Here is a 55,630-nt window from a genome sequence, read left to right as displayed (position 1 = left end):
GCGCAATTTTTCGAGGTGCCCTTTGGTGTATGAGTGTCATGAGTTCAGGAAACGGTTTTTCCAACCGGGGCATATCCCGATTGGCCGCCATCCCTCGCCACACGGGGACAAGGTTTCACGTTCCGATCCTGATGGGGTTCTTGATCGCCGATGCCGTCCTGATCCTGCTTCATTCAGGTCTCGGCTTGCTGTTCCTGCAGGGATCAATTGCCACCTTCCCCGATATCCTGCGCATCGACCGCGACTGGGCCTTGGGCGAAATACTGAATTATATCAAATGGCTTGTTCTTGCGGGTCTATCAGCGCTGCTGCTGAACAGGCACAAACAGGTCATTTTCCTGGGGTTTGTCCTCTTTTCCGTTGTTGCCTTGCTGGACGACAGCCTCCAACTGCACGAACGCTTTGCTTCGACCTTGGTCGCGGCGATTGCTCCTGGCCTGGACCTGCCGCCGGGGGCTGGAGAGCTGATCTTCATCGCAGCCGAAGGGATCGCAGTTGCCGGAACGCTGGTCTATGGCTGGATCAAGGCCCCCTTCATCATCAGACGCCTGACCGTTCCGCTGTTCCTTTTCCTTGGCGGCGCTGCATTCTGCGCCGCCGCGATCGATTTCCTGCATGTCTATACTCCGGCCTATTCGATACTCGGCGGAATTGTCGGCATTCTCGAGGACGGTGGCGAGATGGTGTTCCTGTCGCTGGCAGTCGGCCATGCGGCCGGCCTGTCCTTGCAAGCCCAAGCGGCACCCGCCTGAGCCGCTACTTGCGCAGATGCAGGTCCAGGGCATCCATCGTCGATGGTGCCATCAGCGAGCCGTGATTTTCCTGGGGATAGGAGCGATACAGGGTCTCGATCCCCCGGATCTGCGACAAGATGCGAATCAGCGATGTCGGATCGTGGGGATGACCCTGGCGTGCCCGTCCCGCCTGCGCGATCATCACGGGGATCGCCGGATCGACGATCCCGCCCGCCGCCGCGACACCGCCTGCGAAAGCCTGCGCCTCGCGCTGCGATTCGCCTGCGTTCCACCAGACGGAAGGATCGGCGGCGACATAGCGGGCGAACAGATGCGGACGGGTGAACAGCGCGTGCAGGACGAACAGCCCGCCCAGCGAATGGCCATAGATGGTCATGTCCTTCCGGTTCAGCGGATAGCGGCGGGCCAGTTCGGGCAGCAGTTGATCGGCGATCATGGACAGGAACGCCTCTCTTCCTCCGGTCAGGCGGTCGGCAGGGGCCGCGCGATAGAACAGGATCGGCTGGACCGGCTTCATCGAACGCGAGGTCAGGTCGCGCCAGCGGCGGATGGCACCTTCGTATCCGATGGCGAACAGGATCACCGGCGCCTTTGCAGCCCTGGCCTCTCGATGCTGCCAGAATTGCGGAAAGGTCTTGCGGCCGTCTAGCGACAGGATCGCCGAATATCCCTGGGGCGGGGGCGGCGCATCGGGAAGGCCCACATGGATCCGCCATTGCGCGTCCAGTGGGCCGAAGGGGAAATGGCTGGCGCGGGGATGGATGATCTCGTCCACCGGGTCTTGCGGCGCCTGGGCCAGGGTCGGCAAGGCCGCGGTGGCAGCCAGCAGGGACAGCAGGTGGCGGCGGGCCAGGATCATGTCACACCGGAATCGCGGTCGTGCGGAACACCGTCCGCAGCGCGAAGGACGAATGCATCTGCGCCACGCCCGGCAGGCGGGCCAGATGCTGGCGGTGGATGCGGGCGAAATCGTCGGTATCCTCGACCACGATCTTCAGCAGGTAATCGGCGGTCCCCGCCATCAGGTGGCATTCCAGCACGTCCGGGATAGCGCGCACGCCCTTTTCGAACGCCTCCAGCACCTCGTCCGCCTGGCCGGACAGGGTGATCTCCACGAAGACCGTGGTCTGGCGGCGCAGCTTTCGCGCATCCAGCAGCGCGACATAGCCGTGGATCACGCCCGTCTCCTCAAGCCGCTGGACGCGGCGGTGGCAGGCGGATGGCGACAGATGCACCCGCAGCGCCAGTTCGGCATTGCTGATTCGACCCTCTTTCTGAAGAAGGGCCAGGATCCGGCGGTCTATTGCATCAAGATCGGACATGACGGGATATTCTTCGACCGTCGCGCCGATTTCCACCGGTTTCTGCGGCTGACCGGGATCATCCGGCCAAACCTTCGCAGCACCTTGCGACAGGCCGGTGCCACACTGGCCCAAAACAAGGGGAGGATGACATGAAGATCGGCTGTCCAAGGGAAATCAAGCCGCAGGAATTCCGCGTGGGCCTGACCCCCGCCGCCGCGACCGAGGCCGTGTCCCGCGGCCACGGCGTCATCGTGGAAAGCGGCGCGGGTCTTGGCGCGGGCTTCACGGACGACGACTATGCGGCCGCAGGGGCCAGCATCGCGCCGGATGCGAAATCCGTCTTCGATGCGGCGGACATGATCGTGAAGGTCAAGGAACCGCAGGCCGCCGAACGCGCGATGCTGCGCGACGGGCAGATGCTGTTCACCTATCTGCACCTGGCGCCCGACCCCGACCAGACCCGCGACCTGCTGGCTTCGGGCGTGACGGCCATCGCCTATGAAACCGTGACGGATGCGCGCGGCGGGCTGCCCCTGCTGGCGCCGATGTCCGAGGTCGCGGGACGACTGGCCCCGCAGATGGGCGCCTGGGCGCTGCAAAAGGCCAATGGCGGACGCGGCGTGCTGCTGGGCGGGGTGCCGGGCGTCCGGCCCGCGAATGTCGTGATCATCGGCGGCGGCGTGGTCGGCACGGCGGCGGCACGGGTGGCCGTGGGCATGGGCGCCAATGTGACGGTCACGGACCGTTCGGTGGCGCGGCTGTCATATCTCGACGACATCTTCATGGGGCGGCTGACCACGCAATATTCGAACGCGGCCGCCACGGCCGACCTGATCCGCAGGGCCGACATGGTGATCGGCGCGGTGCTGATCCCCGGCGCTGCCGCGCCCAAGCTGGTGTCGCGGGACCAGTTGGGCACGATGCAGCCCGGCGCGGTTCTGGTGGATGTGGCCATCGACCAGGGCGGCTGCTTCGAGACGTCGCGCCCGACGACCCACCAGGACCCCATCTATGAGGTGGACGGGATCGTGCATTACTGCGTGGCGAACATGCCCGGCGCCGTGGCGCGGACCTCGACCCAGGCGCTGGGAAACGCGACGCTGCCCTTCATGCTGGCGCTTGCCGACAAGGGCTGGCGCCAGGCGGTGCTGGAGGATCCCCACCTGCGCGCGGGCCTGTCGACGCATCAGGGGCGCCTGACCTCGCCCCCGGTGGGCGAGGCATTGGGGTTGGAGGCGATCACGCCCGATCAGGTGTTGGCAAGCTGAAGCCGGCGCGGCGCTTGGGTCAGATCCGCGGCGCGGGACGGTCGGCCCAGGCGGTCCGATCCGCCAGCAGGTCGCGGATCTGGGCCAGCAATTCTTCTTGCGTAGGGCCGGCCGCGACTTCCTCCTTGGGCCTTACCGCCATGCGTTGCAGCCGGTTCACCGCCTTGACGAGCAGAAAGACCGCCCAAGCGATGATCAGGAAGTTCAGCACCGCCATGGCAAAGGCGCCATAGGCAAAGACTGCCGCACCCGAATCGCGGGCGGCGGCAAGGCTTGCGCCTTCGGGGACATTGCCTGACAGGACGAAATACTTGTTGGTGAAATCCACCCCGCCCGTCAGCAGACCAAGGATCGGGTTTATAAGGTCGGCCACGAGGGAATTCACGATCGCCGTGAAGGCCGCGCCGATGATGATCCCGACGGCAAGGTCGATGACATTGCCGCGGGCGATGAATTCCCTGAACTCTCTGATCATGACAGCTTTCCTGTAAGCCACGCGCCATCCTGACGCTTGCAGATCATGCTGTCCCGACAATCAAAAAGCAATTCCGCGGATGAACCGGCCCGCCCGGTCGCGGGCGGGCCAATTCGCGGCTCAGTTGGTTTCGGCCAGCTTGGCGTCGATGACGCCCTTGATGCTGTCCCAGGGCTGGTTCTGGACCTTCTCGCCGCCGATGATGAAGGTCGGCGTGGCCTCGATCCCGTCGGCGCTGGCGTTCTGCTGGAAGGTCGCGATCAACTGTTCGGCCTTGGCGGTGTCTTCCCAGCAGGCGGTCATCTGTTCCTCGGTCATGCCGGCCTTGAGGCCGATCTTGCGCAGGTTGGCCGCGATCTCCTCGCCGGTGCCGCCGGCCAGCCATTCCTGTTGTTCGTCGAACAGCATGTTGGACACGGCATAGTACTTGTCGTCCCCGCCGCAGCGGGCCAGGACGCCCGCCCACAGGCCCGGCTGGTCGAAATAGACGTCGCGCTGGATGAATTTCACCTTGCCGGTATCGACATATTCCGCCTTCAGCTTCGGCCAGTTTTCCTGGTGGAAATTGGCGCAATGGCCGCAGGTGAAGCTGGCGTATTCGACGATGGTCAGCGGCGCGTCCTCGGCCCCCAGGGCGATGTCCGGCAGCGTTTCGGCCTGCGCGGCAGGGGCGTCCTGCGCCATGGCGGCGGGGGCGGCAAAGGCAAGCGCCAGGGCGGCGGCGGCAGAACGGATCAGCATGGAAAATCCTTTCGGTGGTTCCGGTGTCGTTTGGTTGCGATGTTCACAGCCAGCAGGGCCATCGCCTCGGCCAGCGTGGGATCCTGGAACTGGCGGGCGATCAGGTCGGCCTGTTCGCGGATCTGCGGATCGGGCGGCGCGGCCTTGGGGGGCGCGGCGGCAAAGACCGCCTGCCCTTCGGCAAATCCGCTTGCCGCCGTCTGAGTCAGCACGATGCGCTGCACGGCGTTATAGCCATAGCAGGCGTTTACCCGTTCGCGCAGTTGCGGCAGCTGCATTTCGACCAGCGGCGCGGTCGGACCGGTCGTCAGCAGGGTCAGCGTCGCGCCGAATCCGGTGCGCGCATGGCTGATGCGCACGGGCCGGGTCATGGCCGCAAGCTGGGGTCCGGCGATTTCCGGCCAGTGGGTCAGAAGACGCGCCATGGCGAAGCCCCGCCCCTCGGCCGCCTTCTGGACCCGGTCGGCCAGCAGGATCGCGGCCTGCTGGAAGCCGCGCCTGCGGCGGGCCATGTGTTTCGGATTGTGGTCGGGCGGTCGTGCCATCTTTGCCTGCCGGGCTATCACCCCCATATCCTTATCAGACGCTTTCCCGGATGAAAGCCGGGCAACGGAAACGAGGGACTGATAATTGCGTGACACCAAGGTGATCGCCCCGCGACTGCTGGACTGGTACGACCGCCATGCGCGCGTCCTGCCCTGGCGCGTGCCCCCGGGCGGCGGCAAGGCCGACCCGTATCGCGTCTGGCTGTCCGAGGTGATGCTGCAACAGACCACGGTGGCAGCGGTGAAGGCCTATTTTGAACGCTTCACGACGCTGTGGCCGACCGTGCAGGATCTGGCGGCCGCGCCCGACGCGCAGGTCATGGCGGAATGGGCCGGGCTTGGCTATTACGCCCGCGCCCGCAACCTGCTGGCCTGCGCCCGCGCGGTGGCGGCAGAGGGCGGCTTTCCAGAGACGCGGAAGGGGTTGCAGGCGCTGCCGGGGATCGGGGCCTATACCTCGGCCGCGATCGCGGCGATCGCCCATGACGCGCCGGAAACCGTGGTTGATGGAAACGTCGAACGCGTCGTGGCGCGGCTGTTCGCGGTGGAAACGCCCCTGCCCGCCGCCAAGCCCGAACTGGTGGCGCTTGCGGAAACGCTGTCCCCGCGCTCGCGCCCCGGCGATTACGCGCAGGCGATGATGGACCTGGGCGCGACCATCTGCACGCCCCGCAGCCCGGCCTGCGGCATCTGCCCGCTGATCCACGACTGCGATGCCCGTGCCCAGGGCATCGCCGCCAGCCTGCCCCGCAAGGCGCCGAAAGCCGCCAAGCCCGACCGGACCGGCATCGCCTGGGTCGCCCGCCAAGGCGACGCGGTGCTGTTCGAGGAACGCCCGGCCAAGGGCCTTCTGGGCGGCACGCTGGCCTTCCCCTCGGCCCATTGGGACGGGCGCGACCTGCCGCCGCCGGGCGGGGCGCAGTGGCGGGAAATCGGCCATGTCCGCCATGTCTTCACCCATTTCAACCTGTCCCTTCAGGTCATGCTGGGCGATCTGGACGGGCCGCCCGCGCGCGGCCATCTGGTGCCCCTGCGGCATATCGACCGAGAGGCGCTGCCGGGCCTGATGCGCAAGGTCTGGGATATGGCGCGGGCCGAGATCGCCGCATAAGATCGCGGGCATGAGCGATTCAACCCCAGGCAGATTGCCGCCCGCCGCGCCTTTCTGGATGTCCGTGGTCATGCTGCCGCTGATCGGGGTGGCGGCGGCCTGGGGCGGGTTCTGGTTCATGCTGCTGCCCGCCTATGCCTGGTATCTGACCACCGCCCTGGACAGCGTACTGGGCACGAGTGGCGCCAATCCCGACCCCCGGACGGACATCGCGCGGCTTTTCTGGCACCGGACCATCACGGTGATCTGGTTCCCGCTGCAATTCGCCGCGATCTTCGGCTGCATCTGGTATGCGACCCGTGCAGGTCATCTGACGGGGCCGGAAAAGCTGGGCCTGTTCTTCGGCATCGGCGTTCTGTCCGGCACCATCGGCATGGTCTATGCGCACGAGCTTCTGCACCAGAAGAGGGCGGTGGAACGTTGGATGGGCGACCTGCTGCTGGCCTCGACCCTGTATTCCCATTTCCGGACCGAGCATCTGCTGGTCCATCACGCCTGGGTCTCGACCCCGCGCGATGCGGTATCGGCGCGCTATAACGAAGGGTTCTATCGCTTCTTCTGGCGCGTTCTCCTGCAGGGTCCGCGCAGCGCATGGCGGGCCGAACGGCGGTTGCTGGCCCGTGCCGGGCGCAGCCCCTGGGACCGGCGCAATCCGTTCTGGCGCTATGGGATGCTGCAAGGGGGGATGGTCTTGCTGGCCCTGGCCCTGGGGGGCCTGCAGGGGCTGGGGCTGTTCGTCTTCCAGGCCTTCGTGGCGATCTGGCAACTGGAACTGACGAATTATGTCGAACACTATGGCCTGACGCGCAAGCACCTGGGCGACGGGCGGTATGAACATATCCTGCCGCGCCACAGCTGGAACGCCAGCCACAGGGTCTCGAACTGGCTGCTGATCAACCTGCAGCGCCATTCGGACCACCACTACAAGCCGGAACGGCGCTTTCCCCTGCTGCAAACCTATGGGCAGGACGAGGCGCCGCAACTGCCCCTGGGCTATCCGGCGATGACCTTCGTGGCGATGGTCCCGCCCTGGTGGCGGCGGCGCATGAACCCGCGCGTCCGCGCCTGGCGCAAGCAGTTCTATCCCGAGGTGACGGACTGGGGCCCCTATAACCGGGGCGATCTGCCGATGCCCAGGAACGCGCTCTAGGGGACGATCACCCGCGTGCCGGGCCGCGCATGGCGCGCGATCCAGACCAGGTGCGGACGCGCAAAGGCAATGCAGCCCTCGGTCCCGTATCCCGGCCGGCGCCATTGATGCAGGAAGATCGCCGAGCCCCGGCCCGGCACGGCGTTGGGCCAGTTCCAGTCGGTCGTCAGGACCAGGTCGTAAAGCGGATCGGCCCGGCGCAGCTTTTCATGGCTGGCTTTTAAAGGTGCGCGGGCATGGTGGTTGTAACCCGGATGGTCCGGCGCGTCGCACCACAGATCGCCCGGCCCGATGGGTCGCGCCCAGGGGGCGGGCCGCGCCAGGCGGTCGGGGCGATACCACAGCCCCGTGATCCGCATCACCCCGGCAGGCGTGGCCTTGTCGCCCTCGCGCTTGTCGCGGGTGACGCCGCGCTTGCCGATGCTGCACGGAAAGACCCGCCCGCGAAAGCGCACCCCTTGCGGCGTCAGGACCAGATCGTCGGGCCTCACAGCAGATGCCCCGATTTTTCGGCCTTGGTGTCCAGATAAGCCTCGTTGAAGCGGTTGCGGCCGACGACCAGCGGCACGCGTTCGGTCACGGTGATGCCGTGGCTTTCCATCATCGCCACCTTGCGCGGGTTGTTGGTCATCAGCCGGGCTTGCGTGAACCCCATCCGCCGCAGCAGGGCGGCACCGATGCGGAAATCGCGCTCGTCATCCTCGAACCCCAGCCGGTGGTTGGCCTGCACCGTGTCGAAACCCTGGTTCTGCAGGGCATAGGCACGCATCTTGTTGGCAAGCCCGATGCCGCGCCCTTCCTGGTTCAGATACAGCAGCACCCCCTGCCCCGCCTGCCCCATCGCCGTCAGGGCGGCGTGCAGTTGCGGGCCGCAATCGCATTTCAGGCTGCCCAGCACGTCGCCGGTGAAGCAGGCCGAATGCAGCCGCGCCAGCACCGGGGCGTCGCGGGGCGGATCGCCGATCTCGATGGCGTAATGCTCGGCCCCGCCGTCGTCGGGGCGGAAGATGTGCAGCCGCGACCGTTCCGCCGCCAGCAGCGGCAGGTTGGCGGCGGCGACAGGGGCCAGGGCGGCTTCGTGCGCCAGCCGCGCCAGCAAGGGGCCGGGGGCGATCTGCGTCAGGCTTGGCAGGGGTTCGGACGGAACCACCAGCACGGCGGGCAGAAGCTGCGCGGACTTCGCCAGCGCAAGCCCCGCAAGATGCGGGGTGGCATCGCCTTCGCGTTCCGTGAACAGCGGCCCCTTCATCGGCGTCATCAAATCGCCCGAGGGATCGGCAAGCGCCCGCAGCCAGGCATGATCGGCACTGTCGGGCACGATCACGCGGGCCAGCCCGTCGTCATAGGCCCGCGCCTTCAGCGTCTCGGCCCGCCGTTCGGTCAGCGCCAGCACGGGGCGGCCAAGCGCGCGGATCGCCTCCAGCCGCGGGGGCGCCAGGGTTTCCACCGCCGCGACCAGGCAGGGGCCGATCATCACCGGCAGCCCCATGCGCAGGTCGCTGCGCGCGCGCGACACGGTTTCGGCCAGGGTGGGGATCAGGCTCATCAGCGATCCTGCGAATTTGAAACAATCTGAAACATAAGCGCCCCGGCCGACAACTCCATGTGAGATTTCCGACATGATGCTGGACGGTCGGGCAAGCCTCGCCCACCTACTCGCGCAATGAGATTGAGGAGGCAACATGCCCGGACTGAAAAAGATCCTGCTTGTCGATGACGAGGAAGACCTGCGCGAGGCCCTGGCCGAACAACTGACCGCCACCGACGAATTCGACGTGACCGAGGCCGGCACCGGCGCGGGCGCCGTGGACGCGGCCAAGGGCGCGATCTTCGACCTGGTGATACTGGACGTGGGCCTGCCCGACACCGACGGGCGCGAATTGTGCAAGAAGCTGCGCAAGCTGAACGTCAAATGTCCCATCGTGATGCTGACCGGTCACGACACCGATGCCGACACGATCCTGGGCCTGGACGCGGGCGCGAATGACTATATCACCAAGCCGTTCAAGTTCCCGGTCCTGCTGGCCCGCCTGCGCGCGCAACTGCGCACGCATGAACAGTCCGAGGACGCGATCTTCCAGCTTGGACCATACACCTTCAAGCCCGCGATGAAGATGCTGATCGACGGCAAGGACCGCAAGATCCGCCTGACCGAGAAGGAAACCAACATCCTCAAGTTCCTGTATCGCGCGCAGGACGGGGTGGTGGCCCGCGACGTGCTGCTGCACGAGGTCTGGGGGTATAACGCGGGCGTGACCACGCACACGCTGGAAACTCACATCTATCGGTTGCGCCAGAAGATCGAACCCGATCCCAGCAATGCGCGCCTGCTGGTGACGGAATCCGGGGGCTATCGGCTGGTGGCCTGACCGGACAAGACCGACCTTGCAGGGCCTGGCATGATGTCGGGCCCTTTGCAAGTCCGGGCAAGCGCCACCTTCCTTGCGACCCGGATCCATGCGCAGGGGTTCCCGTGAATGCAGCCATCAGGGACAGACAGGCGCCGGATCAGGCCCTACCCGACCATCCTGTGTCTGCAATCCTCTGACTGGAAAGATTATTGGGGATGTGTTTTTTTTCGCGGCCTTCGGGGCAAGGCAGCGCGCAATCATCTGCACCAGGTCTGTCAGCCCCTCTCCCGATCCTTGCTGGTCTCATCCTTCATCATCCCAACCCGATCTGCTGGGCCAGCATCTGTCCTTGTTTCCATTACGGTTCCGAAGTTCGTGGATGACTGCGCCCGGCATCTGACGGTTGACAGGTCCCTGCCAAGGGTTTCCGCCGCCTGACGATGCCAGCCGCGCACCGGGGTTGCAGGTTGGGAACAACACCCTGGAACCTCCGGCACGGCTTTGCGTTCATCCCCCGAAGCCCAGTGGCCGGCGGATGCGGTCACACTCTCTCCCTCCCTCTGATGCCCCGGTGCCTTCCCGCGCCGGGGCTTCGTCCTGTCATCCCCGCCCATGCGGCGCGGTCCAGTCCGCATCGGGGCCGATGGGGATGATGCGATGCGGATTCACCATGTCGTGGCTGAAATAGTAATGGCGCATGAAGTGGTCGGGCCGCACCGTCTCGGCCACGCCGGGCATCTGATACAGATCGCGCGCCCATCCCCACAGGTTCGGGTAATCGACGATCCGGCGGCGGTTGCACTTGAAATGCGTGTGATAGACCGCGTCGAAGCGGGCGATGGTGGTGAACAGGCGCCAGTCGGCCTCGGTCAGCCGGTCGCCTGCAAGATAGCGGTGCTGGGCCAGGATCCCCTCGATCCAGTCGAGGCTGTCGAACAGGGGGTGGACGGCCTTGTCATAAGCCTCCTGGCTGGTGGCGAAACCGGCCTTGTAGACGCCGTTGTTGACCGTGTCATAGATGCGGTCGTTCAGATGCTCGATCTGATCGCGCAGGTCCTCGGGCCAGTAGTCGTCGCTGTTGCCGGTGATGGTGTCGAAGGCGGAATTGAACATGCGGATGATGTCGGCGCTTTCGTTCGACACGATCCGGTCGGTGTCGCGATCCCACAGGACCGGCACCGTCACCCGCCCCGAAGCCTGGGGATCGGCACGCAGATAAAGCTTGTAGAGATACGGCTCTCCGAACAGCCGGTCGCCGGTCGCGCCGTCGAAATCGGTGCGGAATTCCCAGCCGTTCCACAGCATGTCGGGGTGGACGGCCGACACGTCGATGTGATCCTCCAGCCCCTTCAGCGCCCGGAAGATCAGCGTCCGATGCGCCCAGGGACAGGCATAGGAGACATAGAGGTGGTATCGCCCGCTTTCCGCCTTGAAGCCGCCCTCGCCGGTCGGACCGGGGCTGCCGTCAGGCGTGACCCAGTTGCGGTGCTTGGACGTGTCGCGGACGAATTCGCCGCCGCTTGATCCCGTGTCGTACCATTCGTCCTTCCAGACGCCGTTGACCAGTTGGCCCATGTTTCATCCTCCGGTGAATCACGGGCCAACGGGCGGCGGGGGCGTCGGGTTTCAGGCGATGGCCTGGTCGCGCGTCTCGGCCTTGACCAGCAGCAGCGCAAGCGCGCCCAGCAGCAGCAGCGCCGCGAAGACGCCGATGGCGAAGCCGAAGCCCTTGGCGAAGACAAAGGCCAGCAGGCTGGGCGCCAGGATCCCGCCCAGCCGCGCCATGGCGCTGGCGGTGCCCATGCCGGTGCCGCGCAGGTGGGTGGGGTAAAGCTCGGGCGTGAAGGCGTAAAGCGCGCCCCAGGTGCCCAGCAGCGCAAAGCTCATCAGGATCAGCGCGGTGGCGACCATCGCGGTGCCGGTCGCCACCGTGAACAGCGCGCAACCGGCGGCGCTGAGCAGCAGGAAACCCAGCAGCGTGGCGCGGCGCCCCACGGCCTCGACCCCCCAGGCGGCAAGTGCATAGCCCGGCACCTGCGCCAGGGCCAGCACCACCAGGAATTCGTATCCGCGCACGAAGCCGAAGCCCTCGGTCGCAAGCTGGTTCGGCACCCAGACGAAGACGCCGTAATAGGACAGCGACACCAGGAACCACACCGCCAGCACGCCGATGGTCCGCGCCCGCAGCAGATCCGAAAAGATCGAGGCCTCGGCCCCGGTCGGCACCGGCGCGGGAACCAGTTCCGCATCGCGCGGCAGCGCCTGCATCCCGTTTGTGACCAGCACCCGGTCGATCACCGCCTTGGCCCCGGCGGCATCCCCCTTGCGGATCAGGTACATGGGCGATTCCGGCACCCACATGCGAAGAAAGATCCCGATCAGCGCGGGGATCGCGGCCACCGCGAAGATCCAGCGCCAAGGCGCCACCGCCCCCTGCGCCACGGCGATCCATGCGGTCAGGGCCACGACGATGGTGCCCACGGCCCAGAATCCTTCCAGCCAGACCAGCCAGCGGCCCCGGTTCCGGGGCGGCAGGAATTCCGCCATCATCGCGTAATCCACGGGCAGCGTGCCCCCCACGGCAACGCCCGTCAGGAAGCGCAGCACCAGAAGCAGCGTGAAATCCTGCGCAAAGACCGACGCCAGCCCGAAGATCGCGTCCATGCCCACCGTCAGCACCAGGATGTTGCGCCGCCCGATGCGGTCGGCGATGCGTCCAAAGGCAAAGGCGCCCAGGAACATGCCCGCAAAGAACACCGTGCCGATCTGGAAGGCGGTGATGCGGTCCAGTCCGAAGGTGGCGGCGACGGATGGTGCCGCAAAGCCCACCGCGATCACCTGCATCGCGTCGGCTGCCCAGACCAGCCCGAAGATACCCAGAAGCCGCCACTGGAATCGCCCGGCCCCGCCGCGCGCCAAAGCCTCGTCCACCGTCAATCGCATCCTGTCCCCCATTGCCGATGGCATTGCTTAGCGGCAGTTACCCCGATCACCAAGCCGTGACGGAACGGGCGCGGCATTTTCCTGCCCTTGCGTCAACTCGACACCGGCCGCCCCCGAGGCTAGGGTCCCCCGCCAAAGGAGCCTGCCCATGTTCACCGTCGCCACCTGGAACATCAACTCGGTCCGCCTGCGCGAAGGCCTCGTCGCCCGCTTCCTGCGCGAGGAAGCGCCGGACGTGCTCTGCCTTCAGGAATGCAAGTCGCCGGTGGACAAGATCCCCCTGGAGCAGTTCCGGGCGCTTGGCTACCACCATATCGTCGCGCGCGGGCAGAAGGGCTATAACGGCGTGGCGATCCTGTCGCGCCTGCCGATCACGGATGCGGGCGACCGCGACTATGCCAGCCTGGGCCATGCCCGCCATGTCGCGGCGCGGCTGGAAAACGGCGTGACGATCCACAACATGTATGTGCCCGCGGGCGGCGACATCCCCGACCGCACCGTGAACGAGAAGTTCGGCCAGAAGCTGGATTTCGTGGCCGAGATGCGCGACGTCTTCCATGCCGACAACCCCCGCAAGTCGATCCTGGTGGGCGACCTGAACATCGCGCCCCTGGAAGAAGACGTCTGGTCGCACAAGCAGATGCTGAAGATCATCAGCCACACCCCTGTCGAGGTCGATCACCTGCTGTCGGCGCAGGACGCGGGCAAGTGGGTGGACGTGACGCGCCAGGACATTCCGTCCGGGCTGCTTTATTCCTGGTGGAGCTATCGCGCCAAGGACTGGGACACCGCCGACAAGGGCCGCCGCCTGGACCATATCTGGGCCAGCCAGGACATCGCCAACGCCGCCCATGCCAGCCGCATCCTGCGCCCTTGCCGGGGATGGGAACAGCCCAGCGACCATGTGCCGGTGCTGGCTTCCTTCGATCTCTGATCCCTTCACTTTGGCGCAAATATCCCACAGGGGGTCTGGGGGACGTGAAGTCCCCCAGCCTTGCCGCCCCAAACAACCCTTCCCCTTGGACGCCCCAGCCCCCATATTGCGCCCAACAGTTTGACCCGAACCTTTGGGGATTCCATGACCATGCTCTTTGACGGCGCCACCGACGCCCCCAAACCCACCGACTTCATCAAGGACGTGACCGAGGCGAACTTCATGGCCGAGGTCGTGCAGGCCTCGATGCAGGTGCCGGTGATCGTCGATTTCTGGGCACCCTGGTGCGGCCCCTGCAAGACGCTCGGCCCGCAACTCGAGGCCGAGGTCGCGCGCCACAAGGGCCGCGTCCGCATGGCCAAGGTGAACGTGGACGAGAACCAGATGATCGCCGCGCAACTGCGCGTGCAGTCGATCCCCACGGTTTACGCCTTCTTCCAGGGCCAGCCGGTCGATGCCTTCCAGGGCGCGATTCCGCAAAGCCAGATCAAGCAGTTCGTGGACAAGCTGGCGGCCCTGTCCGGCGATGACGGCGGCCTGGCCGATGCGCTTGCCGCGGCCGAACAGATGCTGGCCGAAGGCGCCTTCACCGACGCCGTCGAAACCTTTGCTGCCATTGCCGAGGAAGATCCCTCCAGCAACGATGCCTGGGCGGGCCTGGTCCGCGCCCATCTGGCCGCGGGCGACGCGGATGCCGCGCAGGCCGCCCTTGACGCGATTCCCGCCCCCGCCGCGACCAGTGCCCCGGTCGAGGCCGCACGCGCCCAGTTGCACCTGGCCCGCCAGGCCGCCAAGGCCGGGCCGCTGGATGCCCTGCAAGCCCGCGTCGATGCCGATCCCGACGACCAGCAGGCGCGGCTGGAATATGCCCAGGCCCTGCACGCCGCAGGCCGGGTGGAAGACGCCATCGACATCCTTCTGGACAGCTTCCGCCGTGACCGCGACTGGAACGAAGGCGCGGCCAAGGCGCAGCTGTTCACCATCTTCGACAGCCTCAAGCCCAACGATCCGCTGGTGCAAAAGGGCCGCCGCCGCCTGTCGTCCATGATCTTCGCCTGATCCGATGCGGTTCCGCTTCGACCTGCCCGCGCGCATCCCCCTGTTCCCCCTGGCGGGGGCCGTGCTGATGCCGCGCGCGCGGATCCCGCTGCATGTCTTCGAACCGCGCTATCTGCAGATGCTGGACGACGCGTTGAAGACCGATCACCGCCTGATCGGCCTGATCCAGCCCGAGGGCGAGGGCCTTGCGGCGATCGGCTGCGCGGGCAGGGTGGTGGCCTTTTCGGAAACCGACGACGGGCGGCAGATGATCTCGCTTCTGGCGGTGTCGCGGTTCCGCCTGACCGAGGTGCAGGAGGGTTTCACCCCCTATCTGATGGCCGAGGTGGACTGGTCGTCCTTCGGCCGCGACCTGAAGGGGTCCGAGGAGGATCCGTCGCTGGATCGCGACGCCCTGTTTCCCCTGCTGCGCCGCTACATGGAATCGCACGAGCTTTCGACCGACTGGGATGCCGCCGCCGAGGCCCCGGACGAGGCGCTGATCAATTCCCTGGCGATGGCCCTGCCCTTCTCGCCCGGCGACAAGCAGGCGCTTCTGGAAAGCCCCTCCCTGGCCGACCGGCGCGAACTGCTGCAAGGGCTGATCGAATTCGCCCTTCATGGCGGCGACAACGAGGAACGACTGCAATGAGCCAGACCCCGCCCCCCTTCGACCGCCACATGCTCGAGGCGCTTGTCTGCCCGGTGACCCACGCGACCCTGTCCTATGACGCGGCGCGGCAGGAACTGGTGTCCAGGACGGCGGGACTTGCCTTCCCGATCCGTGCGGGAATCCCCATCATGCTGGTGTCCGAGGCCCGCCAGATCAAGGCTGATTGATGGTGGCCCAGACCGATCATCACAGCTTTCTGGAATCATCGGCTCCCCGGCTGCCCTGGTGGGTCAAGGCCGTGATCGTGCTGTGCTGCGGGGTCCAGGCGCTGACCATGCTTGCGGATCTGCTGGGCTATCCCGTCGTGCGGCAGGCCGTGGTGATCTTCGGCGGCTTCTGGTCGCCGATCCTGTGGGCGGGGCACGGGGTGTTTCCCGGCCATCTCCTGTCTGTCTTCGTCACCTATGGCTTTCTTCATGCCGGGCTGCTGCACCTGGCCATGAACATGCTGTCGCTGGTGGCGCTTGCGCGGGAACTGAACCGGCTGATCGGCCCGCAGCGCATGGCCCTGGTCTATGCCGTGACCCAGGTTGCGGCGGCGCTGCTGTTTGGGCTGATGGCCCCGGATGGCGGGCCGATGATCGGCGCGTCGGGCGCGATCTTCGGGCTGGCGGGCGCGCTTGTGGGCTATGCCGCCGTGACCGGCTGGCGCCGCCGGCGCCCCTTGGGGCAGTTGTGGCGCGGGGTGGCGGTGATGGTGGTGCTGAACGTGGCGCTGACCGTGCTGATGCCGTCGATCGCCTGGGAAGCGCATCTGGGCGGCGCCTTGGCCGGGCTGGTCATGGGCGGCTGGATGGCCATGGGCCGCAGCCCTCGTCCGTCAGCCTTCTGAGGGTTCCGCCTCGGCCTGACCCCCGGCAGCCGCGATCCGGCGCAGGATCTGGCGGAACGGCTCGGCCGGCGCGGTCGCCAGGGACGCGGCCGTATCGCCGCCGGCCTGGGCCAGATGCTCGGCGATCATCCGGTGGCCCAGGCCGTGCCCGGTGCCGCGGCGCAGATCGCCCTTGCCCCCGAACCAGCGGCCATGATCGTAATCGCGCCGCGCCCATTCGTTCATCGCCTGCCGCATCGCACCTTGCGCGGGCCGCACGGTGTCAAGGCCGTCGGGCGGACCGCCCATGACCTGCAGCACGAAATGCCCGGCCAATCCCTCGCTGACCAGCACCTCGCCCAGGGACCGGCCATGGCCCGGCCCCTCCTGGCGGAGCAGATGCGCGATCTGGCGGATCAAGGCGCGGCTGAACTGGACAGGGTCGAAGCGGTCGGGGGTCACGGCGATCTCGATGATGCCGGGCGCGGGGCAATGGCCCTGGACCGCGCCATCGGGGGACCGGTCCCGATGCGCACGGACGACCAGGTCGAAATCCGGCAACGCGGCATGGCCCGCGGCCCGCGCCACAGCCTCGCGGCTGGCCTGCCGGGTTTCGGACAGGATCCGCGTCAGATCGTGCCGCGCGTTCAGGAAATGGAGTGTCCAGAGGGTCATGAGATGGATATACCGCCTGCCGCTTCCGCAATCCAGAGACTGAGGTGGCAGGCCACATGCGGAACAGGCGGGGGCCATGCCCAGCGAATGGACCCGCAGCACCGGCGGCCCGCGCCACCTGTCTGTTTGGGCTTGCTGCGGCAAGGGCGCGCCGACACTCTTGGCGGCGAAGCCGATGCCAATTCGGCCTTTTTCGGCAGGGAACACCGATGACGCGTTCAAGGCATCTCTCCAGACAGCTTGTGGCGGCAAGGTTGCTTGTCGGCCACCGGCGGTCGCAGGGACGCGACTATGGGCTGGCGCTGTTTCTGGCGCTTGTCGCCGGGGCCTCGAATGCCGGGGGCTTCTTCGCCCTGGCGCAATACACGTCGCACATGACGGGCTATCTTTCGCAGATCGCGGACAATCTGGTCGTGGGGAACCTGGTCGTCCTGGTGACAGCGGTTCTGGCGATCGCTTCCTTCACCACGGGTGCCGCCATCAGCGCCGTTCTGGTCAACTGGGCAAGGGAACGCAGAAAGGGAAAGCATTTCGCGCTTCCGCTGGCGGTGCAGGGAACCTGCCTTGCCTGCTTTGCCCTTGCCGGGGCGTTCACGACCGAAACCGGCCGGATTTTCGCCCTTGCCTGGCTTTGCGGCATCATGGGGATGCAGAACGCCACGATCACCAAGATATCGGGCGCCAGGATAAGGACCACCCATGCGACCGGGATGATCACGGATATCGGGATCGAATCCGGACGCGCGATCTATGGCCGGCTTTGGCCGGAAAGCGGGGTGAAGGAAGACCGGGAAAAGCTGCGCATCCTGGTCTTCCTGGTGGGGGCCTATGTCCTGGGCGGGGTGGTGGGCGCCACGGGCTATCTTGTTATGGGCTTCTATTTCGCCCTTCCGCTGGCCGCCCTGCTGCTGGCGCTGTCCCTGCCGTCACTTCTGCGAAGGACGCGCCCGTATCAGCGGCGATAGATGCCGCCGCCTCACAGCTCGGGGACCAGCACCTCGCGCTTGCCGACATGGTTGGCGGCCGAGACCACGCCTTGTTCCTCCATCTGCTCGACCAGGCGCGCGGCCTTGTTATAGCCGATGGCAAGCTTGCGCTGGATATAGCTGGTGGAACACTTGCGGTCCTTGGCGACGATCATCACCGCCTGGTCATACAGCGCGTCGTCCCCGCCATCGCCGCCGCCCAGGCCCAGCACCGCATCGATGTCGGATGCCACCTCGTCCTCGGGACCCTCGACCACGCCCGACTTGTAGGACGGCGGGCCGAAGGATTTCAGATGGGTCACGACCTCCTCCACCTCCTCGTCGCTGACGAAGGGGCCGTGGATGCGGGTGATCCGCGCGCCGTTGCCCATATACAGCATGTCGCCCTGGCCCAGCAGCTGCTCGGCCCCCTGTTCGCCCAGGATGGTGCGGCTGTCGATCTTCGAGGTGACCTGGAAGCTGATCCGGGTCGGGAAGTTCGCCTTGATCGTGCCGGTGATCACATCGACGGATGGACGCTGCGTCGCCATGATCAGGTGGATGCCGGATGCCCGCGCCATCTGCGCCAGGCGCTGGATGCAGGCCTCGATCTCTTTCCCCGCGACCATCATCAGGTCGGCCATCTCGTCCACGATGACGACGATATAGGGGAAGGTCTCGGGCTTGAACTCCTCGGTCTCGAAGATCGGCTCTCCGGTATCCTCGTCGAAGCCGGTCTGGACGGTGCGCTTGAACATCTCGTTCCTGGACAGCGCCTCGCGGACGCGGCCGTTGTAACCCTCGATGTTCCTGACGCCCATCTTGGACATCTTGCGGTAACGCTCCTCCATCTCGCCCACGACCCATTTCAGCGCGACCACGGCCTTTTTCGGGTCGGTGACGACGGGGGACAGCAGATGCGGGATGCCGTCATAGACCGACAGCTCCAGCATCTTGGGGTCGATCATGATCAGCCGGCATTCGTCCGGCGTCAGCTTGTAGAGCAGCGACAGGATCATGGTGTTGATCGCCACCGACTTGCCCGAACCGGTGGTCCCGGCGATCAGCAGGTGGGGCATCTTGGCCAGGTTCGCCACGACCGGATCGCCGCCGATGTCCTTGCCCAGGGCCAGCGGCAGGGGCTGCGTGCCGTCGCCGAAGGCGCGGGATGCCAGGATCTCGCGCAGCAGCACCTTTTCGCGCCGGGCATTGGGCAGTTCGATCCCGATCACGGTGCGGCCCGGCACCGTGCTGACGCGCGCCGACAGGGCCGACATGGACCGGGCGATGTCGTCGGACAGGCCGATCACGCGGGATGCCTTCAGGCCCGGCGCAGGTTCCAGTTCGTAAAGCGTGACGACCGGGCCGGGCCGGACCTCGGTGATCTGGCCCTTGACGCCGTAATCGTCCAGCACCGCCTCCAGCATCCGGGCGTTTTCCATCAACACCTCCTCGGACACGGTCTGCTGGTCGCTGGCTGATGGCATGGTCAGCAGCGCCAGCGGCGGGCGTTCATAGGTGTTCAGCACCTCCTCGAACGGCAGGTCGGGTTCGGCCAGGGGCGCAGGCCGCGCCGGCGCAGCCTTCTTCAGCGGCGGCATGGCGACGGGTGCCGCCTCGGCGGCGGGTTCATCGGCAGTCTCTCGGGGGGTTTCGCGCGCCAGGCGGGCGGCCACGACCGCCAGGACCGAAGGCTTGCCCGACCGGGTGCGGATCGCGTCGCTGATGCGGCCCTGGACCTCCTCGGCCGAAGGGGCATCGCCGTCATAATCGGCATCGCGTTCGATCAGTTCGGGCTCGGGCAGGTCTTCCTCAAGCTCGAAGACGGGGGCAGCCGACTTGCGCCGGGCCACGACCGGGGCACGCGGGGAGGGCTCGTCCGCCCTGGCCTCGCGCCGGGCGGCCAGGCGGCCCTTCAACCCCGCCGAGGCGGCGGCGCCCTGGCCGATGCCGCGCATCGCCAGATCATGGGCCGTCAGCAGCCCGACCACGAAGCGGCGCCAGAAGACGCGCAGTTCCCTCCGCTCGAAGCCCAGGACGAAGGCCGCCATCGCCAGCGTTCCCAGGGCGACGACCAGCCCCGCCACGCGGATCCCGATCTGCGCCTTGACCGGCAGAAGGTTCAGCATCGCGCCCATGACCATGTCGCCGAAATGCCCGCCCAGGCCATAGGTCTGTTCCCAGGCATCGGCCGGCACCAGCGTGCTGCAATAGACCGAGGCAAGCGCCGCCGCGATGGGGGTGAACAGCGCGCGCATGAAGCGGTCTTCGCCCCGGTGCAGCATGAAGCGCAGGCCCCAGACCAGGGCGGCGACGACAAGCATCCAGGAACCATGGCCCGCGATCATCATCAGGGGGGATGCGACATAGGCGCCGAAGCTGCCCAGCATGTTCTGCGCAGGCTCGTCGGTGGCCGACAGGAAGCTGGGATCCTCGGGCGACCAGCTTGCCAGCATCAGGGCGATCAGGATGCCGACAGTGACCAGCCCCGCGCCCAGCAATTCCTTGCCGCGCCGTTCCAGCGCCGCCTGCGTGGACTGGTCGAACAGCGGATCGCGGTGTTTTGCCTGCCAGCTTGCCATGGTCCCTAGCCTTCCCCGTCCGTCGTTCCATCATACACCACCGCGCGCAGCCGCCGCAGCGCCGTTTCCGTCTGCTCCGCATCCGCCACCAGGGCGACCCGGATGAAGCCCTTGCCGGGATTGTGCCCGCCGACCTCGCGCGAGAGATAGGCGCCCGGCAGCACCTGGATCCCCGCCTGCGCCCACAGGGTCCTGGCCGCGTCCTCGCCATCTGCGACGGGCAGCCACAGGAAGAACCCGCCCTGGATGGGGCGGTATCCCGGCACGTTGCCCAGCACCCGGTCGGCGATCTCGTATTTCTGCCGGTAAAGGTCGCGGCTGACCGCCACATGCGCCTCGTCCCGCCAGGCGGCCTCGCTGACGGCCTGGGCGGGCAGCGACAGGGGCGCGCCCGCATAGGCGCGAAGGCGGCGGATCTGGGCGATATTCGCGGCGCTTCCCGCCACGAAGCCCGACCGCAGCCCGGGCAGGTTGGACCGCTTGGACAACGAATTGAAGATCACCACCCGGTCGGCCAGTCCCATCGCGGTCGCTACGGCCAGGGCGCCGGGCGGCGGGGATTCGCGCCAGATCTCGGAATAGCATTCGTCGGCGAAGACCAGGAAATCGTGCCGGTCGGCAAGCGCGATCAGCTGTTCCAGATAATCCCGGTCCGCGATCGCCCCCTGCGGATTGGCGGGCGAACACAGATAGGCGATGGCGGTGCGGTCCAGGACTTCGGGCGCAAGCGACGCATAATCGGGCAGGTTGCCGGTGTCCGGCGTGGCGGGGACGAAGACGGGTTCGGCCTGAACGGCGGCGGCTGCGACCGCATAGACCTGATAGAAGGGATTCGGAATCAGGATCGCCGGCCGCCCGCCGTTCTTCCTTTCGGGGCACAGCGCCAGAGCCGCGTTGAACAGCCCTTCGCGCGTGCCGTTCAGCGCCATGATCCGGTCGGGCGCCACATCCAGGCCGTAACGGCTGCCCAGCCAATCGCCGATGGCCGACAGCAGGCCGGGCGTGCCCTCGTTCGGCGGATATTTCGCGAATCCCCCGATATTGGCGGCCATCACCTCGGCCACGAAGTCCGGCATGGCATGGCGCGGCTCTCCGATGGTCAGGACCGTCGGGGATTCGCCGTGCTTCAAACCCGGCTCGATGCCGGACAGCAGCGCCCGCAAACGCGGAAACGCATACTCCGGCAGGTTCGAGAACCGCTCGGGGATCGCCATTCTGCCTCGCTTCCAGGGTCTTCGGCCCCGTTTATTACCGGAAAACATTAGCGTGATCGTGCCCTTGCGTCCAGCGAAAGCCGGCCACTCGCCTGGGCAAAACATCCTGGGGGTTGATCGGGCCAAGGGCGGGAAAGGGGCGCCAAGGCCCCCTGCCCAGCCGGTCAGGCCACCGCCAGGGCAGCCTCGGCCCCTGCCGCCACATGCAGAAGATGTCCGTCCCGGCCCGCATGGCCCATGATCGAGATACCGCAGGCGGGATGCCCGGTCGGCAGGGTGCAGACCGGCAGGCCCAGAAGATTGCCGATGCGGGTGTTGCGCAGGGTCAGCAGGTTCGCGCGCACGAACTCGGCCTCGTCCTCCATCAGCCGCGCGGCGTTCGGCGGCAGGATCGGCACCGTGGGCAGCAGGATCGCGTCATGGGCCGAGGCCACCTCCTTGATCCATTTGCGGCGGATGCGGACCAGGCTTTCCCAGGCCGCCACGTAATCCGAGGCGCTGACATCCGCGCCGCTGCGGAACCGGTCCAGGATCGGCTTCCACATCAGTTCGGGCGCATCCTCGATCTGCGCGCGCCAGATGCCATAGGCCTCGGGCGCGAACAGCGCCGCCGACAAGGGCATCGCCTTGGCGACCCAATCGCTGGGCACGCGCTGGATCTGCGCGCCCGCGCGGGCCAGCCGGTCCACCGCGTCCTCGAAGGCGGCGACCGGGCCTTCCTCGGCATCGGCGAAGGGCACGCCGTCCAGAACCATCAGCCGCCGTCCCGCGATATCGGCGCCCCGCAGGTCGGCCGCCTTGGTCCCGGACATCAGCGCGAATAGTTCGGCGCAATCCTCGACCGTGCGGGCGATGGGACCGACGATGTCGAATTTGCGGCACAGGGGCACCACGCCCTTCTCGGGCAGCGAATCATGGCTGGGCTTGAAGCCCACCAGATCGTTCCAGGCGGCCGGCACACGCAGCGATCCGCCGGTATCGGACCCGATCGCCGCCGCCGCCAGTCCCAGCGCCACCGACACCGCCGCCCCGGAGGACGACCCGCCAGGCGCAAGATCCGGGTCCAGCGCATTGGGCGGCGTCGCGGTGTTCGGGTTCAGGCCCAGGCCGGAAAAGGCCAGTTCCGTCATATGGGTCTTGCCCAGGCAGATCGTGCCCTGCCGCGCCGCGCGTGCCAGCACGATGGCATCCTTGCGCGGCACCCGGCCTTCCAGCAGCCTGGATCCGGCCTCGGTCACGGTGCCGCCGCTGTCGATGTTGTCCTTCCAGCTGATCGCCACGCCGTCCAGAAGCCCGCGCCGCAGTTCCAGCTTGGCGCGGTCATGGGCGGCGACCGATTCGGACCGGGCGCGCACATCCGTCACGCGGGCATAGATGCGCCCCGCGTCAAGATGGGCCTTGATCGCGGCCAGATAGGCCTCGGACTGGTCGATGGGATCCAGAAGACCCGCCATGATCGCACGGCCCTGCTGGGCGGCGGGCGCGCGCAGCCAATCCATTCTCAGAAATCCACCGCGAGGCCGTTCTTTTCGTAATCGCCGTATCGCACGGGTTCGGGGCCCTCGCGGCCGCCGTATTCGACGGGCAGGGGCTGGGCCTCTGCGGCGGCCTTGCGGCGCTCGGCAGCCTCGGCCAGGGCGCGCTGTGCGGCGGGCGGCAGGTCGGTGCGGTCCATCGGGGGCTGTTCGCTCATGGAAAGATCTCCCATCCGGGGGTAAGGGGTCCGGGTCAGTCTTCCAACAAGACTTAGGTGAAGGAAAGCGATTTGGCAAAGCGGGGCATGGATATGGCACGGTCGGGCGCATTGCGCCTGCTGGCCGGGGTGCGGGACGGGCTGTCCCTGTCGGATCAGGCGGGCGCGCTGAAGGCGCTGGCGCCGCAGGACCAGGCCCGTGCCGCGCGCCTTGCGGCCGCCGTGCTGCGCCACCAGTCCCGCGCCGATGCGGTGATCGCGGGTTATGTCAGCCGCAAGCCCAGTCCCCAGGTCGCCGACATCCTGCGCCTGGCCACGATCGAGCTTCTGGAATTGGAGGGCGCGGCGCATGGCGTTGTCGATGCCGCCGTCACCCTGACGCGCGGGCTGGGCCAGAAGGGGCAGGCCGCGGCAGGCATGGTCAACGCCGTGCTGCGCAAGGTGGCGGCGCACCGGGGCTGGGCCGACCTGCCGCCGCAACCGATGCCCGCCTGGCTGCGCGGCCCCGTCGCCCTCGCCTATGGAGAGGAGGCCGCCCTCGCCATCGAGGCCGCGCACCAGGCCGGCGCACCGCTGGATTTGACGCCGAAGCCGGGCATTTCGGTCGAGGGTGCCGACCTGCTGCCGACCGGATCATGGCGCATCCACGGCCCCGCGCAGGTGTCTGCGCTTCCGGGCTTTGCTACCGGCGACTGGTGGGTCCAGGATGCCGCCGCCGCCCTGCCGGTGCGCCTGCTGGACCCGCAGGCGGGCGAACGCATCGCGGACCTTTGTGCCGCGCCGGGCGGCAAGACGCTGCAACTGGCCGCGGCAGGGGCGCAGGTGACGGCCGTGGACATCAGCCCTGCCCGCCTCAAGCGCGTGGCCGAGAACCTGCGCCGCTGCGGCCTGGCGGCGGAACTGGTCGCGGCCGACGCGCTGGAATGGCGGCCCGATGGCCCTCTGGATGCGGTCCTGCTGGACGCGCCCTGTTCGGCCACCGGCACGATCCGCCGCCACCCTGACCTGCCCTTCCTGCGCGACGGATCGGGCATCCCCGCGCTGATCGACCTGCAATCGCGGCTGATCGACCATGCCCTGTCGCTGCTGCCGCCGGGCGGGCGCCTGGTCTATGCCGTCTGCTCCCTGCTGCCCGACGAAGGCGAGGCGCAGGTCGCCGCGGCCCTGGCCCGCCATCCGGGGCTGAGGGTCGAGGAGCCGGTTCTTCCGGGGATCGAACTGGACTGGATCACGCCCGAAGGCGGTTTGCGCACCCGGCCCGACCATTGGGCGGACCGGGGCGGGTTGGACGGCTTCTTCATGGCACGGTTGCGCAAGGCCGGATAGGACAAGGGGCGCTGCCCCTCTTGGCCTGCGGCCAATTCACCCCGGGATATTTGGGCCAGAATGAAGACGTTCCTTCACGCTGGTGCAAATATCCTCGGGGGGTCCGGGGGGCGAAGCGCCCCCGGCTTCGCCACTGGACCTTCGGCCCGCATGGCGCTAAGCGACCGCAAACCAGATGCGAGGCCCCCATGTCCCATCCCGTGCCGATCAGACGCGCGCTGATTTCCGTTTCCGACAAGACCGGGCTGATCGACTTCGCCCGCAAGCTGGACGCGCGGGGGATCGAGATCCTGTCCACCGGCGGCAGCGCCAGGACGCTGCGCGAGGCGGGGCTGACGGTGATCGACGTGGCCGATGTCACGGGTTTCCCGGAAATGATGGACGGCCGCGTCAAGACGCTGCACCCGGTCGTCCATGGCGGCCTGCTGGCGCTGCGCGACAATTCCGAACATCAGGCCGCGATGGAGGCCCACGGCATCGGACCCATCGACCTGCTGGTGGTCAACCTTTATCCCTTCGAGGAAACGGTCGCCAAGGGCGCGTCCCATGACGACTGCATCGAGAATATCGACATCGGCGGCCCCGCGATGATCCGCGCGGCGGCCAAGAACCACGGCTTCGTCACCGTGATCGTGGATGTCCAGGATTACGATGCGCTGCTGGCCGAACTGGACGCCAATGACGACCGCACCACGCTGGCCTTCCGCCAGCGCCAGGCGCAGATCGCCTATGCCCGCACCGCCGCCTATGACGCGGCGGTTTCGACATGGCTGGCAAGCGCCATCGGCCAGGAAACGCCCCGTCGCCGCGCATTCGCGGGCACGCTGGCCCAGCCCCTGCGCTATGGCGAGAACCCGCACCAGCAGGCGGCCTTCTATGTTACCGGGGACAACCGCCCCGGCGTCGCCACCGCGAAGCAGTGGCAGGGCAAGGAGCTGTCCTACAACAACATCAACGACACCGATGCGGCCTTCGAACTGGTCGCGGAATTCGACCCCGCCGAAGGCGCGGCCTGCGCGATCATCAAGCACGCCAATCCCTGCGGCGTGGCGCGGGGCGAAACGGCGCTGGAAGCCTACAAGCGCGCCTTCGACTGCGACCGCACATCGGCCTTCGGGGGGATCATCGCGCTGAACCAGGTGCTGGACGGCCCCACCGCCGAGGAGATCGCCAGGATCTTCACCGAGGTCGTCATCGCCCCCGATGCCGACGAGGACGCCAAGCGCATCTTCGCCGCCAAGAAGAACCTGCGCCTGCTGACCACGGGCGGGCTGCCCGATCCGCGGGCGCCCGGCCTGTCCTTCCGCCAGGTCGCGGGCGGCTTCCTGGTGCAGGGCCGCGACAACGGCCATGTGGGCCTGTCCGACCTGAAGGTCGTCAGCGACCGCCAGCCGGATGATGCGGAACTGCGCGACATGCTGTTCGCCTGGACCGTCGCCAAGCACGTCAAGTCGAACGCCATCGTCTATGCGAAGGACCGCGCCACCGTGGGCATCGGCGCAGGCCAGATGAGCCGCGTGGACAGCACCCGCATCGGCCGCCGCAAGTCCGAGGACATGGCCGAGGCGCTTGGCCTGGGCCAGCCCCTGACCATCGGCGCGGTCGTGGCATCGGATGCCTTCTTCCCCTTTGCCGACGGGATCGAGGCCTTGGCGGAAGCCGGCGCCCGCGCCGTGATCCAGCCGGGCGGGTCGATGCGCGACGACGAGGTGATCGCGGCGGCCAACCGCCTGGGCCTGGCGATGGTCTTTACCGGCCAGCGGCATTTCCGGCACTGATGCAGCAGGAACTGCCCCTTGACCCGCCGCCCCCGGCGCCGTCCAGACCGGCGCCCAAGGCGCGGCGCCCGCGCGCGCCGAAAAAGCCCGCGCCCCCGCCCCGGACCGACATGCGGCTGGTGATCTGGATCGCGACCACGATCTTCGTGGTCGATCAGGTGCTGAAATACTGGGTCGTCCATGTGCTGCAACTGGACCGGCTGCGCGAGATCGACGTGCTGCCGCCCTGGCTGAACCTGCGCATGGCCTGGAACCAGGGCGTCAATTTCGGGCTGATGGCGTCGGACACCGATGTGATGCGCTGGGTCCTGATCGCCGTGGCGCTGGCCATCGTGGTCTGGGTCTGGATCTGGATCTGGCGCGCCGATGCCGGAAAGCTGGCCCGCATCGCGGCGGGGCTGCTGATCGGCGGCGCCCTGGGCAACGTGATCGACCGGCTGCTTTACGGCGCGGTCGCGGATTTCCTGAACATGTCGCTGCCCGGCTGGCAGAACCCCTACAGCTTCAACGTGGCCGATATCGCCATCTTCGCGGGGGCCATCGGGCTGGTTCTGGTGCCGCAGAAGAAGGACCCCGTGGCGCCTGCCCGCAAGCCGCGCGCCAAGGCCTCGGACAATCCCCGTGACGGGACCGGCAAATCCGGCTAGAACGGGGCGCAAGAAACGAGGGGACAGGACATGCAGGCTTTCGTCAGGGGCATCGCGGCAGCGGCCGTCATGGGGCTTTCGGCCTGCGGCAGCAACCAGTTGATGAACATCGAAACCGGTCAGAACAGCCCGGACGAATTCGCCATCCTGCCCACCCGCCCCCTGACCATGCCGCCCGATCTGGCGCTGCTGCCCGCCCCTACGCCGGGCGGGGCCAACATGACCGATCCGAACCCCAGCGCCGATGCGGTCGCGGCCCTGGGCGGCAATCCGGCGCGCCTGTCCGACCAGGGCATCGCCGCGGCGGATGGTGCCCTGGTCGCCCATGCCACGCGCCGCGGCACCGATCCCGCCATCCGCGAACGCCTGGCGGACGCGGATGCCGAATGGCGGTTGCGCAACAAGCGCCGCCCGCTGGAGGCGCTGTTCGGCACCACCGTCTATCAGCGCGCCTATCGCCCCCTGGCGCTTGATTCGCAGGCCGAACAGCAACGTTGGCAGCGGGCTGGTGCGATCACCCAGACCTCTCCCGCGCCCGTCGAGGAATGACGGCGCATTTCGATCCGGCGCAGCCCGGTTTCGGCAAGGATCCCTGGCCGCATTACGCCCGCCTGCGGGCGACGCCCGGCCTGCCCGACTGGCAGGGCTTTCGCCTGGCGTCCCGCTTCGACGACGTGCGCGCCATCGCATCGGACCGCCGCATGGTCCGGGGCACCGCCTTTCTTCCGCCCGAGGAAAGGCGGCGGATCCAGATGGCCGAGAATTTCCACGACATGCCGTTCCACGAACGCTTCGTGCAGACCTCGATGCTGGAACTGGACGGGCCGGATCACGACCGGTTGCGGCGCGCGGTGTTTCCCTTCTTCACCAAGACGCGGCTGGAAAGCCTGCGTCCCTTCGTCACCGGGTGGGCCGATGCTGCGCTGGACCGGCTGATCCCGCAGGGTCGCTTCGACTTCATCGCGGATCTTGCCGCCCATCTGCCGGGGCAGGTGATCGGCCATCTGATCGGCACCGATCCCGCGCTTGCCCCGCAGATGACCCTGTGGTCCGAGGAAACCGTCAGCTATTTCGACGTGAGCCGCCGCACCCCCGATCGCAAGGCGCGGGCCGAGGACGCGGTGCGCTTGTTCCATGACGCGCTGCAGGACCTTCATGCCGCGCGCAAGGCCCGGCCGGGCGACGACCTGATGTCGGCAATGATCGGGGCCGAGGATGCGGGGCTTCTGACCCATGACGAACTGATCGCGACCGTCATGCAGATCCTGCACGCCGGGCATGGATCGACCATCGACGTGATGGGCAGCGGGCTTCATGCGCTGCTGGCCCATCCCGACCAGATTGCGCGTCTGCGCGCCGATCCCGGCCTGATGCCCCTGGCCGTGCAGGAGATGTTCCGCTTTGCCCCGCCGCTGGTCTTCTTTCACCGCCATGCGTCCGAGGATCTGGCGATCTGCGGTCAGGACTGGCCCAGGGGAACGACCTTCGGGCTGCTTTACGCCAGCGCCAACCGTGACCCCGATGCCTTCCCAGATCCCGACCGCTTCGATGTCGGGCGCAGGCCGAACCTGCACCTTGCCTTTGGCGCGGGTCCCCATGTCTGCCTGGGCAACAACCTGGCGCGGCTGAACATGGAGGTGCTGTTCACGGCCCTTCTGGACCGCACGGAAAGCATCCGCATCGACGGTCCCGTTGCCTGGAAGTCTGGGCTTCAGGCGCATGGCCCCCTGTCCCTGCCCATCACTGTCGCGACACATTAGCGTGTGACAGGTTGCGCGGCCTGCCGTCATTGGTCAGATTTGCCTCGACCAAGGAGGTTTCGCCCCCATGCTTCGACCGACCCTGCCCGCGCTGCTGGCCTTGACCCTGGGCGCGATGCCCGTCCTGGCCGAGACGACCACCCCCGAGAATAACGGCATCACCCATTTCACCCTTCCGAACGGACTGGAAACCGTGGTGATCCAGGATCATCGCGCCCCGGTCGTGGTCCAGATGGTCTGGTATCGGATCGGATCGGCGGACGAGCCGCCCGGCAAATCGGGCATCGCCCATTATCTGGAACACCTGATGTTCAAGGGCACCGACAAGCTGGAACCGGGCGAGCTGTCGAAGACCGTGACCGCCAATGGCGGCATGGACAACGCCTTCACCTCCTATGACTACACCGCCTATTTCCAGCGCATCGCCTCCGATCGCCTGCCCCTGGTGATGGAGATGGAGGCCGACCGCATGGCCAACCTGCGCATCGGCGAGGATGACTGGCAGGCCGAACGCCAGGTCGTGCTGGAGGAGCGCGCCCAGCGGGTGGACAGCGACCCCGGATCCCTGTTCGCCGAGGAACGCTATGCCACGCTTTACTATAACCACCCTTATGGCCGCCCCGTCATCGGCTGGCGCGCCGAGATGGAGGGCCTGACGCGCGAGGATGCGCTGGAATGGTATGACAACCATTATTCCCCGAACGAGGCGATCCTGATCCTGGCGGGCGACGTGACCCCTGAACGCGCCCGCGAACTGGCCGGGCAATACTATGGCCCGATCCCCGCGAAAGGAGAGGCAGAGCCGCGCATCCGCCCCCAGGAACCCACCCAGCGGTCGCCCCGCCGGATGGAGATGAGCGATCCCCGCGTCCCCCAGCCGGTGATGTCGCGCAGCTACATCGCGCCCGAGCGCAACCCCGGCGACCAGGCGGATGCCGCCGCGCTGACGGTTCTGGCGGAACTGCTGGGCGGGTCGATGCAGACCTCGATCCTGGGTCGCGAGCTGGCCATGCAGGGCAAGGCGCTGTGGGTGAACGCGGGCTATGACGGCTTTTCCGTCGATCCGACCAGCTTCGGCATCTCTCTTGTTCCCGCCGACGGCATGACGCCCGAGGAAGCCGAGGCGGAACTGGACAAGGTCCTGACCCGCTTCCTGGAAACCGGCCCCGACCCTGCCGACCTGGACCGCGTGAAGACGCAGATCGAGGCCGCGCGGGTCTACAAGCTCGATTCGGCGCATGGCCGGGCCTATGACTATGGGCAGGGCCTGGCGACCGGGCTCTCGGTCCAGGACGTGAACGACTGGCCCGACATCCTGGCCGCCGTCACGGCCGATGACGTGATGAGGGTGGCCAGGACCGTTCTGGACAGCAAGGCCAGCGTCACCGGCTGGCTGCTGCCGGCCGAGCCGGCACCCGCCGCCGCCGAAGTACCCGCCCCCACCGACACCCCCAGCCCCGAGGTGCAAGGATGATCCGCGCCGCCATTGCCCTTTTCCTTGCCGTTCTGGCGGTTCCCGCCCATGCCATCGACATCCAGGACGTCACCTCGCCCGGCGGCATCAAGGCCTGGCTTGTCCAGGACGACAGCATCCCCTTCGTCGCGGTGCAGTTTTCCTTCAAGGGCGGCGCCAGCCTGGACGCCGAAGGAAAGCGCGGCGCCATCAACCTGATGACCGCCACACTGGAGGAAGGCGCGGGCAACCGCGATTCGGTGGCCTTCGCCCAGGCGGTCGAGGGGCTGGGCGCGCAGTTTTCCTTTGACGTGGGCGACGACGCGCTGACCGTGGGGATGCGCGCCCTGAACGAGAACCGCGACGAGGCCGCGGCCCTTCTGGCCGAGGCGCTGACCCAGCCCCGCTTCGACGACGACGCCATCGAACGCGTCCGCGCGCAGGTGCAGTCGATCATCCGGTCCGAGGCGACCGATCCGCAATCCATCGCCGCCAAGGAAATGGCGCGCCAAGCCTGGGGCGACCATCCCTATGCCACCTCGATCAACGGGACCATGGATTCGGTGGCGGCCCTGACGCGGCAGGATCTGGTCGCGGCCAAGAACCGCGTATTGGCCCGCGACCGCGTGGTGGTGGGTGCGGCGGGCGACATCACGTCCGAAGAACTGGGCCAGCTTCTGGACACCGTGCTGGGGGGCCTGCCGGAACAGGGCACCGCGCCGCTGCCGCAACCGGCGGACCTGCAACTGACGGGCGGGGTCACGGTAATCGACTGGGACAGCCCCCAGACGGTCGTCAGCTTTGCCGGTCCGGGCCTTGCCATCGACGATCCCGATTACTTCGCGGCCTTTGTCGCCAACCACATCCTGGGCGGCGGCGGCTTCAGTTCCCGCCTGATGGAGGAGATCCGCGAAAAGCGCGGCCTGACCTATGGCGTCGGCACGACGCTGGCGACCGGCGTTTACGGCCAGACCTGGCAGGGCGGCATGGCGGGATCGAACGCCACCACCGGACAGGCGGTCGATCTGATCCGCCAGGAATGGGACCGCATGGCCGAAGGCGGCGTCACGGACCAGGAATTGAACGATGCCAAGACCTATCTGACGGGCGAATACCCCTTGCGCTTCGACGGCAACGGCAGCATCGCGGGCATCCTGGCCGGGATGCAGCTGATCGGCTTTCCCATCGACTATGTGAACACCCGCAACGCCAAGGTCGAGGCGGTGACGGCGGAGGACGTCAAGCGCGTGGCGGGCCGCCTGCCGGATGCCGACGATCTGCGCTTCGTGCTGGTCGGCCGCCCCGAGGGGATCGCCGGAACAGATCCTGCCCCCACCAACTAGAATCGCTGGCGACAGGGGACGGTGGCTGCTAGATTTGGGGGCATGAACAGCCATGCCCCCCATATCCGGCCCGTGATCCGCCAGTTGGACGAAGCCGTCGCCAACCGCATCGCGGCGGGCGAGGTGGTCGAACGGCCTGCATCGGCGGTCAAGGAACTGGTGGAAAACGCCCTGGATGCGGGGGCCAGCCGCATCGACATCGCCATCCAGGACGGCGGCAAGCGGCTGATCCGGGTTTGCGACGACGGCTGCGGCATGGCGCCCGAGGATCTGCCCCTGGCCCTGTCGCGCCATGCGACCAGCAAGATCGACGGCACCGACCTTCTGGCGATCCGCAGCTTCGGCTTCCGGGGCGAGGCGCTGCCCTCGCTGGGTGCGGTCGGACGGCTGACGATCACCTCGCGGATGCGGGGCGGGGAGGGCGCGGTGATCGCGGTGGAAGGCGGGCGCGCCGCGCCGGTGCGGCCCGCCGCCGCCAATCCCGGCACGGTGGTCGAACTGCGCGACCTGTTCTTCGCCACCCCCGCGCGTCTGAAATTCCTGCGCGGCGACCGGGCCGAGACGATGGCGGTGGCCGAATGCGTCCGCCGCCTGGCCATGGCCGAACCCTTCGTGGGCTTCACCCTGAACGCCGATGGCAAGGAGATCTTTCGCGCCGATGCCGAACAAGGCGAATTGTTCGACGCCCTGACAATCCGCCTGTCGCGCGTCATGGGCCAGGATTTCATCGACAATGCGATCCCCCTTGACGCCGAACGCGACGGGCTGCGGCTTTCGGGGCTTGCGGCACTGCCCACCTATTCGCGCGGGGCGGCGGTGGCGCAGCATGTCTATGTCAACGGCAGGCCGGTACGGGACAAGCTGCTGACCGGGGCGCTGCGGGCGGGTTACATGGACGTGCTGGCATCCGGGCGCCATCCTGCGGCGGTGCTATATCTTGCCTGCGACCCGCAGCTTGTCGATGTGAACGTCCATCCCGCCAAGGCCGAGGTGCGTTTCCGCGACCCGCAAGGCGCGCGGGGGCTGGTGGTCAGCGCCTTGCGGCACGGGCTGGCGACGGCCGGGCATCGCGCGTCATCCACGATGGGCGACGCGACGCTGGCGGCCTTCCGGGCCGAACCCGCCGCCGCCCCTGCCCCTGCCGCCCCGCGCACCTATCAGATGGACTATCGCCCCTCGGCCACGGCGATCCGCGCCAGCCTGGATCTGCAAGCCCCCACGATGGGATTTGCCGAGGCCCCCTCGGCCCGTGCCGAGGAGGAAAGCGCCGCGCCCCTCGATGCCCCCCTGGGGGCCGCACGGGCGCAGATCCACGAAAACTACATCATCGCGCAGACCGAAGACGGGCTTGTCATCGTCGATCAGCACGCGGCGCATGAACGGCTGGTCTATGAACGCCTGAAGGTCCAGGCTGCCGCGACGGGCATCGCCCGCCAGGCCCTGCTGATCCCGGAGATCGTGGAACTGCCGGATGCCGATGCCGCGCGCATCCTGTCCATCGCGGGCGATCTTGCCGAACTTGGGCTGGTCATCGAACCCTTCGGCGGGGGTGCGGTCGCGGTGCGGGAAACGCCGGCCATGCTGGCCCGTCTGGACGCCCGCGCCCTGATCCGCGACATCCTGGACGATCTGGCGGATCAGGGCGCCTCCGACCGCCTGCGCGGGCGGCTTGACGCGGTGCTGTCCTCGATGGCCTGCCACGGATCGGTGCGGTCGGGGCGGCGCATGAGCGCCGACGAAATGAACGCCCTGCTGCGCGAGATGGAGCGCACGCCCCGGTCCGGCCAGTGCAACCATGGCCGCCCGACCTGGGTGAAGCTGCGCCTGTCCGACATCGAAAGGCTGTTCGGACGCAAGGATTGACCGGCGCCCCGAACGGCGCGACAGTCGCGCCAGCGAAGGAGCCAACCATGCTGCAGATCAGCCCCGACAAGATCGCCCATATCATCATCCGCGCCCGCGAATACGACAGCGGCGTCAACCCCTGGGCGCATTCGGGCAGCAGGCCGCAGCACGGCGTCCGGTCCGAACTGCACGACTTCATCGCCAACCTGAACGAGGATGAGCAGGCATCCTTGGTGGCGGTCATGTGGATCGGGCGCGAAAGCTTCGAGCCCGAGGAGCTTGAGGAGGCCATCGAGACCGCCCGGATCGAGCGCACCACCCCCACCGAGGATTACCTGATGGGCGAACCCGGCCTGGCCGATCTGCTGGAATCGGGGCTGGAAGCCCTCGGCATCTCGCCCGAGGATGCCGAGGACGACGTGACCCGCCCGGTCTGAGGCGTTCTAGCTGTCGCTCTGCGCCGGGGTGACGCGGATCAGGCGGCCGTTGTCTTCATCGGTCAGCAGCATCAGGGCGCCGTCGCGGGCGACCTCGACCTCTCTCACGCGGCCGATGCCTTGCAGGTGGCGCGCCTCGCCGGTCACCCGGTCGCCGTCCAGTTCCAGGCGCACGAGGTCGTTCGACTTCATCCCGCCGATCAGCAGGTCGCCCTGCCAGTCGGGGAACATCTCGCCGTCATAGAAGGTCATCTGGCCGGGCGCGATCACCGGATCCCAGTAATAGACGGGTTGTTCGGTGCCCTCCATCTGGGTGACGCCTTCCTCGACCGGGTCGCCGCTGTATTCCACGCCATAGGTCACGCGCGGCCAGCCATAGTTGCGGCCCGCCTGGGGCAGGTTCAATTCGTCGCCGCCCTTGGGACCGTGTTCGATGGTCCACAGCCTGCCCTGGCCGTCAAGCGCCGCGCCCTGGATGTTGCGATGACCCCAGGACCAGATCTCGGGCAGCGCCTCGGCCACGCCGGGATCGCCCATCGGCGCGCCGGTTTCGGGGTCGATGCGGACCACCTTGCCCAGCGTGGTTGTGACATTCTGGGAATAGACGCGCGCATCGGGGACCGAGCGTTCGCCGGTGGTCACGAACAGCCCGCCCTGCCCGTCATGGATCAGGACCGATCCGTAATGCTTGGTCGAATCCCAGGCGGGCTGCTGCTGCCAGATGACCTCGGTCCCTTCCAGGGTGCTGTTGTCCGGCGACAGGGTGCCGGTCGCGACGGCGGTGGCGGTCTTGCCGTCTTCGCGGGGCTGGGCAAAGCTGATCCAGACGCGGCGCGTGTCGGCGAAATCATCGGCCACGGTCACGTCCAGAAGGCCGCCCTGGTCGCGGGTGTCAAGCTCGGGCAGTCCGCCGATCGGATCGGACAGGATGCCGTCCGCCCCCACCAGCCGCAGGTTTCCCGCGCGTTCCGTCACCAGCCAGCTTCCGTCCGGCAGTTCGGCCAGGCCCCAGGGATGATCCAGCCCATCCGCGATGACGGTCTGGTTCAGCGCCACGTCGCCCGCCAGCACGGGCGCGCGGGTCTGGTTTTCGAAGGCGGGCTGCTGATCAGGGGCATTCGGCGGCGCGGCATTGAAATCCTGCGCAAGCGCGCCGGTGGCCAGCAGGCTTGCCGAAGCGGCAAAAGTCGTCAGGCGGATGAACATGCAGTCCTCGTGCAGATGACAGGGATGCCCGTCCAACACGCGTTCCCCACCCCCGTTCCGACACGGCCCATCACGTCTATGTCAGGCGGTCTCGATGGTCTCGGAACAGCGCCCCGGCCCTGCCCCAGGGGCCTTCGTCGATCCGGTCAAGCTGCATCAGCACCGGCATCAACTGGGCGGCATAATCTTCGGAACTTTCGCGCGGCAGCATGGACGGCAGGTTGTCGATGGCCATGACGTCCAGCGGCGGCTGTTCGGCCACGCGCAAGACCGGCTGGTCCCAGCTTGTCGTGCGGTCATAGACCTTGATCGGGGAAAAATCGCTGGTCGGATCGCAGGCCACGTCGCCGATCACCGTCAGCCGCCGCCCTGGCGCCACCGCCCTTGCGGGGACGAAGACCGGCGCGCCGGGCTGGGCCAGGATCGCGTTGATGAACAGGTCATGGACCAGCACTTCCGGGAAGGGGCCGCCATGCGCGGTTTCCGCCATGTCCCAGCGGGTGACGGGCACGCCCAGGGCCACCAGCAGATCCGCCGCGCCCGTCCCGACGCGTCCCTTTGCGCCGATCACCAGAGCCTGCGGGCGCGGGCGGCCCGTGGCGTCCAGTTGCGCGCGCAATTCGTCCAGCAACAGGTCCTTGTCGGCATAAGCGTGGATGGAGGCGCAGATGCCGCCCCCCTGCTGTGCCGCCCAGGCCCTCAGGCTGACGGCGGCCCCCGCATAGCCCGCCCAATAGCCGAAGGCGGCCAGGCGGTGGCCCGCGTCGTCCGTCAGGTATTCCAGATCATAGAGCGTGCCGCCCCCTGCCAGGAACCGGCGCAGCAGCACCTGTCCCGCGGGCTGGCCCTTGAAGGCATGGCCGAACATGATGTGCCGATGGCGCAGGGGCATTCCGTCTTCGGGCAGTTCCTTCAGGCCGAAGACGATGGCGTCGTCGGGGGCCGTGGGCCAGCTTCCCTGGGGCGCGATGGCGGCCCCTGCGCGGGCATAGGCGTCTGTCGCAAACACCCGGCGGGGGCTGTCCTCGACCGTGACGATGAAGCCCTTGGCGATCAGCGCCGCCACGCCGTCGGGGGTGATGCCTGTCCGATCCTCGTTCGGGCGGCTTTCGGCCCGCAGCCACAGATGCGTCATCGTTTTCCCCCGGTCCTGCCGTCCCGTCGTCTTAACCCGCGTCACGGCGCAAGGGGAACCCCGTCGCCACCATCCGTGTTCCACCCCGTTCCCATCACTCTTGTTCCGGAGAATCAACATGATCCTCAGCCGCCGCGCCAGCCTGATGCTGGGTCTTGCCGCAGCCAGCGTGACCCTCATGCCTCGCATCACCCTTGCCCAGACCGCCGCCGCGCAAACCTCGTTCGTTTATCCGGTCGAAGGCGGGCAGGTCGTGTTCCATCCGGTCGATCACGCCTCGATGGTGGTCGAGACGCCGGGCGGCGTGATCTATGTCGATCCGGTCGGCGGCGCGGATCTGTATGCCGGCATGCCGCAGCCCACGCTGATCCTGATCACGCATGAGCATGGCGACCATTACGACCTGCCGACCCTGCAGGCCCTGCCCGCCGTGGCGATCATCGCCAACCCGGCCGTCCACGCGATGCTGCCCGCCGAGATGCAGTCCCGCGCCACCGCCATGGCCAATGGCGACCAGGCCCAGGCCATCGGCATCGGGATCGAGGCCGTGCCCGCCTATAACACCAGCCCCGACAAGCAGCAGTTCCACCCCCAGGGGCGCGACAACGGCTATGTCCTGACCATCGGCGGCAAGCGGTTCTATATCGCCGGCGACACCGAGGACACGCCCGAGATGCGCGCCCTGGAAAACATCCACGTCGCCTTTCTGCCGATGAACCTGCCCTATACCATGACCGTCCAGCAGGCGGCGGATGCGGTGGCCGATTTCCGGCCCGTCTCGGTCTTTCCCTATCACCACCGGGGCAGCGACGTTCAGGAATTCGCGCGCCTGGTCGGGGCGTCTGACGCGGGCAGCCAGGTGGTCATCGCCAACTGGTATCCGCGCGGCGAGGCAGGCTGACGCTTTACCGTCCCGGCGCGGCAGGATAGCAAGGCCGCCATGCTGCGATACCTTCTGCGCCGGACGATCGTGATGGGGGCAAGCCTGCTTGCCGCCTCGGTCGTGATCTTTTCGGTGGTGGAACTGGTGCCGGGCGATCCGGCCAGCTTCATGCTGGGCACTGGCGCCCAGCCCGAAACCCTGGCCGCGCTGCGCCAGCAGATGGGCTTGGACGATCCCCTGCCCTTGCGATACGCGGCCTGGCTGGGCGCGATCCTGCAGGGGGATTTCGGCACCAGCTTCACCTACAAGACCCCGGTCGCGCCGATGATCGGGGAACGGTTGCAGGTGTCGCTGCCCCTGGCGGTCCTGGCGCTTGTGCTGGCCGTGGCCCTGGCCCTGCCGGTCGGGCTTCACGCGGCGGCACAGCGGGGCCGTGTGGGCGACGGGCTGGCGATGGGGGCGGCGCATCTGGGCATCGCGCTGCCGAATTTCTGGCTGGCGATGCTGCTGGTCCTGGTCTTTGCCGTTCACCTGCGCTGGCTGCCCGCAGGCGGGTTTCCGGGATGGTCCGATCCCCTGGCCGCGCTGCGTTCCCTGATGCTGCCCGCCATCGCCCTGGCCCTGCCCCAGGCCGCGATCCTGGCGCGCGTCCTGCGGTCGTCCCTGGTCGAGACGATGGGCCAGGATTACATCCGCACCGCCCGCGCCAAGGGGCTGTCACGCGGCCAGACCCTGCGCCGCCATGCCCTGCGCAATGCGCTGATCCCGGTGCTGACCATCCTGGGGATGCAGTTCAGCTTTCTTCTGGCGGGCGCCATCATCATCGAGAACGTGTTCTACCTGCCCGGGCTGGGGCGGATGATCTTCCAGGCGATCACGCAGCGCGACCTGATCGTGGTGCAGTCTGCGGTGCTTGTGCTGGTGGCCGCCGTGATCGCCGTGACCTTTCTGGTCGATCTGGCCTATGCCGCCGTGGACCCCCGGCTGCGCCGCGCATGAGAACGGGGCTGATCCTGGGTGCCATGCTGGCGGGGCTGGCGCTGGCGGCGGCGGTGCTGTCGGCCTTCTGGACGCCCCATGACATCGCCCGGCTTGCCATCGCCGACAAGCTGCTGCCGCCATCGCCCGCGCATTGGTTCGGCACCGACCATCTGGGCCGGGACATTCTGTCGATGGCGATGCGGGGGGCGCAGACCTCGATGGTCGTGGCGCTTGTGGCGGTTGCCATCGGCATGGGGCTGGGGGTGCCGCTGGGCTTGCTGGCGGCGGCGCATCGGGACCGCTGGCCCGACGATCTGGTGATGCGCGGCAACGACCTGGTCTTCGCCTTTCCGTCCCTGGTGATCGCGATCCTGATCACGGCGGTCTTCGGCCCCTCGGCGGTGAATGCCATCATCGCCATCGGCATCTTCAACATCCCGGTCTTTGCCCGCGTCGCGCGGGGTGCGGCGCTGCCCATCTGGACGCTGGATTACATCCGCGCGGCACAGGTGGCAGGCAAGGGCCGGGCATTGATCAGCCTGCAGCATGTCCTGCCCAACATTGCCAGCCTGCTGATCGTGCAGGCCACGATCCAGTTCAGCCTGGGCATCCTGGCCGAGGCCGGGCTGTCCTATGTGGGCCTTGGCGCGCAGCCCCCCACGCCAAGCTGGGGCCGGATGCTGGCCGAGGCGCAGACCATGGTCACGCTGGCCCCGCATGTGGCCGTCATCCCCGGTCTGTGCATCGTGCTGACGGTTCTGGGCCTGAACCTGCTGGGCGACGGGTTGCGCGACGCCCTGGATCCCCGGCTGCGGGTGCTGCGGTGATCCGCCTGGAGGATCTGTCCCTGTCCATCGGCGGATGGCCTGTCCTGGACAGGGTGTCGCTGGATCTGCAACCGGGCATCACGGGCCTGGTGGGCGAATCCGGCAGCGGCAAGTCGATGACGGCCCTTGCGATCATGGGGCTGCTGCCGGAACGAACGGCGACATCGGGCAAGGTGCTGCTGGACGGGACGAACCTGCTTGCGCTGCCCGAACGCGCCATGCGCGCCTTGCGCGGCAAGCGTATCGGAATGATCTTCCAGGAACCCATGACGGCGCTGAACCCGCTGATGACCATCGGCGACCAGGTGGCCGAGGTGCTGCGCATCCACGAAGGCCTGGATCGCCCTGCCGCCCTGGCCCGCGCACGCGAAGGGCTGGACCGGGTCGGCCTGCCCGCGCCCCGCTTTCCGCTGACGCTTTATCCCCACGAATTGTCGGGCGGGCAGCGCCAGCGGGTCGCCATCGCCATGGCGATTGCCCTGCGCCCCGATCTGCTGATCGCGGACGAACCCACCACCGCCCTGGACGTGACCACCCAGGCGCGGATCCTGGATCTGCTGCGGGATCTGGTGCGCCAGGACGGCATGACGCTGCTGTTGATCACCCATGACCTGGCCGTGGTGGCGGGCATGGCCGACCGGGTCGCCGTGATGCAGGCCGGCCGGATCGTGGAAAGCGGTCCGACCGAAGCCGTGTTCCGCAGCCGCAGCCACCCTTATACGCGGCAACTGTTCACGGCCTCGGGCCACCGGCCCACCCGTCAGCCCCCGCCCCCGGCCGGGCCGCTGCTTCAGGTGACGGGGGCCGTTCGCGAATACCGCACTGCCGACGGCGGGCTGCGCGCCCTGGATGGGGTCGGCCTGACCATCGGGCGCGGCGAAAGCGTCGGCCTTGTGGGCGAATCGGGCTGCGGGAAATCGACCCTCGCCCGCGCGATCCTGGGGCTGGATCCCTTGCAGGCCGGACAGATCCGGCTTGACGGACAGTCGGTCGGCCCCGGCCACCGGATGCCGCGCGATCTGCGGGCGCGGATGCAGGCGGTGTTCCAGGATCCCTTCGGCAGCTTCGATCCCCGCTGGCGGGTGGACCGGCTGCTGGCCGAGCCCTTCCACCTGACCGGCCGCCCGGCCGACTGGCGCGACCGTATCGGCGCGGCCCTGGCATCGGTGGGCCTGCACCCCAACGATGCCCGCAAGTTCATCCACGAATTCTCGGGCGGCCAGCGGCAGCGCCTGGCGATCGCCCGGGCCCTGATCATCCGCCCGTCCCTGATCGTCCTGGACGAGGCCGTCAGCGCCCTTGACGTGCAGGTCCGCGCGCAGGTGCTGGACCTGCTGGCGCGGTTGCAGGCCGATCACGGGCTGGCCTATCTGTTCATCAGCCACGACCTGTCGGTGGTGCGCGGCATCACCGACCGCATCCTGGTCATGCAGGCAGGCCGCATCGTCGAGGAAGGCCCGCCCGACCGCATCATCGACGCACCCCGGCACGACCATACGCAGGCCTTGGTCCGCGCGATGCCGAAGATCCCGGCCGACTGGTCCTAGCTGAAGTATCCGCCATCCGAATCGTCGCCCGATTCCTCGACCAGGCGGCTGAAGTCGGGCAGGATGATGGCGCGCTTGCCCACCAGTTCGATCACGCCCTCGCGCTTCAGCGCGCTGATCTGGCGGCTGACGGTTTCCAGGGTCAGGCCCAGGTAATCGGCCATCGCCTCGCGCGTCAGGGGCAGGTCGATCTGCATCCGCCCGCCCGGATCGCGCTTGTGCAGCGCGGCTTCGCGCCGGGCGATGATGGCGATGAAGGAGGCGATCTTTTCACGCGCGGTCTTGCGGCCCAGAAGCAGCATCCATTCCCGCGCCGCGTCCAGTTCGTCCAGCGTCATTTCCAGCAGACGATGCGCGACATGGGGCGTGCTGCGCATCATCTGTTCGAACGGCTTGCGGCGGAAGCAGCACAGCACGACCTTGGTGGCCGCGGTGGCGTTATAGGCGGCGATCTCTCGGTTGGGGCGGCCCAGGAAATCGCTGGGCAACAGCAGGCCCACCATCTGCGTGCGCCCATCCTCCAGCGTCTGCGTCAGCGCGACGACGCCGGTGACGACCGATCCCACGAATTCCATCCGGTCGCCTTCCCAGACGATCGGCTGGCCGGGATCGAAGGTCCGGTAGAATTTCAGATCCTCCAGCAGCGCCAGTTCGTCCGTTTCGCAATGCGCGCAAACGGCGCGATAGCGGATCGGGCAGTCGCCGCAGCGTTCCCCGCTGTCGTGACTGGGGGTTTTCTGGTTGATCTGGGTCAAGGCATTCTCGCGCGTTATCACTTAATCCTACCCACATGAGCAATGTTTCGCAACTAAAGCGGCTGGGTCTCTTCGATTCGCGCGTTCCGCGCTACACGAGCTATCCCCCCGCGACACAATTCAAACCAGGCATGAATGCCAATATGGTCTCGGGTTGGCTGGATTCCATACCCGAGGGCGCGGCGATTTCGCTGTACCTTCATGTGCCGTTCTGTCGCAGGCTGTGCTGGTTCTGCGCCTGCCGGACCCAGGGCACCAAGACGCTGGATCCGGTGATTGCCTATGTGGACACGGTTCTGGCGGAACTGGCGCTGCTGCGGCGCCACCTGCCGCGCGGGGTGCGGCTGTCGCGGCTGCACTGGGGCGGGGGCACGCCCACGCTGTTGCCGCCCGACCAGATGCGGCGCGTGGCGGACGCGATCTTCGAGGTGGTGCCGATGGCCGAGGGGGCCGAGTTCTCGGTCGAGATCGACCCGTCGGAAATCGACGCCGCCCGCATGGCCGCGCTTGCGGCTTCGGGGATGAACCGCGCCTCGATCGGGGTGCAGGACTTCGATCCGAAGATCCAGGACGCTATCGGCCGCCAGCAGTCGTTCGAGCTGACCGGCCAGGCGGTCGAGTTGATCCGCAGCCACGACATCGCCAGCCTGAATGCCGACATCCTGTATGGCCTGCCGCACCAGGACCGGACCCGGATTTCCGAAACGGTGCAGAAGCTCTTGGCCCTGTCGCCCGACCGGGTGGCGCTTTACGGCTATGCCCATGTGCCCTGGATGTCCAAGCGGCAGGTGATGATCCCCGAGGATGCCCTGCCCGGCAACGAGGATCGGCTGACCCTGTTCAACACCGCCCGCGACCTGTTCGTGGCCGATGGCTATGCCGAGATCGGCATCGACCACTTCGCCCGACCCGGCGACGGGCTGGCGGTGGCCGCAAGGACGGGCAAGCTGCGGCGCAATTTCCAGGGCTATACCGATGACGGAGCGCAGGTGCTGCTGGGCCTTGGCGCGTCGTCCATTTCCCGCTTCCCGCAGGGCTATGCGCAGAACGCGCCCGCGACCGGCGCCTATACCGCCCATGTGCGCGAAGGCCGCCTGCCCCATACCAAGGGCCATGCCTTCACGCCCGAGGATGTGTGGCGCGGCCGGATGATCGAACAGGTGATGTGCGATTTCCGGGTGGATGCGGCGGAAATGCAGGCGGACTATGGCCTGACCGCCGTTCAGCTTCAGGAGGTCTTCGATCCGGTGATCGGCCAATTCGGCAGCATGGTCGAGGTCGGCCCCTGGGGCCTGCGGATCACGCCCGAAGGCCGCCCGCTGGCCCGGATGGTGGCCAACATGCTGGACGCCTATATGGCGGCGCCGACCAGCCATTCGTCCGCCGTCTAGGCGTGTCGGGTGCGTGTTCACACGCACCCATGTCACGCGTGGCGGTGGTCCTTGTGGTCGGCGCAGGCGCCCGACGGCTCGATCTCGATGGTGGCGTGGGGAATGTCGAAGCGCTGCGCCAGCATCGCCTTGGCCGCGCGGGTGACGGCAAAGGGGTCGCCGGTTTCCACCACGAGGTGAACCGAGGCCGCCGCGCGCTTTTCGTCGATCTGCCACAGGTGCAGGTGATGGGCATCGCTGACGCCCGGCAGCGCGCGCAGGGCTGACAGGACAGCGCCCGGATCGCTGCCGGGCGGGGCGGCCAGCATCAGCATCCGGAAGACCGGGCCGATCTCGGTCCCGATATGCCACAGGATCACGACGGAAATCGCCAGCGTCAGGATTGGGTCGGCCAGGTTCCAGCCGAAGGCCCAGATCAGCAACCCACCCCCGATGACAGCCACCGACACGCCCGCATCGGCCAGGTTGTGCAAAAAGGCCGCGCGGATATTGGCGCTGTCCCTGGCCGCGCGCCAGACAAGCGCTGCCGTCGCCAGATCGACGACCAGGGCAAAGGCCGCCAGCCCCATGACCAGCCCGCCCGCCACCTGCGGGGGGTCGGACAGGCGGCCAAGCGCCTCGACCGCCAGCCAGATCGAGATGGCGATCAGCGCCAGATAGTTGACGAAGGCCGCGACGATTTCCACCCGCCCCCAGCCATAGGACCAGTCGGGCGTGGCAGCCCGCCGCGCCAGGCGGCGTGCGCCGAAGGCCAGCACAAGCGCCAGGGCATCCGACAGGTTGTGGATGCCGTCGGCGATCAGGGCGGTCGAATCGGCGGCGTATCCGCCGATGATCTGCGCCGCCGTCAGCGCCAGGTTGACGATGACCGCCCAGCCGATCGCCGCATCGCCGTGGCCGTGGTGATGCCCGTGGGAATGGCCGTGCGAATGGCCGTGGCCCATCAATGCGCCTCGGCCCAGTTCATGCCGGTGCCCGCATCGACGACCAGCGGCACGGACAGCTTCACGGCAGGATCGGCGGCGTTTTCCATAATCCCGCGGGCGACCGCGATCAGGTCGTCCACGGCATCCTCTCGCACCTCGAAGACCAGTTCGTCATGGACCTGCAGCAGCATCCGCGCGGGCAGATGCGCAATGGCCGCAGGCATTCGGATCATCGCGCGGCGGATGATGTCGGCGGCAGCCCCCTGGATCGGGGCATTGATCGCCGCCCGCCGCGCCCCGCCCGCCGCAGGCCCGGACTGGTTGATGCCCGGCGTGTTGATGCGCCGCCCGAACAGCGTGCGCACGCTGCCGTCGGACTTCGCATCGGCGATGGTGCGGTCCATGTAGGCGCGGATTTCGGGGAAACGCTGGAAATAGGTGTCGATGAACTCCTGCGCCTCGGCCCGCGGGATGCGCAGGTTGCGCGACAGCCCGAAGGACGAGATGCCATAGATCACGCCGAAGTTGATCGCCTTGGCGCGGCGGCGGATCATCGGGTCCATGCCCTCGACCGGGACGCCGAACATCTGGCTGGCGGTCATGGCATGGATGTCGATGCCTTCGCGAAAGGCCTGCTTCAACGCCGGGATGTCGGCCACATGGGCCAGGATCCGCAATTCGATCTGGCTGTAATCCAGGCTGACGAGGCGATGCCCTTCGGCGGCGATGAAGGCTTCGCGGATGCGGCGGCCTTCATCGGTCCTGACGGGGATGTTCTGCAGGTTCGGATCGGTGGATGCCAGCCGCCCGGTCTGCGCCCCCGCGATGGAATAGCTGGTATGGACGCGCCCCGTCTCCGGGTTCACGAAGGTCGGCAAGGCGTCGGTATAGGTCGATTTCAGCTTGGAGATCTGGCGCCAGTCCAGGATCCGCGACGGCAGGTCATGGCCTTCGGCGGCCAGATCCTCCAGCACGTCGGCGCTTGTGGAAAAGGCGCCGGTCTTGCCGGTCTTGCCGCCGGTCATGCCCATCTTGTCGAACAGGATCTCGCCCAGCTGCTTGGGGCTGCCGATGGTGAATTTCTGGCCCGCGAGGGCGTAGATCTCGTCCTCCAGCGCCGCCATCTTCTGCGCGAAGGCGCCCGACATGCGGCGCAGCACCTCGGCGTCGATGCGGATGCCGGCCATCTCCATCTCGGCCAGAACGGGGATGATGGGTCGTTCGGTCAGTTCATAGGTCGTCGTGACGCGTTCCACCGGCAGCAGCGGCGCGAAATGTTGATACAGGCGCAGCGTGACATCGGCGTCCTCGGCGGCATAGGGGGCGGCCTTGTCGATGGGCACCTGGCCGAAGTTGATCTGCGACTTGCCGCTGCCGATCAGGTCCTTGATGGGAATGCACTTGTGGCCCAGGTAACGTTCGGCCAGTTCGTCCATGCCGTGGTTGTGCGTGCCCGCGTTCAGGGCATAGGACATCAGCATCGTATCGGCCAGGGGCGCCATGCGGATGCCGTGGCGGGCCAGCATCTTCCAGTCGTATTTGAGGTTCTGGCCGATCTTCAGGATCGCCGGATCCTCCAGCAGCGGCTTCAGGGCCGCCAGCACATCGGCCAGCGGCAACTGGCCTTCCACAAGGGCCGACTGCCCGAACAGGTCGTCGCCCCCCGCCATGTGGCCCACGGGGATATAGCAGGCGCGGCCCGACGCCACGGCCAGGCAGATGCCGACCAGATCGGCCTGCATCTCGTCCAGGCCGGTGGTTTCCGTATCGATGGCGACCTGGCCCGTGTCGCGGATCAGTTGCACCCAGCAATCCAGGGCGTCGCGGTCGGTCACCGTTTCATAGGCGTCGCGGTCGATGGGGGGCAGATCGGGGGCGGCAGGCGCGTCTCGCACCGGGGCGGACACGACCGCCGGAGCCTCGGCCCCCAGGCGTTCGGCCACGCGGGCGGTCAGGGTGCGGAACTCCATTTCCGACAGGAAGGTCAGCAGGGTCGGCGCGTCGGGCGCGCGCACCTCCAGGCTCTCCAGCGTGAAATCCAGGGGCGTGTTGCAATCCAGTTCCACCAGCCGCTTGGAGATGCGGATCTGTTCGGCATGGTCGATCAGGGTCTGGCGGCGCTTGGGTTGCTTGATCTCGCCTGCCCGCGCCAGCAGGGTTTCCAGGTCGCCGAATTCGGTGATCAGTTGCGCGGCCGTCTTGATGCCGATGCCCGGCGCGCCCGGCACGTTGTCCACGGCGTCCCCTGCAAGCGCCTGCACGTCCACCACGCGGTCGGGCCAGACGCCGAACTTCTCGAACACCTCGTCGCGGTCGATGGGCTTGCCCTTGATGGGGTCCAGCATCTGCACGCCGTCGCCCACAAGCTGCATCAGATCCTTGTCGCTGCTGATGATGGTGACCGACCCGCCCGCGTCGCGCGCGCGGCAAGCCAGCGCGGCGATGATGTCGTCGGCCTCGTATCCTTCCGTCTCGATGCAGGCGATGTTGAAGGCGCGGGTGGCGTCGCGAGTCAGCGGGAACTGCGGGCGCAGATCCTCGGGCGGTTCAGGGCGGTTGGCCTTGTAGGCGTTGTAGATGTCATTGCGGAAGGTCTTGGACGAATGATCGAAGATCACCGCCGCATGGGTCGGCGCGTCCGAGCCCCGTTCGTCGGACACGTATTTCCACAGCATGTTGCAGAAACCCGCGACCGCGCCCACGGGCAGCCCGTCGGACTTGCGCGTCAGCGGCGGCAGGGCGTGATAGGCCCGGAAGATGAAGGCCGATCCGTCGATCAGGTGCAGGTGGCAGCCCTTGCCGAAGCCGTCGCTCATCGCCATGTTCCTTTTCGGTTCCGGCCCCGGTTCTGGCACGATCGCGCCGTGGTTTCCAGACGCGCCTTGGTCGGCGGAATGCAGAAGGTGGCAATGCCCAGGATGGTTCGCAAGGGCGACCTGCCCAGCAAGATCTGCGCCTGCTGCGGGCGGCCCTTCACCTGGCGCCGCAAATGGGCGCGGGACTGGGACCAGGTCCGCTATTGCTCGGACCGCTGCCGGGGGACCAAGGCCCCTCGCCCGTCCAAGCCCTTGTGGTCCCAGCCCTAGTGGTCGCCCCCGGCGTGATCGCGGTCGATCACGAAGCGCTTGTCGCAATAGCCGCAATCGACAAAGCCCGTTTCCGGGGAAATCGCCAGCCAGACGCGCGGATGGCCAAGCCCGCCCGCATCGTCCCCGTCGCAGGCGACCTTCCAGGCGGTGACGATCTGGGTGGCGGGCGCGGGCAGCTTCAGTTCCGACAGATCCGTCTGTTCGGTGGACAGCGAGTTTTCCGGGATCACATATTGCGTCATGGCTGGCCTTCTTGTGGCGGCGGGCGGTATCTGGTCTTATCTCCCATTACCGCAGCGCCGCCTGCCTTCGCAAGCTGTCCGGGGGACAAGACCCATGCCCAACGCCATCGAGATCGCAGGTCTGTGCAAGACCTATGCCGCCCAGGGGTCCGCCCCTGCCAAGCAGGCGCTGAAGGGCATCGACCTGACCATCCCCGCGGGAAGCATCTTCGGCCTGCTGGGTCCGAACGGGGCGGGCAAGTCCACGATGATCAACATCCTGGCCGGACTGGTGAACAAGACGGCGGGCAAGGTCACGATCTGGGGCTTCGACCAGGACGTGAACCCGCGCCAGTCGCGCGCGGCCATCGGGGTGATGCCGCAGGAACTGAACATGGACCCGTTCTTCACCCCCCGCGCCAGCCTGGAGGTGCAGGCGGGCCTTTACGGCGTGCCGAAATCCGAACGCTGGACGGACGAGCTGCTGGAACTGGTTGGCCTGACCGACCAAGCCAATGCCTATGCCCGCAACCTGTCGGGCGGGATGCGCCGCCGGTTGCTGCTGGCCAAGGCCTTGGTCCACCGCCCGCAGATCCTGGTCCTGGACGAACCGACGGCGGGCGTGGACATCACCCTGCGCGAGATGCTGTGGAACAACGTCCGCGACCTGAACCGCCAGGGCATGACCATCATCCTGACCACCCATTACCTGGAGGAAGCCGAACAGATGTGCGACGAGATCGCCATCATCAACCACGGCGAACTGGTGGTGCGCCAGGACACGCGCAGCCTGCTGTCGCGGGCCGACGGCAAGACGCTGGTGCTGGACACGGGCGGGCGGATCGCCCTGCCCCCGCTGCCCGATGGCGCGCATCCCGAATGGCGGGGCGACGGGCGGCTGGCGATCAGCTATCCCCCGTCGCGCGTCCGTGCCGACCAGCTTCTGGATGCGCTGCGCGGCGCGGGCGTCCCCATCCTGGATGTCGCGACCGAGCAGCCGGATCTGGAGGATGTGTTCGTGGAAATGACGCGAGCCTAGCCGCACGGGGGAAGGAATGGACGCTGACAGACAACATGGCGGATGCCGATGCGGACGGGTCACGATCGCAGTGTCGGGGCCGCCCCTGCTGACCATGGCCTGCCATTGCCGGGGCTGCCAGCAGATGACCGCCAGCGCCTTTTCGCTGAGCAGCCTTTACGCGCAGGATGCCGTTTCCATCGAAGGCGAAACCATCCTGGGCGGGCTGCGGGGCGAACTGCGCCACCATTGCTGCGCCTTCTGTCTGTCCTGGACCCATACCCGGGCCGATTTCCTGGGCCCGCTGGTCAACATCCGCAGCACCATGCTGGAGGGCGGCAGCGACCAGCCGCCCTTCATCGAATGCTGGCTTGAGGAAAAGCTGCCATGGGTGAGCGTCGGTGCCACCCATGGCTTTGCGCGCTTTCCGCCGGTTGAAGGCTTTGCCGCGCTGATGGCCGATTTCGCGGCCCGGCGCCCCTAACCCTGGCGCGGCAACATCGGCCCCATCACCCGCCCGCCCAAGATATGCAGGTGGTAATGCGGCACCTCTTGCACGCCATGAGGGCCGGTATTGGCGATGGCGCGGAAGCCCTGGTTGCCGCCGTCCAGGCCGACCCCTTCGGATTCGCAGACCCGCGCGCAAAGCCGCATGAAATCCACGATTTCCGCATCCGAGGCATTGGCCGCGAAATCGTCGAAGCTGACATAGCGGCCCTTGGGGATCACCAGCACATGCACCGGCGCCTGCGGACGGATATCGCGAAAGGCCAGGGCGTGATCGCTTTCGGCGACCTTGTCGCAGGGGATTTCGCCCCGCAGGATCCGGGCGAAGATGTTGGTGTCGTCATAATCGAAGGCCATGGGCATTCCTCAGTCGGTGAACAGATGCGGCGTCCGGGCCAGATCATGCGCGACCTGGGGAGAAACATCCAGAAACCCTGCAATGGCCTGGGCATTCGCCTCGGGGGTGGCGTCGGACGCAACGGTGGCGAAGCGGGCAAAGTCCATGTCGCGCAGACGTTCGACCTCGTGGGCCAGGTCGCCCGCGACGATCGGCAGCAACCGTTCGATCACCGTGTCGGGCGTGCCATCCCCCGCCAGGCCGGTGCGGCGCATGTGGCCGCGCAGATAGGCGTCGTCGAAGGCGGTGTCGATGAACAGGATCCGCGTCTCGGATCTGTCGGCCGCGAAATCGGCGATCAGCGACAGGGCCGAGGGATCGAGGCACAGGACCAGATGTTGCGACCCGAAATCGTCGAAAAGCAGCCTGACCAGGGCGCGGCGATGCCGTTCCCGCTTGGCCACGGTCGAGGCGATCCCCCCCAGGTCGGGCAGTCCCGCATCGCGTTCGTTGAAGATGTAATCGACCGCCGGGATGTCGGTCAGCGCCCGGATGGCTGCCGTCAGGCGCTTGGCGACATGCCATTTCTTCGACACGATCAGGCAAAGGACATGGTTGCGCGACGCGCCCTGATCTTCCCAGAAGCGGAGCGCGAAGCGACGGCCCACCCGGCCGCGGCCGGTCAGGAAGCGGAACAGGCGGGGCGCCTCGTTCGTGATGGGGAAGCTGACGCCCTCGGCCAGCCACAGCGCGCCCAGCTTGGCCCGCAATTCCTGCGCCTCGGCGCTGATCTTGCGGGCGAACAGGTAATCCTGGCGCGTCAGCAGGTCGTAATGGTCGTTGTAGAAGGTTACCGGCATTCCATAATCGGTGAACATCAGGCAGGTGGGCGACCGGCGGCGGATCTGCGCCTTGGGCACCAGATGGGCAACCAGGGTCTGGAAGAAGGTCTCGTCCGGGATCCAGGTGCTGCGGAAAAAGCGCGGCAGGTCGGGGCGTTCCGCGATCAGCGCCAGCAGCGCCTCGACCGTGTGGCGGCGCAGGCACCACCATTGCGACCCGATCATCACCTGGATGCCGGGGGGCAGCGGCCGTTCAAGGCCAAGCCATTGCTGCGCCCGCAGGCTGGCATAGAACAGCCGCTTCGACTTTCGTTCGTTGAACCAGTGGCGATAGGCCAGCCGTTCGCCCTTGATGCCGGTCTTGATCCAGTCGCTGTCGAAGAAGTCGAAGGCTTCGATATAGTCGCATTCGTCCCGGTCCAGGAAGGCGCGGGCATATTCGGCCGACTTGATGGGCATGCAGTCGCCCGACAGCATGTAGAAATGCGTGGCCTGGGGAAAAAGACGCTCGGCCTCGCGCAGCGCCGACAGGGTGGCGGCGACCAGCGACCATTCGCCCCAGCCGCATCGGTATCGCCGGGGTGCGAAGCCGACCCCCGGCGCGTCCGCCAGCAACTGCCGGATCCGGCGGCAATCATCGGCCGGCGCATTGCGGTCATAATGGATGACGACATGATCGCCGCTTGCCGTCAGGCGCCGCGCCTGGTCCACCACGCCTTGCGGATCCTTGTGGGTCAGAAGGATAAAGGCGATGAGGGCCATGGATCCAAGGTCTTCAAGGTGCTGCGGCAAGAAAAGGCGACAGTGCTTGCACCCTTCCCGGTTTCTGTGTGTAAACGCCTTTGACGCGCGCCGACAAGCCGGGTTGCAATCTGAGGAAGTGGGGCACGATGGGCTTTCCCGGGGTCTGGATGACCGAAAGCAAAAGCATGATCTATCGGGTGGTGCCGAAATGCGCCTGCTCGACCATCGGGCAGATCATGTTCTATTCCGACCATGGGCGCTTCTTCGACGGCGACATCCATGATGCGGCCGAAGGCCTGCACAAATGGTCCCAGGACCACAGCAAGCCCCTGATCGAGGCCGCCGTCGCGGGGCACGAGGCCGTGACCTTCACCTGCGTGCGCAATCCTTATGCGCGGATCCTGTCGTCCTTCTTCGACAAGATCGCCGGGATCCAGCGGAACGGGCGGCGCTATCGCGGCAATCTGGTCCCGCAACTGGCGCAGCAATACGGCATCGACGTAGGGGGCCCGGAAAATAACTTCGATTTCGACCAGATCGCCAGCTTCCGCCGCTTTCTGCTGTTCGCGCGCGACACGATCCGCTTCCGCCGCCCGATGGATCCCGACATCCACTGGTCGGCCATCTCGGGCCATGTCGGCACCTTCATCGCCAATGGCGGCCGCTATGACCGCATCTTCTTCACCGAAGCCTTCAACGACGGAATGGCGCAGGTTCTGGATGCGGCGACGATCCCCGTGCCGGTCGATCCGGCATCCGTGCCCCGGTTCAACGAATCCGAAGGGCACGGGCCGAAGCGGGCGCACAAGGTCAGCGACTACTTCGACGACCTGTCACGGCACCTGATCTGGGAAATCTACAAGGACGATTTCCAGCTGTTCCGATACGATTTCGACAACCCCGACAACAAGCTGCCCCTGGGCGACATCGACCTGGACGAGGTTCACGCAAAGCTGGGCCGATAGGGCACCGTCATTCCAGATGGCTTTCCAGGAACCACAGGTCCTTGTCGGCGCTGCGTGACGCGGCCGTAAGGATGTCGGCGGTATCGGCATCGCCCGCCTCGTCCGTGGCGTCGATGGCGGTGCGCAGCTTTTCCCCGTGATCGCGATAACGGTCGCACAGGGCACGGATATGATCCTCGGCCTTGGTCAGGTCGGTCGGATATTCGGCCAAGGTGGTACTGCCCGACACCTTCTCGACGGTGCCCAACGCCACCCCGTCCAGCTGCTGCACGCGTTCGGCCATGACGTCGATCTGTTCGCGCAGGTTGTTGTGCAGCATGTCAAGCAGTTCGTGGACGGCGATGAAATTGCGTCCCTTCACGTTCCAATGCGCCTGCTTGACCGCCAGCGCCAGGGCGATTGAATCGGCCAGCCGCCCGTTCAGTTCCGAAATCGCGGTCTTGCGGGCATTGTCGGTCAGGCCCCTCAGTTCGACAGCCATGATCTGCTCCTTCCATGTTGCGCGGCCCCAACGGCGCGCGACTGTGGGCGGTTCCGGCAAGGCTGACATGCGCCAATGGAAAACGGCGTTCCTGCTGGTGCAGGAACGCCGTCTGGATGGTGCCGGTGATCGGCAGGTGCGGATCAGACCGCGCCCTTGATGAAGGTCACGGCGTCGCCCACGGTCTGGATGGTTTCGGCGGCATCATCGGGGATCTCGATCCCGAATTCTTCCTCGAACGCCATGACCAGCTCGACGGTGTCGAGGCTGTCGGCCCCCAGGTCGTCGATGAAGGACGCGGATTCGACCACCTTGTCCTCCTCGACGCCCAGATGCTCGACCACGATCTTCTTCACGCGATCAGCGATATCGCTCATGTCACATCCTCATTCTCGCGGGCATCCGCCCAATTTTGTACGCGAATGTATAATTCGCCTTGGCACAGGGCGGTTTCCCTGCTGCTCAAGCCGGGGATATAGCACCCGTGAACCCTCTTGCAACCGCTTTTGCGTGGCCGACCTGCGTCAGACCATCGCCATGCCGCCATTCACATGCAGCGTGGCGCCGGTGACATATGCCGCCTCGGGACTGGCAAGATACAGCACCGCCGCCGCGATCTCCTCGGGGCTGCCCATGCGGCCTGCGGGGATCTGGGACAGGATTTTGCCCTTCTGGTCGTCGGTCAGGCTGTCGGTCATGGGCGTGGCGATGAAGCCCGGCGCCACGCAGTTCACGGTGATGCCGCGGGAAGCCACCTCATAGGCCAGGGACTTCGACATGCCGACCAATCCCGCCTTGGCGGCGGCATAATTGCCCTGCCCCGGATTGCCCGTGGCCCCCACGACCGAGGTGATGTTGACGATCCGCCCCCAGCGGGCCTTCATCATGCCGCGCAACGCCGCGCGCGACAGGCGGAAGACGCCCGTCAGGTTCACGTCCATGACCTGCTGCCATTCCTCGTCCGACATGCGCATGAACAGGTTGTCGCGGGTTATACCCGCGTTGTTGACCAGGATGTCGACCGACCCCATGGCGGCCGCGGCATCCTTGATCAGCCCCGCGGCAGCTTCAGCATTTGACAGGTTCGCGGGCACCACATGCGCCCGATCCCCCAAGGCCGAGGCCAGATCGTTCAGCGGCCCCTCGCGCGTGCCCGACAACGCAACCGTTGCGCCCGCGCCGTGCAGGGCCTGGGCGATGGCGCCGCCAATGCCGCCCGATGCGCCCGTCACCAGGGCCGTCTTGCCTGTCAGATCGAACATGGCTGATCCTTCTTCGTTGTCCAAATACCCAAAAGGCCCCGTCAGCCCTTCAGCGCCGCGATATCCAGGGGGGCGCCCACATTGCGCACCGCCGCATCCTTGGCGATGCGCTTGATCATGCCCGACAAGGCCTTGCCTGCGCCGATTTCCCAGAACTCGGTCACGCCGGCCTCGGCCATGTTGGCGATGGATTCGCGCCAGCGGACGGTGCCGGTCACCTGTTCCACCAGCAGGCGCCGGATCGCACCGGGTTCCACCACCGCCTCGGCCCGGACATTGGCGACCAGGGGGACGGCGGGGGGATGGATGTCCACGCCCGCCAGCGCATTGGCCATCACCGCCGCCGCAGGCTGCATCAGCACCGAATGGAAGGGCGCGGAAACCGGCAGCATCAGCGCCCGCTTGGCGCCTGCTGCCTTCATCGCGTCCGCGGCGCGTTCCACCGCGCCCTTGTGCCCGGAAATCACCACCTGCGCCGGATCGTTGTCATTGGCGGCCTGCACCACCTCGTCGCCCGACACCTCGCGCGCGATGTGATCGACGGTGGCGAAGTCCAGGCCCAGGATCGCCGCCATGGCCCCCTGGCCGACCGGCACCGCCTCTTGCATGGCCTGCCCGCGCAGGCGCAACAGCCGCGCCGTGTCCTCAAGCGTCAGCGCCCCTGCCGCGCACAGGGCCGAATATTCCCCCAGCGAATGCCCCGCGACGAAATTGGCGTCCTGGATGCCGAAGCCTTCCGTTTCCAAGGCCCGGAACGCCGCGATCGAGGTGGCCATCAGCGCCGGCTGTGCGTTCTGCGTCAGGGTCAGGGTGTCGATGTCGCCGTTCCAGACCAGGTCCGACAGCTTCTCGCCCAGGGCCTCGTCCACCCGTTCGAACACCTCGCGCGCGGCGGGATAGACCTCGGCCAGTTCGCGTCCCATGCCCACGGTCTGCGCCCCCTGGCCGGGAAAGACGAATGCGCGCATGGGGGCCTCCTGCATGGTGTTGGGTCACAAGGGGATAGCGCGGATGGGGGGCGGGGCGCAACGGGGGCATTCCTCAAGGTCCCGACCCGTCCCCTGCCCCTGCCCCCGCCCCTCAGATATTCATCTGCTGCCCCAGTTCCACGACACGGTTCGACGGCAGGCGGTAATAGTTCGTCGGCTCGGATGCCGACCGGTAAAGGGTCACGAACACCCGCGCCATCCAGTGGGGCATCAGCGTTCCCCGCCCCGCCCGCAGGGTGCGGCGGTTCAGGAAATAGGATGTGGACATGATGTCGAACTTCTGTCCGACATGCCGCGCCTGGGCCAGGGCGCGGGGCACGTTCGGCTGTTCCATATAGCCGAAGACCAGCCGGGCGCGCCAGAAACCGGGGGCGATGTCCTGAAGATGCAGGCGGGCGTCCTCGGGGACGCGGGGGGTGGTGGCGCTTTCGACCTTCACGATGAAGTTGCGCTGATGCAGCACGCGGTTGTGCTTCAGGTTGTGCAGCAGGGCGGGCGGCGCGACCGCCGGGTCGGCGGTCAGGAAGACCGCGGTGCCCGGCACGATCATCGGCGGCGACTTGGAAAGCTTGGCCGCAAAGACATCAAGGGGCACGCTGTCCTGCGCCAGCCGTTCCTGAAGCCGTCGCATCCCTTCGACCCAGATCACCATCGCCGCAATAGCGACCGCCGCAAACAGCAGCGGGATATATCCGCCGTCCAGCAGCTTCAGCAGGTTGGCCGAGAAGAAGATCAACTCGATCCCCAGGACCGGGACCATCACAACGGCGATCAGCGGCCAGCGCCAGTTCCAGGCCCAGCGGAACACCACCACCGCCAGAATGGACGTGATGACCATGTCCCCGGTCACGGCGATGCCATAGGCGCTTGCCAGCCGGGCCGAGGATCCGAAGGACAGCACCAGCGCCACGACCCCGAACATCAGGATCGAGTTGACCTTGGGCAAGAAGATCTGGCCCGCCTGCCGGTCCGAGGTGTGGTTGATGTGCAGGCGCGGCAGGATGCCCATCTGCACCGCCTGCGCCGCCACCGAGAACGCGCCCGAGATCACCGCCTGGGACGCGATCACCGTGGCCGCCGTGGCCAGGATCACCAGCGGCGCCAGGAACCAGGACGGCGCCATCAGGAAGAACGGGTTCGACACGGTTTCGGGATGCGCCAGGACCATCGCCCCCTGCCCCAGATAGGACAACGCAAGGGCCGGGAAGACCAGCACGCTCCAGGCGATGCGGATCGCGCTGCGGCCGAAATGGCCCATGTCGGCATAAAGCGCCTCGGCCCCGGTCACGGCCAGGAAGACCAATCCCAGGACAGGCATGGCGGCGATACCGTAATCGGTCAGGAACGCCGCCGCCCGCAGGGGGTTGAGCGCCTGCAGGATCCGGGCGTCGTCCGCGATATGGCTGATGCCCAGGACCGCCATGGTGGAAAACCAGACCAGCATCACCGGCCCGAACAATCGCGCGATCCGGTCCGTGCCGCCGCGCTGCACCCAGAACAGGACGATCACGATCGCCAGCGTGACGGGCACCACCCAGGCCTGGAAGCCCGGCTCGATCAGGGCCAGCCCCTCGACCGCGGACAGGACGGAAATCGCGGGGGTGATCATGCTGTCGCCGAAGAACAGCGACACCCCCACGATCCCCAGCAGCATCAGCAGGCGGCGGCTTTTCGATCGCGGCCCCTTCTTCAGCGCGCCCTGGGCCT

At 67.3% G+C, this 55,630-nt stretch carries 56 protein-coding genes (1 of these 56 only partly in view); 29 read left to right on the top strand and 27 right to left on the bottom strand.

Annotated elements, in window-relative coordinates:
* Positions 1–752 (top strand): hypothetical protein (locus CK944_RS11160; RefSeq protein WP_205049021.1); only part of this gene is annotated, 752 nt, incomplete at its 5' end.
* A 4-nt stretch (positions 753–756) separates the two neighbouring features.
* Here CK944_RS11160 and CK944_RS11155 read toward each other — a convergent pair.
* Complete coding sequence (locus CK944_RS11155; RefSeq protein WP_103173129.1) at positions 757–1,614, bottom strand: alpha/beta hydrolase; 858 nt, start codon at positions 1,612–1,614, stop codon at positions 757–759.
* A 1-nt stretch (position 1,615) separates the two neighbouring features.
* Positions 1,616–2,077, bottom strand: coding sequence for an Lrp/AsnC family transcriptional regulator (locus tag CK944_RS11150; protein ID WP_103173147.1), 462 nt, complete (start codon positions 2,075–2,077; stop codon positions 1,616–1,618).
* A 131-nt stretch (positions 2,078–2,208) separates the two neighbouring features.
* Here CK944_RS11150 and ald point away from each other — a divergent pair, with 131 nt between their 5' ends.
* Positions 2,209–3,327, top strand: a complete 1,119-nt coding sequence (ald, locus tag CK944_RS11145; RefSeq protein WP_103173128.1) for an alanine dehydrogenase — start codon at positions 2,209–2,211, stop codon at positions 3,325–3,327.
* 19 nt (positions 3,328–3,346) lie between these two features.
* Here ald and mscL read toward each other — a convergent pair whose 3' ends face one another.
* From mscL to CK944_RS11130, 3 genes are all read right to left on the bottom strand, one after another.
* The gene (gene mscL / locus CK944_RS11140) at positions 3,347–3,802 is read right to left on the bottom strand and encodes a large conductance mechanosensitive channel protein MscL (RefSeq protein ID WP_103173127.1); all 456 of its coding nucleotides are present in this window, start codon (positions 3,800–3,802) and stop codon (positions 3,347–3,349) included.
* A gap of 120 nt (positions 3,803–3,922) precedes the next feature.
* Positions 3,923–4,543 carry a DsbA family protein gene (locus tag CK944_RS11135; RefSeq protein WP_103173126.1) on the bottom strand — a complete coding sequence of 207 codons (621 nt, stop codon included), beginning with the start codon at positions 4,541–4,543 and terminating at the stop codon, positions 3,923–3,925.
* Entirely contained in the window at positions 4,537–5,088 is a 552-nt protein-coding gene (locus CK944_RS11130; protein WP_103173146.1) for a DUF721 domain-containing protein, read from the bottom strand. The genes CK944_RS11135 and CK944_RS11130 overlap by 7 nt, the downstream gene beginning before the upstream one ends.
* A gap of 85 nt (positions 5,089–5,173) precedes the next feature.
* Here CK944_RS11130 and CK944_RS11125 point away from each other — a divergent pair, with 85 nt between their 5' ends.
* Both CK944_RS11125 and CK944_RS11120 read left to right on the top strand, forming a co-directional pair.
* Positions 5,174–6,199, top strand: coding sequence for an A/G-specific adenine glycosylase (locus CK944_RS11125; RefSeq protein ID WP_239986041.1), 1,026 nt, complete (start codon positions 5,174–5,176; stop codon positions 6,197–6,199).
* 10 nt (positions 6,200–6,209) lie between these two features.
* Entirely contained in the window at positions 6,210–7,349 is a 1,140-nt protein-coding gene (locus CK944_RS11120; protein WP_103173125.1) for an alkane 1-monooxygenase, read from the top strand.
* On the opposite strand, the gene CK944_RS11115 is transcribed toward CK944_RS11120, so the two are convergent.
* The gene (locus CK944_RS11115) at positions 7,346–7,840 is read right to left on the bottom strand and encodes a L,D-transpeptidase (protein ID WP_103173124.1); all 495 of its coding nucleotides are present in this window, start codon (positions 7,838–7,840) and stop codon (positions 7,346–7,348) included. The genes CK944_RS11120 and CK944_RS11115 overlap by 4 nt on opposite strands.
* The gene (gene ribA / locus CK944_RS11110; protein WP_103173123.1) at positions 7,837–8,895 is read right to left on the bottom strand and encodes a GTP cyclohydrolase II; all 1,059 of its coding nucleotides are present in this window, start codon (positions 8,893–8,895) and stop codon (positions 7,837–7,839) included. Before ribA ends, CK944_RS11115 begins: the two co-directional genes overlap by 4 nt.
* A gap of 136 nt (positions 8,896–9,031) precedes the next feature.
* On the opposite strand from ribA, the gene CK944_RS11105 reads away from it, so the two are divergent.
* Positions 9,032–9,718: a response regulator transcription factor gene (locus CK944_RS11105; protein ID WP_103173122.1), complete on the top strand. Its 687-nt coding sequence runs from the start codon at positions 9,032–9,034 to the stop codon at positions 9,716–9,718.
* Positions 9,719–10,300: 582 nt separating this feature from the next.
* On the opposite strand, the gene CK944_RS11100 is transcribed toward CK944_RS11105, so the two are convergent.
* Both CK944_RS11100 and CK944_RS11095 read right to left on the bottom strand, forming a co-directional pair.
* Positions 10,301–11,275 (bottom strand): glutathione S-transferase family protein, encoded by a 975-nt coding sequence (locus CK944_RS11100; RefSeq protein ID WP_103173121.1) that lies wholly within the window; start codon positions 11,273–11,275, stop codon positions 10,301–10,303.
* A gap of 51 nt (positions 11,276–11,326) precedes the next feature.
* Positions 11,327–12,643 (bottom strand): MFS transporter, encoded by a 1,317-nt coding sequence (locus CK944_RS11095; protein ID WP_103173120.1) that lies wholly within the window; start codon positions 12,641–12,643, stop codon positions 11,327–11,329.
* Positions 12,644–12,791: 148 nt separating this feature from the next.
* Between CK944_RS11095 and CK944_RS11090 the strand changes: the two genes are divergently transcribed.
* The 5 genes from CK944_RS11090 to CK944_RS11070 all read left to right on the top strand — a co-directional run bounded on the left by CK944_RS11090 (position 12,792) and on the right by CK944_RS11070 (position 16,120).
* Entirely contained in the window at positions 12,792–13,577 is a 786-nt protein-coding gene (locus CK944_RS11090; RefSeq protein ID WP_103173119.1) for an exodeoxyribonuclease III, read from the top strand.
* 150 nt (positions 13,578–13,727) lie between these two features.
* Entirely contained in the window at positions 13,728–14,636 is a 909-nt protein-coding gene (gene trxA, locus CK944_RS11085) for a thioredoxin (protein WP_103173118.1), read from the top strand.
* A 4-nt stretch (positions 14,637–14,640) separates the two neighbouring features.
* Complete coding sequence (locus CK944_RS11080; RefSeq protein ID WP_103173117.1) at positions 14,641–15,267, top strand: LON peptidase substrate-binding domain-containing protein; 627 nt, start codon at positions 14,641–14,643, stop codon at positions 15,265–15,267.
* Positions 15,264–15,455, top strand: coding sequence for a Trm112 family protein (locus CK944_RS11075; RefSeq protein WP_103173116.1), 192 nt, complete (start codon positions 15,264–15,266; stop codon positions 15,453–15,455). Before CK944_RS11080 ends, CK944_RS11075 begins: the two co-directional genes overlap by 4 nt.
* On the top strand, positions 15,455–16,120 hold the full coding sequence (locus CK944_RS11070) for a rhomboid family intramembrane serine protease (RefSeq protein ID WP_103173115.1): 666 nt from the start codon (positions 15,455–15,457) through the stop codon (positions 16,118–16,120). Before CK944_RS11075 ends, CK944_RS11070 begins: the two co-directional genes overlap by 1 nt.
* Here the strand turns inward: CK944_RS11070 and CK944_RS11065 are convergent.
* Positions 16,109–16,774: a DUF2268 domain-containing putative Zn-dependent protease gene (locus tag CK944_RS11065; protein WP_158247989.1), complete on the bottom strand. Its 666-nt coding sequence runs from the start codon at positions 16,772–16,774 to the stop codon at positions 16,109–16,111. The genes CK944_RS11070 and CK944_RS11065 overlap by 12 nt on opposite strands.
* Positions 16,775–16,983: 209 nt before the next feature.
* Between CK944_RS11065 and CK944_RS11060 the strand changes: the two genes are divergently transcribed.
* Positions 16,984–17,739 carry a YoaK family protein gene (locus CK944_RS11060; RefSeq protein WP_103173113.1) on the top strand — a complete coding sequence of 252 codons (756 nt, stop codon included), beginning with the start codon at positions 16,984–16,986 and terminating at the stop codon, positions 17,737–17,739.
* An 11-nt stretch (positions 17,740–17,750) separates the two neighbouring features.
* Here CK944_RS11060 and CK944_RS11055 read toward each other — a convergent pair whose 3' ends face one another.
* The 4 genes from CK944_RS11055 to CK944_RS11040 all read right to left on the bottom strand — a co-directional run bounded on the left by CK944_RS11055 (position 17,751) and on the right by CK944_RS11040 (position 23,228).
* Positions 17,751–20,321: a DNA translocase FtsK gene (locus CK944_RS11055; RefSeq protein ID WP_103173112.1), complete on the bottom strand. Its 2,571-nt coding sequence runs from the start codon at positions 20,319–20,321 to the stop codon at positions 17,751–17,753.
* Positions 20,322–20,326: 5 nt separating this feature from the next.
* Positions 20,327–21,535: an aminotransferase class I/II-fold pyridoxal phosphate-dependent enzyme gene (locus tag CK944_RS11050; RefSeq protein ID WP_103173111.1), complete on the bottom strand. Its 1,209-nt coding sequence runs from the start codon at positions 21,533–21,535 to the stop codon at positions 20,327–20,329.
* 164 nt (positions 21,536–21,699) lie between these two features.
* On the bottom strand, positions 21,700–23,034 hold the full coding sequence (locus tag CK944_RS11045; RefSeq protein WP_103173110.1) for an amidase: 1,335 nt from the start codon (positions 23,032–23,034) through the stop codon (positions 21,700–21,702).
* 2 nt (positions 23,035–23,036) lie between these two features.
* On the bottom strand, positions 23,037–23,228 hold the full coding sequence (locus tag CK944_RS11040; RefSeq protein ID WP_103173144.1) for a DUF1674 domain-containing protein: 192 nt from the start codon (positions 23,226–23,228) through the stop codon (positions 23,037–23,039).
* Between the two features lie 87 nt (positions 23,229–23,315).
* Between CK944_RS11040 and CK944_RS11035 the strand changes: the two genes are divergently transcribed.
* The 9 genes from CK944_RS11035 to CK944_RS10995 all read left to right on the top strand — a co-directional run bounded on the left by CK944_RS11035 (position 23,316) and on the right by CK944_RS10995 (position 33,817).
* Positions 23,316–24,554 carry an RsmB/NOP family class I SAM-dependent RNA methyltransferase gene (locus CK944_RS11035; RefSeq protein ID WP_103173143.1) on the top strand — a complete coding sequence of 413 codons (1,239 nt, stop codon included), beginning with the start codon at positions 23,316–23,318 and terminating at the stop codon, positions 24,552–24,554.
* 188 nt (positions 24,555–24,742) lie between these two features.
* A complete protein-coding gene (gene purH / locus CK944_RS11030; protein ID WP_103173109.1) occupies positions 24,743–26,332 on the top strand; it encodes a bifunctional phosphoribosylaminoimidazolecarboxamide formyltransferase/IMP cyclohydrolase in 1,590 nt (529 codons plus the stop codon).
* Entirely contained in the window at positions 26,332–26,979 is a 648-nt protein-coding gene (lspA, locus tag CK944_RS11025) for a signal peptidase II (protein ID WP_239986040.1), read from the top strand. Before purH ends, lspA begins: the two co-directional genes overlap by 1 nt.
* 30 nt (positions 26,980–27,009) lie before the next feature.
* Positions 27,010–27,528, top strand: a complete 519-nt coding sequence (locus tag CK944_RS11020) for a DUF3035 domain-containing protein (RefSeq protein WP_103173108.1) — start codon at positions 27,010–27,012, stop codon at positions 27,526–27,528.
* Positions 27,525–28,739 carry a cytochrome P450 gene (locus CK944_RS11015; protein ID WP_103173107.1) on the top strand — a complete coding sequence of 405 codons (1,215 nt, stop codon included), beginning with the start codon at positions 27,525–27,527 and terminating at the stop codon, positions 28,737–28,739. The genes CK944_RS11020 and CK944_RS11015 overlap by 4 nt, the downstream gene beginning before the upstream one ends.
* A gap of 67 nt (positions 28,740–28,806) precedes the next feature.
* On the top strand, positions 28,807–30,213 hold the full coding sequence (locus CK944_RS11010; RefSeq protein WP_103173106.1) for a pitrilysin family protein: 1,407 nt from the start codon (positions 28,807–28,809) through the stop codon (positions 30,211–30,213).
* Entirely contained in the window at positions 30,210–31,535 is a 1,326-nt protein-coding gene (locus CK944_RS11005; protein WP_192877753.1) for a pitrilysin family protein, read from the top strand. Before CK944_RS11010 ends, CK944_RS11005 begins: the two co-directional genes overlap by 4 nt.
* Before the next feature lie 42 nt (positions 31,536–31,577).
* Positions 31,578–33,398, top strand: a complete 1,821-nt coding sequence (mutL, locus tag CK944_RS11000) for a DNA mismatch repair endonuclease MutL (protein ID WP_103173105.1) — start codon at positions 31,578–31,580, stop codon at positions 33,396–33,398.
* Positions 33,399–33,445: 47 nt separating this feature from the next.
* Entirely contained in the window at positions 33,446–33,817 is a 372-nt protein-coding gene (locus CK944_RS10995) for a DUF3775 domain-containing protein (RefSeq protein WP_103173104.1), read from the top strand.
* Between the two features lie 6 nt (positions 33,818–33,823).
* Here CK944_RS10995 and CK944_RS10990 read toward each other — a convergent pair whose 3' ends face one another.
* A complete protein-coding gene (locus CK944_RS10990) occupies positions 33,824–35,023 on the bottom strand; it encodes a PQQ-dependent sugar dehydrogenase (RefSeq protein WP_103173103.1) in 1,200 nt (399 codons plus the stop codon).
* Between the two features lie 76 nt (positions 35,024–35,099).
* Positions 35,100–36,158, bottom strand: coding sequence for a saccharopine dehydrogenase (locus CK944_RS10985; protein WP_103173102.1), 1,059 nt, complete (start codon positions 36,156–36,158; stop codon positions 35,100–35,102).
* 118 nt (positions 36,159–36,276) lie between these two features.
* Between CK944_RS10985 and CK944_RS10980 the strand changes: the two genes are divergently transcribed.
* The 4 genes from CK944_RS10980 to CK944_RS10965 are packed head-to-tail and all read left to right on the top strand — an operon-like array spanning position 36,277 to position 40,396.
* Complete coding sequence (locus CK944_RS10980; RefSeq protein ID WP_103173101.1) at positions 36,277–37,059, top strand: MBL fold metallo-hydrolase; 783 nt, start codon at positions 36,277–36,279, stop codon at positions 37,057–37,059.
* 39 nt (positions 37,060–37,098) lie between these two features.
* A complete protein-coding gene (locus CK944_RS10975) occupies positions 37,099–38,040 on the top strand; it encodes an ABC transporter permease (protein WP_103173100.1) in 942 nt (313 codons plus the stop codon).
* Positions 38,037–38,849, top strand: coding sequence for an ABC transporter permease (locus CK944_RS10970; protein WP_103173099.1), 813 nt, complete (start codon positions 38,037–38,039; stop codon positions 38,847–38,849). Before CK944_RS10975 ends, CK944_RS10970 begins: the two co-directional genes overlap by 4 nt.
* Complete coding sequence (locus CK944_RS10965) at positions 38,846–40,396, top strand: ABC transporter ATP-binding protein (protein WP_103173098.1); 1,551 nt, start codon at positions 38,846–38,848, stop codon at positions 40,394–40,396. Before CK944_RS10970 ends, CK944_RS10965 begins: the two co-directional genes overlap by 4 nt.
* Here CK944_RS10965 and fnrL read toward each other — a convergent pair.
* On the bottom strand, positions 40,393–41,142 hold the full coding sequence (gene fnrL / locus CK944_RS10960; protein WP_103173140.1) for a transcriptional regulator FnrL: 750 nt from the start codon (positions 41,140–41,142) through the stop codon (positions 40,393–40,395). The two genes, CK944_RS10965 and fnrL, sit on opposite strands and share 4 nt — an antisense overlap.
* Positions 41,143–41,186: 44 nt before the next feature.
* Here fnrL and hemN point away from each other — a divergent pair, with 44 nt between their 5' ends.
* Positions 41,187–42,542, top strand: a complete 1,356-nt coding sequence (gene hemN, locus CK944_RS10955; protein ID WP_103173097.1) for an oxygen-independent coproporphyrinogen III oxidase — start codon at positions 41,187–41,189, stop codon at positions 42,540–42,542.
* 32 nt (positions 42,543–42,574) lie between these two features.
* On the opposite strand, the gene CK944_RS10950 is transcribed toward hemN, so the two are convergent.
* The gene (locus CK944_RS10950; protein ID WP_103173096.1) at positions 42,575–43,486 is read right to left on the bottom strand and encodes a cation diffusion facilitator family transporter; all 912 of its coding nucleotides are present in this window, start codon (positions 43,484–43,486) and stop codon (positions 42,575–42,577) included.
* A complete protein-coding gene (gene polA, locus CK944_RS10945) occupies positions 43,486–46,284 on the bottom strand; it encodes a DNA polymerase I (RefSeq protein WP_103173095.1) in 2,799 nt (932 codons plus the stop codon). Before polA ends, CK944_RS10950 begins: the two co-directional genes overlap by 1 nt.
* A gap of 93 nt (positions 46,285–46,377) precedes the next feature.
* On the opposite strand from polA, the gene CK944_RS10940 reads away from it, so the two are divergent.
* A complete protein-coding gene (locus CK944_RS10940) occupies positions 46,378–46,554 on the top strand; it encodes a DUF2256 domain-containing protein (RefSeq protein WP_103173139.1) in 177 nt (58 codons plus the stop codon).
* On the opposite strand, the gene CK944_RS10935 is transcribed toward CK944_RS10940, so the two are convergent.
* On the bottom strand, positions 46,551–46,739 hold the full coding sequence (locus CK944_RS10935) for a zinc-finger domain-containing protein (protein WP_103173138.1): 189 nt from the start codon (positions 46,737–46,739) through the stop codon (positions 46,551–46,553). The two genes, CK944_RS10940 and CK944_RS10935, sit on opposite strands and share 4 nt — an antisense overlap.
* A 154-nt stretch (positions 46,740–46,893) precedes the next feature.
* Between CK944_RS10935 and CK944_RS10930 the strand changes: the two genes are divergently transcribed.
* A complete protein-coding gene (locus tag CK944_RS10930; protein ID WP_103173094.1) occupies positions 46,894–47,817 on the top strand; it encodes an ABC transporter ATP-binding protein in 924 nt (307 codons plus the stop codon).
* Positions 47,818–47,833: 16 nt separating this feature from the next.
* Positions 47,834–48,280, top strand: coding sequence for a GFA family protein (locus CK944_RS10925; protein WP_103173093.1), 447 nt, complete (start codon positions 47,834–47,836; stop codon positions 48,278–48,280).
* Here the strand turns inward: CK944_RS10925 and CK944_RS10920 are convergent.
* Entirely contained in the window at positions 48,277–48,660 is a 384-nt protein-coding gene (locus tag CK944_RS10920) for a histidine triad nucleotide-binding protein (RefSeq protein ID WP_103173092.1), read from the bottom strand. The two genes, CK944_RS10925 and CK944_RS10920, sit on opposite strands and share 4 nt — an antisense overlap.
* 9 nt (positions 48,661–48,669) lie before the next feature.
* On the bottom strand, positions 48,670–50,244 hold the full coding sequence (locus CK944_RS10915) for a DUF5928 domain-containing protein (RefSeq protein WP_103173091.1): 1,575 nt from the start codon (positions 50,242–50,244) through the stop codon (positions 48,670–48,672).
* Between the two features lie 128 nt (positions 50,245–50,372).
* Here CK944_RS10915 and CK944_RS10910 point away from each other — a divergent pair, with 128 nt between their 5' ends.
* The gene (locus tag CK944_RS10910) at positions 50,373–51,191 is read left to right on the top strand and encodes a sulfotransferase family protein (RefSeq protein WP_103173090.1); all 819 of its coding nucleotides are present in this window, start codon (positions 50,373–50,375) and stop codon (positions 51,189–51,191) included.
* A gap of 7 nt (positions 51,192–51,198) precedes the next feature.
* On the opposite strand, the gene dps is transcribed toward CK944_RS10910, so the two are convergent.
* From dps to CK944_RS10885, 5 genes are all read right to left on the bottom strand, one after another.
* Entirely contained in the window at positions 51,199–51,672 is a 474-nt protein-coding gene (gene dps / locus CK944_RS10905) for a DNA starvation/stationary phase protection protein Dps (protein WP_103173089.1), read from the bottom strand.
* 143 nt (positions 51,673–51,815) lie between these two features.
* The gene (locus CK944_RS10900) at positions 51,816–52,049 is read right to left on the bottom strand and encodes an acyl carrier protein (protein WP_089387089.1); all 234 of its coding nucleotides are present in this window, start codon (positions 52,047–52,049) and stop codon (positions 51,816–51,818) included.
* 147 nt (positions 52,050–52,196) lie between these two features.
* Positions 52,197–52,934, bottom strand: coding sequence for a 3-oxoacyl-ACP reductase FabG (gene fabG / locus CK944_RS10895; protein ID WP_103173088.1), 738 nt, complete (start codon positions 52,932–52,934; stop codon positions 52,197–52,199).
* A gap of 41 nt (positions 52,935–52,975) precedes the next feature.
* A complete protein-coding gene (fabD, locus tag CK944_RS10890) occupies positions 52,976–53,902 on the bottom strand; it encodes an ACP S-malonyltransferase (protein ID WP_103173087.1) in 927 nt (308 codons plus the stop codon).
* Positions 53,903–54,014: 112 nt separating this feature from the next.
* Positions 54,015–55,630, bottom strand: partial view of a potassium transporter Kup gene (locus tag CK944_RS10885; RefSeq protein ID WP_239986039.1) — the 3' portion only. Its footprint extends 271 nt past the window's final position; the window shows 1,616 of its 1,887 coding nt (coding positions 272–1,887); the start codon falls outside the window, past its right edge — the gene reads right to left on this strand; the stop codon is at positions 54,015–54,017.

The sequence above is a fragment of the Paracoccus sp. SY genome, from assembly GCF_002901215.1.
Taxonomy (GTDB): Bacteria; Pseudomonadota; Alphaproteobacteria; order Rhodobacterales; family Rhodobacteraceae; genus Paracoccus; species Paracoccus acridae.
Note: the sequence above shows the minus strand (reverse complement) of the source record. Positions and strands in the feature narration are given on the sequence as shown.

Bases quoted from the DNA above. Each gene is read 5' to 3' on its own strand.
- CK944_RS11150 (WP_103173147.1), bottom strand. From the start codon at position 2,077: ATGTCCGATCTTGATGCAATAGACCGCCGGATCCTGGCCCTTCTTCAG.
- CK944_RS11105 (WP_103173122.1), top strand. From the start codon at position 9,032: ATGCCCGGACTGAAAAAGATCCTGCTTGTCGATGACGAGGAAGACCTG.
- purH (WP_103173109.1), top strand. From the start codon at position 24,743: ATGTCCCATCCCGTGCCGATCAGACGCGCGCTGATTTCCGTTTCCGAC.
- CK944_RS11080 (WP_103173117.1), top strand. From the start codon at position 14,641: ATGCGGTTCCGCTTCGACCTGCCCGCGCGCATCCCCCTGTTCCCCCTG.
- CK944_RS11035 (WP_103173143.1), top strand. From the start codon at position 23,316: ATGGATATGGCACGGTCGGGCGCATTGCGCCTGCTGGCCGGGGTGCGG.
- CK944_RS10915 (WP_103173091.1), bottom strand. From the start codon at position 50,244: ATGGCCCTCATCGCCTTTATCCTTCTGACCCACAAGGATCCGCAAGGC.
- hemN (WP_103173097.1), top strand. From the start codon at position 41,187: ATGAGCAATGTTTCGCAACTAAAGCGGCTGGGTCTCTTCGATTCGCGC.
- ribA (WP_103173123.1), bottom strand. From the start codon at position 8,895: ATGAGCCTGATCCCCACCCTGGCCGAAACCGTGTCGCGCGCGCGCAGC.
- CK944_RS10900 (WP_089387089.1), bottom strand. From the start codon at position 52,049: ATGAGCGATATCGCTGATCGCGTGAAGAAGATCGTGGTCGAGCATCTG.
- CK944_RS10950 (WP_103173096.1), bottom strand. From the start codon at position 43,486: ATGGGCCACGGCCATTCGCACGGCCATTCCCACGGGCATCACCACGGC.
- CK944_RS10920 (WP_103173092.1), bottom strand. From the start codon at position 48,660: ATGGCCTTCGATTATGACGACACCAACATCTTCGCCCGGATCCTGCGG.
- dps (WP_103173089.1), bottom strand. From the start codon at position 51,672: ATGGCTGTCGAACTGAGGGGCCTGACCGACAATGCCCGCAAGACCGCG.
- CK944_RS11130 (WP_103173146.1), bottom strand. From the start codon at position 5,088: ATGGCACGACCGCCCGACCACAATCCGAAACACATGGCCCGCCGCAGG.
- CK944_RS10980 (WP_103173101.1), top strand. From the start codon at position 36,277: ATGATCCTCAGCCGCCGCGCCAGCCTGATGCTGGGTCTTGCCGCAGCC.
- lspA (WP_239986040.1), top strand. From the start codon at position 26,332: ATGCAGCAGGAACTGCCCCTTGACCCGCCGCCCCCGGCGCCGTCCAGA.
- CK944_RS11095 (WP_103173120.1), bottom strand. From the start codon at position 12,643: ATGCGATTGACGGTGGACGAGGCTTTGGCGCGCGGCGGGGCCGGGCGA.
- CK944_RS11100 (WP_103173121.1), bottom strand. From the start codon at position 11,275: ATGGGCCAACTGGTCAACGGCGTCTGGAAGGACGAATGGTACGACACG.
- CK944_RS10970 (WP_103173099.1), top strand. From the start codon at position 38,037: ATGAGAACGGGGCTGATCCTGGGTGCCATGCTGGCGGGGCTGGCGCTG.
- CK944_RS11050 (WP_103173111.1), bottom strand. From the start codon at position 21,535: ATGGCGATCCCCGAGCGGTTCTCGAACCTGCCGGAGTATGCGTTTCCG.
- CK944_RS11020 (WP_103173108.1), top strand. From the start codon at position 27,010: ATGCAGGCTTTCGTCAGGGGCATCGCGGCAGCGGCCGTCATGGGGCTT.
- CK944_RS11075 (WP_103173116.1), top strand. From the start codon at position 15,264: ATGAGCCAGACCCCGCCCCCCTTCGACCGCCACATGCTCGAGGCGCTT.
- CK944_RS11015 (WP_103173107.1), top strand. From the start codon at position 27,525: ATGACGGCGCATTTCGATCCGGCGCAGCCCGGTTTCGGCAAGGATCCC.
- trxA (WP_103173118.1), top strand. From the start codon at position 13,728: ATGCTCTTTGACGGCGCCACCGACGCCCCCAAACCCACCGACTTCATC.
- CK944_RS11055 (WP_103173112.1), bottom strand. From the start codon at position 20,321: ATGGCAAGCTGGCAGGCAAAACACCGCGATCCGCTGTTCGACCAGTCC.
- mutL (WP_103173105.1), top strand. From the start codon at position 31,578: ATGAACAGCCATGCCCCCCATATCCGGCCCGTGATCCGCCAGTTGGAC.
- CK944_RS11090 (WP_103173119.1), top strand. From the start codon at position 12,792: ATGTTCACCGTCGCCACCTGGAACATCAACTCGGTCCGCCTGCGCGAA.
- CK944_RS11005 (WP_192877753.1), top strand. From the start codon at position 30,210: ATGATCCGCGCCGCCATTGCCCTTTTCCTTGCCGTTCTGGCGGTTCCC.
- CK944_RS10975 (WP_103173100.1), top strand. From the start codon at position 37,099: ATGCTGCGATACCTTCTGCGCCGGACGATCGTGATGGGGGCAAGCCTG.
- CK944_RS10985 (WP_103173102.1), bottom strand. From the start codon at position 36,158: ATGACGCATCTGTGGCTGCGGGCCGAAAGCCGCCCGAACGAGGATCGG.
- CK944_RS11070 (WP_103173115.1), top strand. From the start codon at position 15,455: ATGGTGGCCCAGACCGATCATCACAGCTTTCTGGAATCATCGGCTCCC.
- CK944_RS10940 (WP_103173139.1), top strand. From the start codon at position 46,378: ATGCCCAGGATGGTTCGCAAGGGCGACCTGCCCAGCAAGATCTGCGCC.
- CK944_RS10910 (WP_103173090.1), top strand. From the start codon at position 50,373: ATGGGCTTTCCCGGGGTCTGGATGACCGAAAGCAAAAGCATGATCTAT.
- CK944_RS11155 (WP_103173129.1), bottom strand. From the start codon at position 1,614: ATGATCCTGGCCCGCCGCCACCTGCTGTCCCTGCTGGCTGCCACCGCG.
- mscL (WP_103173127.1), bottom strand. From the start codon at position 3,802: ATGATCAGAGAGTTCAGGGAATTCATCGCCCGCGGCAATGTCATCGAC.
- CK944_RS11010 (WP_103173106.1), top strand. From the start codon at position 28,807: ATGCTTCGACCGACCCTGCCCGCGCTGCTGGCCTTGACCCTGGGCGCG.
- CK944_RS11065 (WP_158247989.1), bottom strand. From the start codon at position 16,774: ATGACCCTCTGGACACTCCATTTCCTGAACGCGCGGCACGATCTGACG.
- CK944_RS10925 (WP_103173093.1), top strand. From the start codon at position 47,834: ATGGACGCTGACAGACAACATGGCGGATGCCGATGCGGACGGGTCACG.
- CK944_RS11120 (WP_103173125.1), top strand. From the start codon at position 6,210: ATGAGCGATTCAACCCCAGGCAGATTGCCGCCCGCCGCGCCTTTCTGG.
- CK944_RS11060 (WP_103173113.1), top strand. From the start codon at position 16,984: ATGACGCGTTCAAGGCATCTCTCCAGACAGCTTGTGGCGGCAAGGTTG.
- CK944_RS11045 (WP_103173110.1), bottom strand. From the start codon at position 23,034: ATGGATTGGCTGCGCGCGCCCGCCGCCCAGCAGGGCCGTGCGATCATG.
- fabD (WP_103173087.1), bottom strand. From the start codon at position 53,902: ATGCGCGCATTCGTCTTTCCCGGCCAGGGGGCGCAGACCGTGGGCATG.
- polA (WP_103173095.1), bottom strand. From the start codon at position 46,284: ATGAGCGACGGCTTCGGCAAGGGCTGCCACCTGCACCTGATCGACGGA.
- CK944_RS11135 (WP_103173126.1), bottom strand. From the start codon at position 4,543: ATGCTGATCCGTTCTGCCGCCGCCGCCCTGGCGCTTGCCTTTGCCGCC.
- CK944_RS11040 (WP_103173144.1), bottom strand. From the start codon at position 23,228: ATGAGCGAACAGCCCCCGATGGACCGCACCGACCTGCCGCCCGCCGCA.
- CK944_RS10995 (WP_103173104.1), top strand. From the start codon at position 33,446: ATGCTGCAGATCAGCCCCGACAAGATCGCCCATATCATCATCCGCGCC.
- CK944_RS10930 (WP_103173094.1), top strand. From the start codon at position 46,894: ATGCCCAACGCCATCGAGATCGCAGGTCTGTGCAAGACCTATGCCGCC.
- ald (WP_103173128.1), top strand. From the start codon at position 2,209: ATGAAGATCGGCTGTCCAAGGGAAATCAAGCCGCAGGAATTCCGCGTG.
- CK944_RS10990 (WP_103173103.1), bottom strand. From the start codon at position 35,023: ATGTTCATCCGCCTGACGACTTTTGCCGCTTCGGCAAGCCTGCTGGCC.
- fabG (WP_103173088.1), bottom strand. From the start codon at position 52,934: ATGTTCGATCTGACAGGCAAGACGGCCCTGGTGACGGGCGCATCGGGC.